Origin of the sequence: Desulfovibrio aminophilus DSM 12254, from assembly GCF_000422565.1 — a bacterium.
Lineage (GTDB): Bacteria > Desulfobacterota > Desulfovibrionia > Desulfovibrionales > Desulfovibrionaceae > Aminidesulfovibrio > Aminidesulfovibrio aminophilus.
On sequence record NZ_AUMA01000007.1, the window covers coordinates 110,007 to 165,677 of the forward strand.

The window sequence follows — 55,671 nt, forward strand, 5'->3', positions numbered from 1 at the left end:
ACCTTGGGCGAGAGGGTGCTGTCCAGGTATTGGCCCCCGGCGGCCACGCCCTCGATGGCCTGGAGGATGCGGTCGGCGCCGGACTCCTTGGCCACGTAACCGTCGGCTCCGGCCTGGAAGGCCGCCGCGATGAAGTCGATCTTGGAGTGCATGCTGACGATGACCATGCCGATTTCCGGCAGGAGCCGCCGCAGTTCCCGGGCCAGCTCGATGCCGCTGCCGTCGGGCAGGGAAATGTCCAACAGGGCCAGGTCCGGCTTGAGCTTCTTGGCCAGGCGCACGCCCTCCTGGAAGGTTCCGGCTTCGCCGGCGGTTTCGAAGCCCGCGTGGCGTCCCAGGAGGGCCTTCAGGCCGTCGCGGTAGAGCGGGTGGTCGTCAACGATCAGGATTCGTTTTTTGGCCGCCACGCGTCCTCCTCAGGCCGGGCACTTCCACCAGGATGCGCATGCCCGCGCCGGGCTTGGTGCGGAAGGTGATCTTCCCCCCCAGCAGCCGGGCGCGTTCGCGCATGCTCCACAGCCCCATGCGTTTCTCCCGGCCCGCCTTGGCCAGACATTTCTCCAGATCCGCGCCGCGTCCGTCGTCCTCGATGCGCAGGATGAGGTTCGGATAGGAGGCCAGCAGGCGGATGCGCACCGCGCTGGCTGCGGCGTGCTTGCGGGTGTTGGAGAGGGCCTCCTGGATGAGCCGGTAGACGTTGATCTGGGTGTCGAAGTCCATGCCCACGCCTTCCAGACCGTCGGCGAAGACGTCCACGGCGATGCCGTTGCGTTGGGAGAATTCCTCGCAGTGGCGCAGCACGGTGTCCACCAAACCCAGTTCCGTGAGTCCCGGCGGCAGCAGCCCGTAAGCCAGGTCGCGGATGGCGGCGATGGCCGCTCCCAGGCGTTCAGTCACCTCGGCGGCCTGGGGCGCGTTGTTTTCCGCCGGGGGTTGGGCGGTCCAGATGCGTTCCAAGCCGGTCTTCACCAGCGAAAGATCCTGGGCCAGGTGGTCGTGCAGCTCGCGGGCGATGCGCTGGCGTTCGTTCTCCTGGGCCTTGATCAGCTCGCGTGAGAGGGCGCGCATCTGCTCCTCCACGCGGCGGCGTTCGATGATCCGGCCGATCAGGTCGGCCACGGCGTCGATGAGGCGGCGTTCCTCCTGGAGGAACGGGCCCTCGCCGCAGTCCGGGCGCGGCTCCAGATAGCGGACTTCGACCTCTCCGGCCGTTTCGCCTTGAATCTGAATGGGGCTGGCCTGTCGTGCCCCGGATTGGCGATAGCCGGTGGTGGCGTATCGTTGCCCGTCGATGGTCACGGCCGCGCAGGCGATCTCCGGATACTGCCAGGAGACGCGCACCAGCTCGGCGGTTTCGCGCAGCAGGGCGTCCTGGGGCAGGCCGTTCTGCTGCGCCAGCCGGGTGATGCCGTAGAGGCAGTCCAGTTCCTTGACCCGCTCGAGCAGGGCCCATTCGATGCGCTGTCTGTCGGCGGACGGCGCGGGGTCCGGGCGGAGTTCGTCGGGATCGCGCGGCAGGTCTTCGCGGCTATCGGGCATGTTGCTCATGGACAGGTTCCTCGGCGGGGTTCCGGGCGAAATCTCATTTCGTCTAGCACAGCTCGGCCCGACCCGCCAGGGCCGCCCCGGGCATGAAAAAAGGCCCCGCCTTGCGGGGCGGGGCCTTTTCGTTGCGCTTCGATCAGCAGGAGAGGATCTTGCGGGCCGTCTCGTCCTGCACTTCGGTGATGAAGGGCACGCCCGTCTCCCGCGCGGTCTCGCGGTTGGCCGAGGCGATGTCCTCGCGGCGGATGTCGGAGACGGAGAACTTCCGCACTCCGGCCAGGAGCTGCTGGAGTCCGGCGCCGAGTTTGTCGGCCAGGGTCCAGGCGGCGATGGCGCCGTAGGGCACCTTTTTGATCTCCTTGGCGCCGATCTTTTTCTTCAGGCTGGAGTAGCCGGCGAAGATCTGCTCGGGGCTCTCGCCCAGATCCTTGATGTGCTTGGGCAGGGTTTCCCAGTTGCCATGCACCTTCTCTCTGCGCTCGGGATGCAGCGCACCCTCGATGTTCGAGCCCAGGAAGCCGGGGATCATCAGCGCCCGGCCCATGCACACGAACTTGACGAAGGGCGCGCCCAGGGCCAGGGCCTTGAAGATGTGGTCCTCGCGGGCCAGGCTTCCGGCGAAGGAGAGATCCACGACCTTCTTGCCGCGGGAGGCCAGGAGAGACGCGTATTCGTAGGCCTTGGAGTGGAGCAGGATGGACGGCACGCCCCAGGTCTCCATCATGTTCCAGGGGCTCATGCCGGTGCCGCCGCCGGAACCGTCGATGGTCAGCAGGTCGAGCCCGGCGTCGGAGGCGTAGCGGATGGCCATGGCCAGGGCCTCCATGCCGTAGGAGCCGGTCTTGAGGGAGATGCGTCCGAAGCCGAGCTTGCGCAGGTAGTCCACCGTGGACATGAAGTTTTCGCGCACGGCTTCGGCCGAGTCGAGGTCGGTGTAGCCCAGGCGGCTGTGGCGGGCGAATCCCTTGATGCCTCCGGCGGCGAAGGCGTCGCGCACCTCGGGCCGTTCGGGGTCGGGGTCCACGAGATAGCCGCGCTTCTTGAGGAACAGGGCGTAGTCCAGGTTGTTCACCTCGATCTCGCCGCCGATGTTCTTGGCTCCCTGGCCCCACTTCAGCTCGATGATCACCTTGTCGCCGAATTTGTCCACCACGTATTCGGCCACACCGTTGCGGGCGTCCTCCACGTTGAGCTGGACGATGATCGCGCCGTAGCCGTCATGGTAGCGCATGTAGGTCTCGATGCGGCGATCCAGTTCAGGGGACTGCTTGATCTTGCCCTTGGTCATCTTGGAGTCGCGGTCGATACCGGCAACGTTCTCGCCGACCACGATGGGAATGCCCACCAGGGCGCAGCCCACGGCGAAGGAATCCCAATACTTTGCGGCCACGAAGGTGGAGCCGAGAGCCCCGGTCATGAGCGGCAGGCGGGCCTTGGTCTTGATCTCGTTGCCGAAGGAGCTCTCCAGGTCCACGTTGGTGAACAGGCAATGGTCCGGATTGTTGGTGTGACCGTTGGTCAGGCCGCGTGCGCCGTAGTTGTAGCCCTGGATGCGCAGGGCGTTGTAGTTCACGCCCAGGTGGGTGGTGTTGGCGCTGCCGGCCGTGACCAAGCCGAAGTCGCGGGGGTAGAGCATCTGGCGGCCCCGCAGGCAGGAAGCCCAGGTCTCGCATCGGCCCGCGCAGTCGGCGCGGCAGAGGGTGCACAGCCCGGATTCAGCGGCGTTGCCGCGGTTCGTGGTGCCCAGAACGTCGTTGCTTTTGGTCCATTGCATGTGTTTCCCACTCCCTCGGTGGCTGAAAATGTCCCGTGATCGGGAAAAACCATCCAAAAAAAGGCCGCGAACTCAAGCGTCCGCGGCCATCATGTCCTTGATCGTCTTCAAGTCTTGGCGCAGGGCGCGCACCATGGCCTCCAGGGATCGCACCGACTCGCGGAGCTGGCGCAGTTCCGTATGCACGGACTCGTCGCGCCACCTGGCCTTCTTTTCCTCCAGAAACGTCCGTTGCGCGTATTCGGCGTCGGCAGGCATGCACTCCCCCTCGTGTTGGCGCGAACTCTCCCGCCCAGGCCCATCGGGCAGCCCGGCCGGACGGTTTCGTGTTCGTCGCGGATGGTGTCGGGTGATGCGCGCGTCCCGGCCGGGCTCCCGACCGGCGGAGGGACGGCAACGACATTGGCCTATTCCGGGAGTCGGCTCCTGTCGATAGGTGCCTTGCCTGTTTTTCTGGGGGAATAATGGGACATTTTTGGGTGGATTCCCCAAAAAATGGGTGGATCACCCATACTGGTGGAGAGAAGCCGGGGAAGGCCTGGAATCAATGGGCTTCGGCCCAGGTGCGCCCCGTTCCCAGGTCGACCTTGAGCGGCGCGTCCAACCTGGCCACGTTCTGCATGATCCGGCGCAAGCGCGTTCCGGCGGCCTCGATGTTCACGGCTGGAGCCTCCAGGACCAGTTCGTCGTGGATCTGGAGGATGAGGCGGGCGTTCAGGGCGCGCAGTTCCTGATCGGCGGCCACGGCCAGCATGGCCATCTTGATGATGTCCGCAGCGCTGCCCTGGATCACGGTGTTGATGGCTTGGCGGCGGGCCTGAGAGGCCAGTTGCTGGTTGCGCGAGCCCAGCTCGGGCAGCAGCCTGCGGCGGCCCGCCAGGGTGGTCACGAAGCCGTTGCGTCCGGCCTCCTCCACCAGATTCTCGTAGAAGTCGCGCAGGGTGGTCAGGCGGGCGAAGTAGCGCTCGATGAATTCCTTGGCCTGGTTCATGGAGATGGACAGTTCGCGGGCCAGCTTCTGGGGGCCCATGCCGTAGATCAGGCCGAAGTTGATGGTCTTGGCGTTGCGGCGCTCGTCCGGGGTCACCTGGGCGGGCTCCTTGTCGAAGAGGATGGCCGCCGTGCGGGCGTGGATGTCCTCGTCGCGGGCGAAGGCCTCGATCAGGTTGCGGTCCTTGGAGAAGTGCGCCAGCACGCGCAGCTCCACCTGGGAGTAGTCGGCCGAGGCCAGGAGGTTGCCCGTCCCGGCGGTGAAGCAGGCGCGCATGCGCTGGCCCTGGGGGCCGCGCACGGGGATGTTCTGGAGGTTCGGCCCGGAGCTGGAGAGCCGCCCGGTGGCCGTGGCCAGCTGGTTGAAATGGGTGTGGATGCGCCCGTCCTCCCCGGCCAGCCTGGGCAGGGGTTCCAGGTAGGTGGAGCGCAGCTTCTCCAGCATGCGGAACTCCAGGATGGCGTCCACGATGGGATGCTGCCCGGCGAGGCGCTCCAGCACGTCGTTGGAGGTGGACAGGGCCCCGCCCGGGGTCTTGCCCGCGGGCTTGAGCCCGAGTTTCTGGAAGAGCACCACCGCCGTCTGCGGCGAGGACCGCACGTTGAAGGATTCCCCGGCCAGCTCCAGGATGCGGGCGGTGAGCGCCTCGATCTGACCGCCCACCTCGTCCAGAAAGCCGGAGAAGGCCTTGCGGTCGATGGCGATGCCCGCGCGCTCCATGTCCACCAGCACGGGCACCAGGGGCAGCTCCAGGGTCCGCATGAGCCGGTCCAGCCCGGCCGCCTCCAGGCGTGGTGCCGTGTTGCGTCGGAAGGCCAGGGCCGCCAGCCCCTGGGACTCGGGGTGGATTTCCTCGGCCTGGACGTCCTGGTTCAGGGATTGGCGCAGGCGTTCCCAGGAATAGTTGCGGTCCTCGGGATTGAGCAGATAGGCCGCCAGGGAGCAGTCGAACCAAGCGGCCAGGGGAACGGCGCGCCAGGCGTCGTCGGCACGCAGCAGATCCTGGAGTCCGGGAACGGCCAGACTCCTGGCCCGGGACAGGATCGGGGCCAGCTCGGCGGCCGGGCCGGGGCAGAAGTATTCGTGACCGTCCAGCCCCAGGCGGAAGCCGCCTTCCACGGGCACGAGGCCCAGGTGTTTGCCGGTGCAGGAAGGCAGGGCCTTGGGCGCGCGCTCGGGCACGTCCAGGGGCGGCCCGGCGGGCTTGGGCGCGGGGGCGTCGAAGAGGGAAAACTGCTGCTGCCTCGGCTTTCCGGGCTTGGCCTGCTCCTCCGGCAAGGGTACCGCCGCCGGAGGGATGCCGTCGGTCCGGGGCAGGTCGCGGAGCATGCTGCGGAATTCGTATTCCCGCAGGAAGTCGGCGAAGGCGCCCAGGTCGGCCGGTTTCGGGGCCAGATCCTCCAGGCGCGTCCCGGGCAGGACGTCGGTCTTCATGCGGGTCAGTTCGCGGTAGAGGAAGAGGTCGTCCAGGCGCCCGTCGACCTTGGCGCGCAGCTTTTCCGGCAGCTCCGCCAGGTGGGCGCGCAGGGCTTCCAGGCTGGGAAAGTCGGCCAGGAGCTTGAGGGCCGTCTTGGGGCCCACGCCCGGCAGCCCGGGGATGTTGTCCGTGCTGTCGCCGGTGAGGGCCTGGAAGTCGGCCCATTGGCCCGGAGTCAGTCCGGTTTCGGCCAGCAGGTCGGCCCGGGTGGTGACCTTGTCCTGCTTGGACGCCGGATCCCAGAGAACCACGTTCTCGTCCAGGCACTGCTTGAGATCCTTGTCCGAGGCCACGATGACCACCGGCCGCCGGTCCTTGAAGGCGGCGGCCAAGCTGGCGATGCAGTCGTCGGCCTCCACGCCGTCGGACACGGCCGGGGTCAGCCCCATGAGCTCCACGGCCCGCAGCAGGGGCGCGATCTGTTTCGCCAGGGGCTCCGGCATCTTGGGCCGGTTGGCCTTGTAGGCCGGGAACAGCTCGTGGCGGAAGGTGGGTTTGGGACCGTCCAGGAAAAAACCGACATATTTCGGCTTCTCCTCGCGCAGCAGACGCAGGAGCACGCGCAGCACGCCGTAGAGGGCGTTGGTGGGGAAGCCGTCGGAACGCTTGAGGTCCGGGTTGGCGTGGTAGCTGCGGTGCAGGAAGGACGAGCCGTCGATGAGAAAGACGGGGTCCGTGTCCAGGCGCAGGCGTTCCTTGATCGACATGGGCTAGATGCGCTGCACGTTCTGGGTTTTGCCGCGGCTGAGCTTCTTGACGATGAAGCTCTCGGGATCCTTGCCGTCCAGGGCCGCCTGGTCGAATTCGGCCCGGGCCGCGCCCTTGTGGCCTCCGGCCGAGCCGATTTCGCCGAAGAGGGAGGCCGCCATCTTGCCCATGTCGCGGCGTACGCCGTCGCCCCGGAAGATGGCCACGATCTTGTCGTTGTACTCGCCGGAAACCGCGTTCCAGGACACGCCGTAGACCCGGGTGAAGAAGTCGGCCACGATGACCAGGATGTCCGGGTTCTCCACCTTGCCCATGTGGGCGTAGAGGCCTTGGCCGATGCGTCGGAGGTTGTAGAAGGCCCGGGAGAAGTAGCGCATCCAGTCCAGCAGGAAGTCGCTGCGGGCGATGCGGTTCAGGATGGCCGGGTCGGCGTGCTTGGTCAGGTATTTGAAGGCCGTGACGTCGGCGTCGATGAACGAGCGCTCGAACCCCGCTGAGTCGGCCTTGATGGCATAGAGCAGCGCCGTGGCCAGGAGCTTGGGCGGCCGGATGTGCAGGTTGTAGAGGTATTCCGTGAGCATGGTGGCCGTGGCCCCGTATTTCGGGCGGATGTCCACGAAGGGGGCGTTCACGGGCTTGTCTGGGAGAATGGGGTGGTGGTCGATGACGATGGAGAATTGGAACTGGTCGAAGGCCGGATTGTGGTGGGGCTGGGAGTCCACCATGGCGAACTTGTCGTACTGCGCCGCTAGGTTGGGAATGATCTTGCGCGTGGGGATGCGCAGGAAGCGGATCATGGAGAGGTTGTCCGGCCGCTTGATCTCGTTGATGTGGCCGATGCCCACGTCCAGGACACGCCGCTTGAAGATGTGCCGCAAGGCCAGCGCCGCACCCAGGGCGTCCGGGTCGGCGTTGATGACGATGAGCCAGCGCTGATCCTTGTTGAGCAGGGCCAGCATTTGGCTGATCTGTTCATCGAGCTGTCGGAAGAGGGCCATTTTCCGCCTTTTTCAGAGTCAGGGGCAGCCCGGCCACGGTGATGTGGACCGTGTCGGCCAGCGCCGCCACCTTCTGGTTCAGGCCGCCCAGCTCGCGCACGAAGGCTCTCGCCTCCGGGCTGGCGGGCAAGGGGCCGAGACCGATCTCGCAGGAGACCAGGATGAGATTCCCCCCGTGCCATCCGTCCAGGGCTTCGAGAAAGGCCGGAACCCGATCCAGGCCCTCCTCGCGGCAGGCGAACAGCCAGAAATCCAGGCTGTCCACCAGAACGGACGGATGTTCGCTTCTAGCCCGGATCATGCGCTCAGGCAAGTCCGTTCCGACCTCGATGACCGGGATCTCCGGGTCGCGGGACTCCCGGTGGGCCAGGATCTGCCGCCGGAAACCCAGGTCGCGGGCCCGTCCCGTGGCCAGCAGCAGGCCGGAACCGTTGATGTTCTTCATCAAGTCCAGGGCAAAGGCGGACTTGCCCGATTTGTTGCCGCCGAGAATCAGGGTGATCATTCCGTGCGCGACCAGAGCCCGACGCAGCGCGCCAGGAAATCCAGCGAATTCTGGAGTTTGGGTGCATCAAACAGCTCCAGGAGCAGGGTGCCTCCCGGAGCGAAACGGGCCAGCAGCCGCTGGAGCGTCTCCCGCCCAGCAGCGTCCAGGCGGGCCAGACTTTCGTGGCGGCCGCCCGGGCCGGGCGCGCAGAGATGCAGGAGTCGCGCCCGGGTCCAGAATCCCGGCAGATCCGGGATGGAGGCCTGACCATACGCCAGGAGGTGCCCGAGGTCCAGGCAGGCCGAGAAACCGGCCCCGGCAGCCTCTTCCCATACCTCGGAGAGGCAGCGCTCACGGGTGTTCTCCAGGAGCACGTCCCCGGGCGGAACCCCGGCGTCCGCGAAGGCCCGGGCCAGCCGCTCCAGAGAGACGCCCGGCGGGGGCGGATGCAGGACGTAGGCCCAGGGGGACAGCTCGGCGACCTTGTCCAGCAGCCCGGCGAGATCGGCCCAGACGGGCTCGAAGCCGCGCTCCCAGGCCAGGTCCAGGGGGAGGTGCACGTGGTAGGAGAGCTCCGGGAACTCTCCGGGCCGGGGCAGGTCGTCGGGGCCGTACTCCAGGCAGGCCCGGGTCTCGAAGAGGAGTAGGGCCACCTCGGGGAAAAACTTGCGCAGCCATGCGCAATTCTCGCGCGCCGTGCCCGGAATGACGAAGGAGGGCGCGGCCACGGTCCAGGGCGGGGAGGACAGGCCGCGGCGGGCGAAGGCCTCGGCCGTCGAACAAGCGACACCAAGGGCGGCAGGGTTTTCCGGGTCGCCCGGCGGGCTCCCGGAACGGCTGGAGCCGGTTCCTGTTTTCAGTTCAGGCATGACGGTTGCATTGTTCCGGGCGCCGGGGACATTCCGGCAAGGAGCGCGTCATGGACGCCATCAAAAGACATCTGCAACACCTGCTCAACCCCCTGCATCTCTTCTGCCGCCTGCGCCAGGCCGGGGTTTCCGGAGCCCTGGCCCTGCGTCTCTGCCGGGTCTACGAGATCGGCCTGTACAAGGTCTTTTTGGGCTAGTCGAACAGGGTCATCTGTTTTTCCTTCTTCACGGTGTGGGCCGCCATCTGGGAGCGGGTCATGCCCTCGGCGGGCAGCTCCCGCAGGAAGCGCGAGGGCGGCAGCCGCAAGGTCCGGCCGTAGAGTGTGCGCTGCGCCGCGTGGCTTAGATAGAGGCCGCGGCGGGCGCGGGTCAGGCCCACGTAGAGCAGGCGGCGCTCCTCGGCCGCGTCCGGCAGGTTCTCGGGCGCGGTGATCTTGCCGGTGAGCATGTCCGTTCCGGCGAAGGGCAGGATGCCGTCCTCCAGGGCGGGCAGGAACACGGCCTCGAATTCCAGCCCCTTGGCCGCGTGGATGCTCATGATCTGGACCTTCTCCGCCGAGCGCCGGACGTTCTCCAGTTCGCTCTGGAGGTGCACCCAGTTGATGAGCCCGCCCCAGCCGCCGCGCAGGGAGAACTCCTTGCGCAGTTCGCGGAAGGCTCGTGACTGCCAGAAGAACTGGTCGAAGGGCGGCGTCTCCTGGAGGAAGGTGGCCAGCCCGTCCGGGCCCAGGGTCAGGATGCGTTCCGGCAGATCCGGGCATTCGCCCTCGAAACCGCAGGCCATGCCCAGAGCCCGGCCCACGGAGCCGAGGATGGCGGCCACGCGCGGCTCGTTCCAGAAGGCCTCGGCCTCGGGCGCGGCGCAGGGCACGCCGAAGCGGTTCAGGGTGTTCTCCAAGGCCGGGATGAGCCCCCGGAAGCGCACCAGCACGGCGATGTCCCCCGGAGCCAGGCCGCCTTCGCCGCCGTCGGCCAGGCTGTGGCTGGTGGGCCCGAGCAGCCCCTTGATGCGTTCGGCCAGCCAAGCCGCCTCCCTTGGGGCGTCCGGGGCCTGGAAAAGATGGATGCGGCAAGGGGCGTCGCGTCGGGCCAGCAGTCGGGGCGTGTCCGGGAACAGGGGCCGGGCGCAGTCCAGCACGGCCTGGCCCGAGCGGTAGTTTTCGGTGAGCGTGATCTCCGTGATCCCGGGCCAGAGCGCCGCCAGTTCGGCCCGCACGTCGCCCACCGCGCCCCGGAAGCCGTAAATCGACTGGTTGGGATCGCCGATGGCGAAGAAGCCCTTGCCCTCGGCCCCGGCCAGAGCCGTGACCACGGCCAGTTGCAGGGGCGTGAGATCCTGGATCTCGTCCACCAGCACGTGGGAATATGGCGAGACGAAGCTCGCGGACTGGAACTGCTGGAGCTGGAATTCCAGGAGATCACCGTAGTCGGCCTGGTTCCAGGAATCCTTGCGCCGGGCGTAGCGGGCCCCGGCCTCGGCCAGGTCGGCGGGCAAGGGCTTGAGGCTTTCGCGGGCCAGACAGTAGCGGTCGAAGGCTTGCCCCCCCCGGCCCTCGGCCAGTTCCGGGTTGACCTCCAGGAAGATGCGCCGGGCCGTGGCGTCGTCCAGGACCACCGGGGCCTCGCCGTGGACGTGCTTCCAGTATTCGTAGCCGTGGGCGTGCAGGGTTCCGGCCTGGGGCAGGGGCGCGCCCTCCTCGCTCTCCAGGCCCAGGAGCCGGAGCAGGCGTTCCTTGAGTTCGCGGGCCGCCCGGCGGGTGAAGGTCAGGGCCAGGATGCGCCGGGGGTTCTCGCCCTCGTCCAGGAGCCGTTCCACGCGGCCCATGAGGGTCTGGGTCTTGCCCGTGCCGGGGCCGGCCAACACGAGCACCGGCCCGGGACCGGCGGCGATGGCCTGCTTCTGGGCATCGTTGAAGGACGCCTCCAGGGACGGCTCCGTGACCACGGGCGCGGGCGCGGGCTCGGGCAGGTCGCGGGCCTTGGCCTTGCGCGGCACGGTCTTCACCAGGCGGCCGCCGTGGCGGAACTCCCGGCGCTCGACATCGGTGAAGACGCGGATGACCCCATACTCGCCGTCATATCCCGGCGTGCGCAGAACCTTGCCCTCGCGCATGCGGGCCACGCCCTCGGCCAGGGTCGGGGAGTGGGTCTTGATATCCTCCACGTCGGCCTTGACGAGCACGTTCAGCTCCGAGCCGAAGTCGCGGATGAGCTTGAGGTAGAATTCGTTGACCTTCTTGGTGGCCGGCCCGGCGTCCAGGATTTCGCCGACGAGTTCCTTGAGCGGGATGAGCGAGGTGAAGCCCGGGGCGTTTTGGGGCTGCCGCGGGGCCTCGCGGTCGGCCAGTTCGCGCACCCGCGAGAGCACGCCGAGGGTCACGGGTTTGCCGCAGACCGGGCAGACGCCATGGCGTGAGCGGGTTTCCTCGGGCTCCATGACGACCTTGCAGTTGCGGTGGCCGTCCAGGTGGTACTTGCCCTCCTCGGGGAAGAACTCCACCGTGCCCAGGAATTTCTGGCCCAGGCCCTCGCCGCGCAGGGCCCGGTAGATGCCTTCGTAGGATATTTCTCCCCGGAAGATGTTGCACTCCCGGCCGAGCTTCTCGCCCGAGTGGGCGTCGGAGTTGGAGATGAGCCGGATGCGATCCAGGGCGCTCCACTGCCAGTTCATCTCCGGGTCCGAGGACAGGCCCGTCTCCATGGCGAAGATTTCGCCCGAGAGATCCTCGAAGCAGGCCTCGATGGAGTTGAAGCCGGACTTGGAGCCGAAGAGCGAGAACCAGGGCGTCCAGATGTGCGCGGGGACCACGAAGCCCAGGGGGTGGGTGGCGAGGACCATTTCCAGGAGGTTGCGGCTGTCCAGCCCCAGGATGGGGCGGCCGTCGCTCTTCAGGTTGCCCACCTGGCCGAGCTTCTCGTTGAAGGCCCGCACCGCGTCGAGGGAGGGCAGGAAGACCAGGTTGTGGACTTTGCGGACCTTTCCGGCCTTTTTGTAGATGGAGCTGATCTCGGCCTGGAACATGAAGCGGGTCTGCCCAGGCGGCAGGGCGTCCAGGCCCGGAACCAGGGCGTCCAGCCCAGCCGGATCCTTGAGGACCAGGAGGCCGCTGCCGTCCTCCTTGAGCGTCTCCTCGATCTCGGCCAGCCAGCCGGGGTGGGTGAAGTCCCCGGTGCCGAGCACGGTGAGCCCCTTGACCCGGCCCCAGGCGGCCAGGGAGCGGATGGACAACTCCTTGCTGGTGGCCCGCGAGAAGCGGGAGTGGATGTGGAGGTCGGCGGCGAATCGTTCCATGAGGGCCTCCCCGGGGCGGCTCGCGTCTTTGGGATGTGGCTTAGGTTCTAGACGCTCGAAGCCGTGTTGGCAAGGAGTGGGGAACCCGCGCCCGGCGGCCCCTCGACGATCTTCATGCGGATGGTCGCTATCGCTTGACCGGTTTTGTGGTTGCATATACAACTGCACCATGAACGCGAAAACATTCCGACTGGACGAGTCCCTGGGCTACCTGACCCACCGCGCGGCGAGGGCCCTGGCCAATGACCTGGGGCGGCGCTTCGCGGTGGCGGGCCTGGATCTGACTGCGGAACAGTGGCGGGTGATGACCCTGCTTTGGGACCGGGACGGTCGGACCCAGCAGGAGATTTCCGGCGGACTGTTGCAGGAGAAGACCGGGATCAGCCGTCTGGTGGACGGCCTGGAGGCCCGCAGTCTGGCGGTCCGCGCCCGCGACGAACGCGACAGCCGCAAACGCAGGGTCTACCTGACCATCGAGGGGAAGAAGCTCAGGCGCGGGTGCATCGCGGCCGCATCGGCGACCCTGGAGCAGGCCGTCGCGGGTGTGCCGGAAGAAAAGCTGGAGGCCTGCCTGGAGGTGCTGCGCCGCGTGGCCCGCAACCTGACCCCGGCCGAAGGCACACCGAAGGACTAGAACTCCAGCACGTTGACGTCCATGCGGACCTTGCCGCCGAGGGCGTCCAGGGGGTTGTCGCCGGTCTTTTCCGGCGGCACCCGCTCACCCGTGATGGGATTGGTCCGTTCCTCCGTGCCGAAGGAAAAATGGATCGGGGAGTCCTTTTCGTCCTTCTTTTTCGTGTCTTTCTTTTCGCGCAGGAACGGGTCGCTGGAATAGTGGAACTCGCTCAGGGGGTCCAGGCGGTATTCCTGTCTCTTGGGCACGTAGTCCGGTCCGAGGGTGCCGTTGCTGGTCAGTTCGCGCACGATCTCGTTCCCGGCCGCGATGTCCGTCGCAGTCCAGGCGAAGATGAGGGCTAGCCCCAGGAAAAGCGCTATCGTTCGTTTCATGATTCCGTCCCGGTCAACGCGGTCGTTTCCGAAGCGTCACGCCCGTGAAACAATCATTTAAATCGGAAATCCGCGCCTGGCAAGATTTCTTCTTGGTAACGAACTAGAATCGCTCTAGATATTTTTCGATCCGGGACATGCCTTCCTCGATGTTTTCCAACGAGTTGGCATAGGAGAAGCGCAGATAGCCCTCGGCCCCCTGGCCGAAATCGATGCCCGGGGCCACGCCCACGTGGGCCTTCTCCAGGATGTCGAAGGCCAGCTTGAGCGAGCTGCCGCCGAACCTGGCCGCCAGATGTCCGGCGTTGGCCAGGACGTAGAACGCTCCGGTGGGCTCGCTGCCGAGGCCGAAGCCCAGCCCCCGCAGCCGCCGCACGATGTGGCGGCGGCGCTCGTCGTAGATGCGTCTCATGCGCGCGACGTCCGGCCAGGCCTCGCGCAGCGCGGCCACGCCCGCCCATTGGGAGACCGAGGAGGCCGAGATGAAGAAGTTCTGGCAGAGCCGCTGGATGGGCCGCACGAAACGCTCCGGCGCTATGAGGTAGCCCAGCCGCCAGCCGGTCATGGCGAAGAGTTTGGAAAAGCCGTTGAGCACCACGGCCTCGTCCGTGAATTCCAGGATGCTCTGCTCCCGGCCTTCGTAGACCAGCCCGTGGTATATCTCATCCGAAACCACCACGGCCCCGGCGTCCCGGGCCATGTCCGCCACAGCCCGCATGCGTTCGCCGGAGAGCAGGGTGCCCGTGGGGTTGGCCGGGGAGTTGATGAGGATGGCTCGGGTCCGGTCGGTGAGCGCCTCGCGGACCTTTTCCGGCCGGTACTGGAAGGCGTCGTCCTCGAAGACCGGCACGCGCACGGTCTCGGCCTCCACGAAGCGGATGAAGTTCGGGTAGCAGGCGTAGCAGGGGTCCGAGACGACCACCTCGTCGCCGTGCTCCAGGAGCGCGGCGAAAGCCAGCAGCATGGCCGGAGAAGTGCCCTGGGTCACGATCACCCGATCCGGGTGGACCTCCGCGCCGTAGCGCTCGGCGTAGTGGGCGCAGACCGCCTCGCGCAGTTCCAGGAGCCCCAGGCTGTGGGTGTAGTGGGTCCGGCCGTCGCGGATGGCCTTGCAGGCCGCCTCCTTGACGCATTCCGGGGTGTCGAAGTCGGGTTCGCCGATCTCCAGGTGGATGACCGGGTGACCGCAACGTTCCAGACGCTGCGCGGCCTCCAGGATGTCCATGACCAGGAAGGGGGCGATGCAGTCGGTGCGTTGGGGTATCATTGCGCGCGTTGGTCCGGCCCGGGAGGGGGCGCCTCCCGGGCCGTGATGATGCTAGGCGATCTTCACCAGGGCCAGCTCGAAGGTCAGCTCCTTGCCGGCCAGGGGGTGGTTGCCGTCGAGGGTGACGGTCTTCTCGTCCAGCGCGGAGATGTGCACGTGGGGCGTGCTGCCGTCCTCCAGGCGGATGGAGAGCATCATGCCGATCTCCGGGGTGATGTTCGGCGGAATCTGCTCCCGGCCGACCTCGATGGTCAGTTCCTTGCGGTAGTCGCCGTAGGCCTGTTCCGGCGGGATGACCACGGTCTTCGTCTCGCCCACGGCCATGCCCGCGACGGCCGTGTCGAAGCCCTCGATGACCATGCCCGCGCCGACTTGGAATTCCAGGGGTTCGCGTTCGAGGGAGGAGTCGAACACCGAGCCGTCGGACAGCCGCCCGGTGTAGTGGACCTGAACGGTGTCGCCTTTTTTCGCCTGGGTCATGTGTCGCTCCTTGCCTATGGGTGTCAGTCGAACTGGAAGTTGAGCAGATTGCGTATCTCGCGCATGGACGCGGCGGCCTTTTCGCGGGCTCGGGCGTTGCCGTCCTCGAGCAGGGCGCGCAGGCGCTCGGGATCCTTCTCCAGGGCCGCGCGGCGCTCGTGGATCGGGGCCAGGAAGCGCTCCATGGATTCGAGCAGGACCTTCTTGCAGTCCACGCAGCCGAAGGCGGCCTTCACGCAGCCCTCGCGGATCTCGGCGCACTTCTCCGCCCCGGTCATGAGCTTGTGGTAGGGGAAGAGGTTGCAGACCTCGGGGTCGCCGGGGTCGCTTTTGCGCAGCCGGTTCTTGTCGGTGAACATGGTCTTCACCTTGGGGATGATCTCGCTCATGGGTTCGCCCAGCGAGATGCCGTTCCCGTAGCTCTTGCTCATCTTGCGACCGTCCAGGCCGGGGAGCTTGGCGTCCGGGGTGAGCAAGGCCTCGGGCTCGGGGAAGAAGTCGCCGTTGAGGTGGTTGAAGCGACGGGCGATCTCCCGGGTCAGCTCCATGTGCGGCAGCTGGTCCTGGCCGACCGGCACGGCGAATGGCCGGTACATGAGGATGTCCGAGGCCATGAGCACGGGATAGCCGAGGAAGCCGTAGGTGGCCAGATCCTTCTGGCCGGACAGTTCCTGGGACATCTCCTTGAAGGTCGGGTTGCGCTCCAGCCAGGACAGCGGGGTGAGCATGGAGAGGATGAGGTGCAGCTCGGCGTGCTCCTTGATCTGCGACTGCTGGAAGATGACGCACTTCTCCGGGTCCAGCCCGGCGGCGACCCAGTCCAGCACGAGGCCGGGCACGAAGCCCTTGATGCGCCGGGGATCGGCGTACTCGCTGGTCATGGCGTGCCAGTCGGCGACGAAGAAATAGCACTCGTACTGTTCCTGGAGCTTGATCCAGTTCACGAGCACGCCGAAGTAGTGGCCGAGATGGAGCGGTCCGGTGGGCCGCATGCCCGAGACGATGCGTTTGTTGGGTGTGGTCATGGCGATGTGGGGTTAGAAGGTCAGGGGCACCCGCAGGAGACGGGAGCCGGTCTCCACCACGGGCAGGAGAATCCGGCCCAGGAGGTTGATGTCCAGAAGGTCGCCCAGGAGGATCGCCGCCAGGATGACGAACACCCCGTAACGGCCGAAGGAGAGGTAGCGGTAGGCCAGGTGCCGGGGCAGAACTCCGGCCAGGATGTTGCTGCCGTCCAGGGGCGGCACGGGCAGCAGGTTGAAGGTTCCGAGCACGAGGTTCACGAAGACCCCGGCCTGGGAAATGAGCGTCAGCGGCACCAGGACCGTGCCCAGGGCTCCGGCCTGGTGCGCCACGGCCCAGGGCAGGAGCGCGTGGTAGAGCACGGCGAAGAGCACGGCCAGGAGGAAGTTGGCCCCCGGCCCGGCCAGGGCCACCAGGAGCATGCCCTTGAGCGGATTCTTGAAGAAACGCGGGTCCACGGGCACGGGCTTGGCCCAGCCGATGTTGGCGATGAAGAAGACCACCGTGCCCAGGGGGTCCAGGTGGCGCAGGGGATTGAGCGTCAGGCGTCCGGCCCGCCGGGCCGTGGGGTCGCCGAGGGCGTAGGCCGCCAGACCGTGGGCCAGTTCGTGGCAGACCAGGGCCAGGAGCAGGGGAACGGCGAGGATGCTGACGGTGACGATCTTGTCGGCGAGGAACTCAGGCATGGGCAAAGCGGCTAGCACGAAGCGTCGGGCTGGGCAAGGGGAAAGAGTCCGCCCGGGGCGGCTTGCCTGGCCCGCGCCTCGTCAGGCCCCGGCCTTGGCCAGGGCCAGCTTGACCTTGTTCTTCAGTTCCGTGAGGTCCACCGACTTGACCACGTAGAAGTCGGCCGCGATGGACTTCAGGTCGTGCTGGAAGCTGTCGTAGGCCGTGGACAGGATCACGGGCAGATCCTGATGCCTGCCCCGGATTTCCTGCAGAAGGTCCAGTCCGGAGCGGTTGACGCCGAGCTTGATGTCCAGGACCACGATGAGCGGCTTCTCCCGCTCCACCACGTCCAGGATGGGCTCCTCCCCGTCGGACACGGCCACGTCGTAGCCCTCCACCTGCAACTCTTCCTGGTAGAGCATCCGGATATGCTTTTCGTCGTCCACGACGAGAATCTTGGGCTTGTTCATGACGCACTCCTTGAGGGTGGGATGCACGCTAGTTTGAAGATACCCATTTTCGGTGCCGGGTCAACCCGGGAAATGCGGTGAAAACTGGGCGAAACCTTGGACACTTGAACAGCGCGGGCCGCCGGGCTATGCTCCCCCACCCGGGGCCACCGGGAAAAGAGGGCACCCATGATCACCGTGCGCCTGGAGCCGGGCGGCGAGGTGAAGACCTTCGACCGCCTGAACACCGTGCATCAGCTGCTGAACCGTCTGGGGCTGCGTTTCACCGAAGCCCTGGTCATCCGCGACGGCCGCCTCCTGACCCAGGACCTGAAGCTCAAGCAGGGCGACGCGATCACCGTGCGCGTGGTCACGTCCGCCGGCTGAGAACCCCAAGGAATCCCCATGAAATGCCGACGCTGCAAGGCCGAGGCCGAGGTGGCCCTGCCCAGCCACAACACGGCCTTCTGCCGCGACTGCTTCCTGCTCTACTTCAGCCGCCAGGTGGACCACGCCATCCGCCGCCACGCCATGTTCACCCGCGCCGACCGGGTGCTGGTGGCGCTCTCCGGCGGCAAGGACTCCCTCTCGCTCATGCTGGAACTGGCCAACCTGGGTTACTCGGCCACGGGCCTGCACGTGGACCTGGGCATCCCGGTGTCCTCGGAACGCGCCCGCAGGCGGGTGGAGGACTTCTGCGCCATGCACGGCCTGGACCTGAAGGTGGTGGAGCTGGCGGCCGAGGGCCTGGCCATCCCGGAGGTCAAGGAGGCCGTGTACCGGCCCGTGTGCTCCATCTGCGGCAAGATCAAGCGCCACTATTTCAACCGCATGGCCCTGGAGGGCGGCTACACGGCCCTGGCCACCGGCCACAACCTGGACGACGAGGTGGCCCGGCTGTTCGCCAACACCCTGCGCTGGGACGAGGCCTACCTCTCGGACCAGGGCCCCTGTCTGCCGGACGAGGGCGGCTTCGCGCGCAAGGTCAAGCCGCTCTACCGGCTCTCGGAGTTCGAGACGGCGGCCTACGCCTTTCTGCGTGGCATCGAGCACCACAAGGACGCCTGCCCCTACAGTCCGGGCGCCAGCTTCACGAGCCACAAGAAGCTCTGGGGCGAACTGGAGTGGAAGAGTCCGGGCAGCAAGGTCTCGTTCTACGAGGGATTCCTGGAGCGCGGGCGGCCCGCCTTCGCGGACCGGGACCGGGAGAAGGGCTTCGAGCTGCGGCCCTGCGCCTCCTGCGGCTCGCCCACGTCCCAGGAACTCTGCGGCGTCTGCCGGGTGCGCGCGGCCGTGGCGGAGCGGCGGGGCGGCTGAGGTGTCCGGCCCGAAGGTCTCCGTGGCCCTGCCGTGCTTCAACTGCGCGGCCACGCTCCCGGCGGCCCTGGACAGCCTCCTGGCCCAGACCCTGGGCGAAATCGAAATCCTGGCCGTGGACGACGGCTCCACGGACGACACGGCCGACGTGCTGCGGGACTATGCCCGCCGCGACGGCCGGGTGCGGCCGCTGACGCTGCCCCACGGCGGCATCGTGCCCGCGTTGAACGCCGCCCTGGCGGCGGCCCGGGCCCCCCTGGCGGCGCGCATGGACGCCGACGACCTCTGTATGCCCGAGCGTCTGGAGGTCCAGGCCCGGCTGCTGGACGAGCGGCCGGAGCTGGGGCTCGTGGGCTGCCGGGTGCGCTTCGGCGGGGACCGCGCGGCCCGGGGCGGCTACGCCCACTATGTGGACTGGATCAACGGCCTGACCGCGCCCGGCGACATCTACGTGAACCGCTTCGTGGAGTCGCCTTTCGCCCATCCCTCCATCGTCTTCCGCCGCGAATTGGCCGATCGTCTGGGCCCTTATCGCGCGGGCCCGTTCCCCGAGGACTACGAGCTGATCCTGCGCTTCCTGGAGGCCGGGGTGCGCATGGCCAAGGCCGAGGTCGAGCTGCTGGTCTGGAACGACCCGCCGGAGCGGCTTTCGCGCAACCACCCGAGCTACGCCGTGGACGCCTTCTACCGGCTCAAGACCGGCTTCCTGGCCCGCTGGCTGGCCCGCAACAACCCGCACCACCCGGACGTGCTCGTGCTCGGCGCGGGCCGCACCACCCGCAAGCGCGCGGACCTGCTCCTGGAGCACGGGGTGAACATCGTCGCCTACGCGGACATCGATCCGCGCAAGATCGGCCGGGCGGTCAACGGCAGGCCGGTGCTCCACCGCGACCAACTCCCGCCCGCCGGAGAATGCTTCTGCCTGTCCTACGTGGGCAGCAGGGGGGCAAGGGACGACATCGCGGCGTTCCTGAAAAGCCGGGGATGGGAAAAGGGCAGGGATTGTTTGATGGTTGGGTAGTGTGGATTGATGAATTTTGGGTGCCGAGTGGGCAGTTTTATGGCTACGGTAAAATTAAATCTGCCAAATCCATGCAGTGGTAGGGGGCGTGGATGTGTGCCCCCTTGCGCATGCACCTCAGGTTGAAATTCTTTATTGCTTCAATGATCGAGTTGTTATCAAGCAACAGCATCGCCTCATCTGTGTCGTATATATATACGGCGAACTGATCGAATCCGCCTGATTCGTAGTAGTGGTCGTCGAATTCGATGGTTTTATAGGTTTTGAATGTGGATTTAAAATTTTCTCCAAGATGTGAGGCAATTATCTTTTTTGATAAATGCCAGGAGAAAAGAGGCAATTTTTGTTCGAGCATTTGCCCAACGGTAAAAACCTCTTGCCAATACATATTTATTCTCGAATATATTTCGATTGTTGTTGTGCTTTCATGGGCAGGCAAGCAGGATGAGCCCCAAAATGAGATTTCCGTCAGATAAGGCTCAGGTATGCAAATGCTGACGTATTTTTTTAAAACTGGAAGTATCTGTTCAATGAAGAAAGAATTTCTTTTAAGATCACAGAAGCGAAGTGAATACTTTGATCGTAACGTTTTGTCAACGATGCGTTTTTTAAATATTACTGAAGGGATTTTTTCTTCCAGCCATTCTGATTGCCTGTCCGGATGAAGAAGCTCATCTAAATCTGCGTCCATTGCTGGAGCACTTGCGAGGCTTATATTTCTTAGTTGAAATTTTGATTCAAATTTTCTTATAGCTTCTGCCTCATAGGAGTTTAAATCATCATTTTTAACATTCTTAAATGAAATATGAGTAATGTCATTATGCTTTTTTCTGTGTTGTGTGTATCTTCTTGGGATGTCAATCGCCTGTCCTATGTAGTATGTGCCGTCTGAAAAATGAAGTAAGTAAATTCCACATCTGCTTCTATTATGAAAAAAATCAACAATCGATGGCCTATTGTAAATTTTTTTTGTTTCCAAAAAGTTTAGCTCAGATAGCATTGCTAATAAGTCCATAATAGTCTGTTATTCCTCTATTTTTTGTCGCGTTGAACAGTAAAATTAAATAGTAAAGCCTATTAAGCACATTTGATATGGTTTCCATTTTTAAAGAAAGTGAGTTGCCTTGTCTATTTTGTTTTTTTCGGTGGACTATCCCTTCCCATCTCCCGCCTTTCTATCCCGTCTCCTCCTCAATTCGCCAGCGCGTGCGCGCGTCGAGGGTGGCGGCGTCGGCGTCGTTTGGTCGTGTGGGAAGGCGGCCGCCGCGTTCTTGAACGAGCGGTCGGGGGGTGGAAGGGCCTGAGGCCTGAGGGGATGAGGCCGTGGACGCCGCGCGAAACGCCGTCCTTTCTGTTTCTCAGTTCTGGGCCGGGGTGCTCCGGTAGGTGGCCCGGTTGCGGCGCAGTTGGTACTTGGCCACGGCCGCGTTGTGTTCCTCCAGGCTTTTGCTGAAGAAGTGCGTGCCGTCGCCCTTGCCCACGAAGTAGAGGAAGCCGTGTTGTTCCGGGTCGGCCGCCGCCTGGAGCGAGATCAGGCCCGGCGAGCAGATGGGGCCCGGCGGCAGGCCGGAGATGCGGTAGGTGTTGTAGGGGTTGGCCCCGTCCTCCAGGTGCGCGCGGGTCAGGTCGCCGTCGTAGTCCTGGCCCAGGCCGTAGATCACCGTGGGGTCGGATTGCAGGCGCATCCCCAGGCGCAGGCGGTTCATGAAGACCCCGGCCACGCGGGCCCGTTCGCTCAGGTCGCCGGATTCCTTTTCCACCAGGGAGGCCAGGATCACCAGTCGCCGCAGTTCCTCCGGCGCGGGCAGGCCGTTCGGCCAGACCTTGCGGGCGTTCTTGCGGAACTCCTTGAACATGGCCTCGGCCAGCACGCGGCCGTTGTCGCCGGAGACCTTGGACACGAGGTAGGTCTCGGGGAAAAGGTAGCCCTCGGGCGAATCCGAGGGGATCTCGTTCCTCGCCAGCAGGCCGGGGTCGAAGGCCGCCTTGCGGAATTCCTCGCCCGCGGCCGCGCCGGAATCGTCCACGGCCCGGGCCGTCTCCCGCCAGGACAGGCCCTCGCGCACCTGCACGCGCAGGAGGATGCCCGGGGACTCGGTGAGTTCCTTGAGGATGCGTTCCGGGCTCCAGCCCGAGACGAGCAGGTATTCCCCGGCGCGGACGGACTGGGCCTTGTCCGCGTCGCGGGCCAGGGACTCGAAGCTCCGGGCGCTGCGCAACAGGCCCTGCTCCGCGAGGTCGCGGGACACGGCCCGCAGGGTGGAGCCGGGATTGACCCGGAAGACCACTTCCTGGCCGGAGGGAAGCAGCGGCGCGGCGGGTTCCATGAAGGAGCGCGCGAACCAGAGCGCCCAGGCCAGGATGAAGACCCCGGCCAGGGCCGTGCAGAGCGGGACGAGAACCCGGGGCGAGGTGGTCAGCTTGCCCGGTCCAGCCATGACCGCAGGATCTGGACCGCCGCCTGGCTGTCCAGGTGTTCTTTCCGTTTCCGGGCGCACAGGCCGGCCTCCTTCAGCTCCTCCTCGGCGGCCGCCGAGGTCAGGCGTTCGTCCTCGAAATGCACGGGGATGGTCAGGCGGCGACGCAGGCTTTCCGCGAAGTTGCGGGCCTGGCGCGTGGTCAGGGTTTCGGAACCGTCCAGGGCCAGGGGCAGGCCGACGACCACGGCCTGGACGCCCTGGGCCGCGATCACGGCCAACAGGTCGGCGAAGAATTGGTCGCGGCCGTCGCGATGGAGGGCGGGCAGCGGCGAGGCCAGGATGCCCTGGGGGTCGCACACCGCGAGGCCCACGCGCTTGAGCCCGAAGTCCACGGCCAGCACGCGCACGGCTACTCCACGATGAGGGTCTTGCCCCGGCGCTCCGCGCCGTCCAGCATCTTCTTGAGCGCGCGCCGCCACTTGGGCCCGCCCACGGCCTGGGCCACGTATTCCGTGGCGTGCAGCACCGGGTTGTGGCGCTTCATCTGAATGAGCGAGCGGCGGATGCCGATCTTGCACGAGGGGCAGCCCACCAGGATGGGGCGTTTCCTGTCCGCGCCCTCCAGATCCTTGTCCAACTGCTCCTTCTTGCGCGCGCGCAGCCGGTTGTAGATCTCCGGGCTGGTCAGCGCGCCCATGCCGGACTCGCCGCAGCAGCCGGGCGAGAGGGACACCCGGGTGCCGAGCATCCCGGCCAGGGCCTGGCGGTAGGATTCGGCGGCCTTGACCTTGGACACGCCGGTCCACTCCGCGTGGCAGGCGGCGTGGTAGAGCAGTTCCTCGCCCGCCGGGAAGGGGCCGGGCAGCCGTTCCAGGAGATACTGCATGGCGTCCAGGTGGCGCGGCGGGGCGGCCAGTTCGCGGGCGAACTCGTAGGTTTCCAGGGACTCGCGGCAGGTGCCGCAGGCCGTGATCAGGGTCGTGGCCATGAGGCCCGCCTTGCCGGTGGCCACGAGCACGTCCAGAAGCTCGGTGAGGGTCCGGTGGCGGTTGGCCTGGTAGGCCTCCTGGCAGCCCGCCGCCAGCAGAGGGTAGCCGCAGCAGAGGTGCCGGGGCGGCAGGACCACGTTGGCCCCGGAGCGCAGGAGCAGGAAGAGGGTGGCCAGGCCGATGGAGTGCGAGAAGAGCCCCGCGCCGCAGCCGGGGAAGTAGAGCACCGTGTCCTCGGGCGCGGCGTTCGGCCGCTTGAGGATGAAGCCCTGGTCGAGCTTGAGTTCGTCCGCGAGGCTCGTGAAGTCCACGTGCGGCCCCTGGCTCTGGAACAGCGGGCTCTTCATGCCGCGCAGCATGGCCCCGGGCACGAGACCCAGAACCCGGTTGGCCGCCGTCTGGCCCAGGGAGAGGGCCTTGGCGACCTTGGGCAGGCGGCCGGAGGGGTCGCGGGCCAGCATGGTCAGCACCTTGGTCTTGATCGGGTGGCCGCCCTGGCCCTTGTATTCCAGGAAGGAGCGGATCTGAAGCGCGGCCCCGGCGGAATCGATCTTGATCGGGCAGACGGCCGTGCATTTGCCGCAGGCCGTGCAGTGCTCCATGATCCGGCGCAGTTCGGCCAGCAGGCCCGGATCGGGTTCGCCGCGCTGGATCTGGGAGTAGTAGATGGCCTCCATCAGCGCGCCCAGGCTGATGTTCTTGTTCCGGGGGTGGAAGAGCAGGCCGCGCTGGGGCTGGAACATGGGGCAGACCTGCTTGCACTTGCCGCAACGGGTGCAGGTCTGGATGTTGCGCAAGAGCGCGATGAGCTGCTCCTTGTCCTTGAGCGCGGTCTTGTCCAGATCCTGGATGAGGCGGTTGAAGGAGAAGGTGTAGGGCTCGCCCGGCAGCTTGCGTTCGGTGAGCTTGGCCGGGTTGAGCACGTTCCGGGGGTCCACCTTGGCCTTGTAGGCGCGCAGGGCCTTGATCTTCTCTTCGGAAAGATAGGCGATCTTGGTGATGCCGATGCCGTGTTCGCCGGAGACCTCGCCGTTGAGTTCCAGAACCTTCTCGAACACGTCCCTGGCGGCCTCATGGGCCTGGGCCAGCATCTCGGCGTCGTTGGAGTTCACCGGAATGTTCACGTGGCAGTTGCCGTCGCCCGCGTGCATGTGGCTGGCGATGGCGATGCGCCGGGCCTTGATCTCCTCGTAGAGGGCCTCGATCTCGCGGTCGAGCTTGGGGTGCTCGTCGCGCAGTTCCTGGAAGAAGTAGCGGATCTCGGCCTGGAACTCCTCCTCGGAGATGTCCGCCGTGGTGGTCTTCTTCTTGAGGATGGACAGGGCCCGTTCCAGGGCGGCGTCCACGGCCGGGTCGTCGAAGGCCATGCCGGGCAGCTCGCGCACCTGGAGCAGGGCCTTGCGGTAGCGCTTGGCCAGGTAGATGAGATTCAGGTTCTCCAGGAAGTCCGAGAACTGGGGGATGACCCCCAGGGGGATGACGACGTCCTCGTTGATCTTGAACCCTGAGGTCCGTTTGGCGATGGCCGAGAGCTTGTGGCGGTCCTCCCAGAAGTGCTCGGCCTCCTTCTCGTCGCGGGCGGCGAAGATGTCCACGCCCTCGTACGGTTGGGCAATGGCCAGCAAGGCCCGCACGGCCTGCTCCAGGGCGTCCTCGTCGTCCGAGTCGAGCTGGACCAGGAGCACGGAGATGGGATCGCCCTCCAACTCGGTGGATTTCTTCTTGTACTCGATGGCCTGGACGTACTTGGGGCCCCATTCCTCCAGAGCCGAAATCTTCACCAGGTCGCCCTGTTCGCGGATGGTGTCCCGCAGGCCCACGATATCCTTGATCACGAACATGGCGTTGCGCATGGAGCGGCCGTAGAACTCGAGGCAGAGCACGCGGGAATGGGCGGGCTTGGGATGGAGCACGAAGCAGCAATCCACGATGACGCCGTCCACGCCTTCCTTCTGCACCCCGGGCAGGCCGCCGAGGAACTTGTTGGAGACGTCCTTGCCCAGACCCTTGCCGCGGATGTCCGCGCCGTTCAGCGCGATGGTTTCGAGCAGCGCGCCTTTATCATCGAAGACCTCGAAGGTCGCGGTCTCGTTCTCGAAGATTTTGTGGCGCGGATGGTCCTTGCGGCGGATCTCCACCAGGTCGCCCGTGGGCAGGACCATGCGGTAGGAGAGGATGTTGTCGATGGTCGTGCCGTACTCGAAGGCGAACGGCCCGCCGGAGTTCTCGGAAATGTTCCCGCCCAGGCTGGAGGCGGCCTTGGAGGCCGGGTCCACGGTGAAGAGCAGGTTCTGCTCGGCGGCGGCCTTGATGGCGTCCAGGGTGATCACGCCGGCCTGGGCGCAGAGCACCATGGTGTCCGGGTCGATGTCGGTGATCCGCTTGAAGCGGGCCAGGGAGAGGACCACGGCCCGGATGTGCATGGGGATGGCCCCGCCGGTGAGGCCCGTGCCGCCGCCCCGGGGGATGATGGCGAAACCCATTTCGTTGGCCAGGCGCACCACGGCCTGGATCTGTTCCGGGGTCTCGGGGAAGAGCACGAACTGGGGCAGCTCCAGGCGCAGGTCCGTGGCGTCCGTGGCGCATTCCACCAGGGTGTTCGGTGCGGCGCCGATGCATTCGGCGGGCAGCAGGGCCTTGAGCCGCTCGTGCAGGGTCTTCTTGAAGGCCGCGTCGGCGTCGAACTGTTCCCAGAAATGGCGCACGGCGATGTTCAGGATGGTCGGGTACTCGCCGGAGAGGGTCGGTCGGGCGATGTTCAGGCGGCGCTTGACGCTCTCGCGCACCAGATCGGGGTCCACGAAAGGGTTGTAGCGCACCAGGAAGAGTTCGGCGGCAAGACCGGCGGCCAAGTCGCGCACGTCGGCGGGCCACTGGGCGTATCCTTCCAGATCGACAAGGCCGAAGACGCGGCTTACGAGCTGTTCGTCGGAAACGGAAATATGGGGTCCTAATTGAGGCATGTCCTGTCCTGACGGCGAAAGATTCACCGGGTTGGTCGTTGGAAGGAGGAGAATATAGGGACCGCCGCGCGGCTTGGCAAGTGCGCGCTCCGGGGGGCCGAGGGACCGGCTCCGTGGTTGTATTCCATGGACTGTTGCGCGCATGTGGGCGCACCTCTGTTGCAATGTCCGGCAAAACCTTTCCTTGCGGATGCATTTGGTGGATGCCCTTGGGAAACGCTTGTGGCGGGACATTTTCACCGGCATACGTAAAAGCGATCATTGTTCTTGTTGACAACTCAAGCCGGCCGCATGTCTAATCCGACCCCGACGCGAAACACCAAGTATCGGAGGATGATATGCGGCTTACGGTATCGGGGAAGCTCACCCTCGGATTCGGTTCCATTCTCGCGCTGCTGTGCGTGAGCACGTTCGTCCTGTCCCAGAACATCCAGAAAGTCCGCGACGTGGCGGGCACCATCCACAGCGAAAGCCTGCCCTTCGCCCGGGGAGCCGCCGAGATGCGGCTGGCCACGGCCTACGTGCAGCAGGCGTTCACCAACGTCTCGGCCACCCATTCCTCCAAGGCCTACGCAGAGGCCGAGGCCCAGGCCAAGATCTTCCGGGACAACCTGGCCAAGTTCAAGGGAGCCTTCGAGCGCGACCAGGACAAGGCCCGCCTGGAAGACCTCGACCTCATGAGCAAATCTTTCGAAACCATGTATATCATGGGCCGCCGCATGGCCGACGCCTACGTCAACCTGGGAGTGGAGGCGGGCAACTCCATGATGGAGGACTTCGAAGCCCGGGTCAGCAAGCTCATCGAACGGCTGAAGCCCTTGGGCGAGTCGCGCTTCCAGGATGTAGACGGCCAGGTGGGCCGGGTGGCCGACGACCTGGAGCGTTCGCTGTACGTCCAACTGATCCTGCTGGGGGTGTCCCTGGTCCTGGCCCTGGGCGTCGCCCTGCTCATCGCCCGTTCCCTGAAGCGCCAGCTCGGCGCGGAGCCGGACGACGTGGCGGTCCTGGCCGGGCGCATCGCCTCCGGAGACCTGGAGGTGGGGGGCTCCCGCTCGGGCGCGGCCACGGGCGTACATGCGGCCATTCTGGACATGGCCGCCAAGCTGAAGGCCACGTTCGCCGAGGTTCAGGCCCGGCAGGCCGAGGCCGAGGAGAAGACGCGGCAGGCCGAGCAGGCCCGGAGCGAGGCCGAGCGCGCCCGCGAGGAAGCCCTCTCGGCCAAGTCCGATGGCCTGCGCGAGGCCGCCGGTCGCCTGGAGGACATCGTGGACAGCCTGTCTCAGGCCAGCGAACACCTCTCCACGCGCGTGACCCAGGTTTCGCGGGGAGCGGAGGTGCAGCGGGAACGCAGCGCCGAGACGGCCACGGCCATGGAGGAGATGAGCGCCACGGTCCTCGAGGTCGCGGGCAACGCCTCCAAGGTCGCGGAGGAGGCCGACGGCGCGCGGGTTCAGGCCCAGGCCGGGGCAGCCACCGTGGAACGGGTCAAGGAGTCCATCGCCGAGGTCCAGAATCGCTCGGAGACCATGAAGCAGGGCCTGGCCGAACTGGGTGCCCACGCCGAGGGCATCGGCCGGATCATGACGACCATCACCGACATCGCGGACCAGACCAACCTGCTGGCGCTCAACGCGGCCATCGAGGCGGCCCGGGCGGGTGACGCCGGCCGCGGTTTCGCCGTGGTGGCCGACGAGGTGCGCAAGTTGGCCGAGAAGACCATGACCGCCACCAAGGAGGTCGGCGAGGCCGTGGAACGCATCCAGACCGCCACCCGACGCAATATCAGCGACATGGACGGGGCCATGGACGCCGTGACCCGGAGCACGTCCCTGGCCGGGGAGGCCGGAGCGGCCCTGGGCCTGATCGTGGGCAAGGTCGAGCTGACCACGGACATGGTGCGCTCCATCGCGGCGGCCAGCGAGGAGCAGTCGGCCGCGGGCGAGGAGATCAACCGGGCGGTGGAGGAGGTCAGCCGCATTTCGGCGGAGACCGCCGAGGGCATGGGCGAATCGTCCCGGGCCGTGGGCGAGTTGGCCGATCTGGCTTCGCGCCTGCGGGGACTCATCGGGCAGCTGCGCCAGGGATAGCCCGCCGGGTTCTGGACAGCCGGGCCGCGCCGGGAGTATGAAGTTGGGCCGGGCCGACCGGCCCCTACTTTTTTCAGGAGGTTTCACGTTCATGCCGCACGAGGATTTCGCCGACCTGACCCTGTTCATCACCGGCCCCACCTGGCTGCGGCCCGAGGTGCGCCGGGCCGGGATGTTGCCGGAATTCGGCCACCGCGACAGCGAGGGCAACAAGCGTTTCGTCCCCATCTTCGAGCACCTGCGGACCCTCGCCCGGGTGGGCGAGGGCTGGGACGTGATGCTCTTCAACGGCTCGGGTTCCACGGCCTTGGAGGCTGCGATCCGGTCCCTGGTGGCCGACGGCGAGACCGTGCTGAACGTCTCGGTGGGAGCCTTCGGGGATCTGTTCCACAAGATGGCCGTGCTCAACGGCAAGAAGGCCGTGCAGCTCAAGTTCGAGCCGGGTCGGGCCATCGACCTGGAGCGCATGGAGCAGGCCCTCGTGGAGCACCGTCCGGCCGTGGTCACCCTGACCCAGAACGAAACCTCCACCGGCGTGTGCAACGACGTGGAGACGGCCTGCGCCCTGGCCCGCAAGCACGGAGCCTTGCCCGTGGTGGATGGGGTGAGCCTGTTCGGCGGGGCCGACGCGCGCATCCCGGAATCCAACCCGGCCATGTACGTGACCTCGCCCCAGAAGGCCCTGGGCCTGCACGCCGGATTCGGCATCGCCTTCGTCTCGGCCGAGGCCCTGGACAAGGCCGCGCGGGTCCGGAACCGGGGCCATTCCTCGGACATCCTCAACCAGCTGAACACGGCCCGCAAAAGCCAGACGCTGACCACGCCCAACTGCGGCCTGGCGAACCAGATGGCCGTGCAGCTGGACTACATCGTGAACGTCGAGGGCGTGGAAAACCGCTACCGGCGGCACGCGGTCATGCGCGACATGGTCCAGGCCTGGGCCGCCCGCCAGTCCGGCTTCGAACTCTTCGCCCAGGAGGGTTTCCGCTCGCCGACCCTGACGACCCTGCGGCCGCCCCAGGGCATGAGCGTCGCGGACTTGAAGAAGATCAAGGAAGCCGTGCGCGCCCGGGGCTACCTCTTCGACCCCGGTTACGGCAAGCTGAACGCCGACCTGGAGGCCAAGGGGCTGCGGCCCGTGTTCCGCATCGGCCACATGGGCGACATCACCCCGGAGATGCTGACCGGATACCTGGCCGCCCTGGGCGAAATTCTGGCCGCCCGCTGATTCCGTCCGACGGACACACGAAAGCCCTCGGCGCATCCGCTCCGGGGGCTTTTTTCATGCGCGCCGCGCTCAGTCGCGCAGCACCTGGACCAGGAAGCCCTTCAGGTAGTCGGTTTCGGGCATGGCCGGATGCACCGGATGGTCCATGTCCTGGTGGCCCTGGCGGATGATCCGCACCCGCACCCGGGCCTCCTGGGCCGCGCGCTGGAGCACCCGGCGCAGATCGTCGCGGGAGAGGTGCTGGGAGCAAGAGCAGGTCAGGAGCAATCCGCCGTGCTCCACCAGGCCCAGAGCCAGGCGGTTGGCCTTACGGTAGGCCGCCGTGCCGGTCTCCACGTCCTTGCGGCGCTGGATGAAGGCGGGGGGGTCCAGGCTGACGAGATCGAAGCGCCGCCCCTGGTCCAGCATTTCCGACAGGGCCTCGAAGGCATCGGCCTTCACGCATTCCACCCGCTCGGCCACGTCGTTGAGCGCGGCGTTGCGGGCCACGGCCTCCAGGGCCGGTCCCGAGGCGTCCAGGCAGGTCACGGCCTCGGCTCCGGCCCGGGCCGCGGCGACACCCAGGGCTCCGGCGTAGCAGAAGGCGTCTAGAACCCGTTTCCCGGCCGCGAAGGGGAGCAGAGAGGCCCGGTTGGCGCGCATGTCGTAGTACCAGCCGGTCTTCTGCCCCGAGGCCGGGGACACGGCGAAACGAGTGCCGTTTTCCTCGATTCCCAGGGTTTCCGGCACGTCGCCCCAGGCCGTGACCACCTCCTTGGGCAGGCCCTCCAGCTCCCGGGAGCGCGAGTCGTTCTTGAGCAGGATGCCCGAGGGCCGGACCACGTCGCGCAGGGCTTCCAGAACGGCCTCGCGGACGCGTTCCATGCCCGCCGTGAGAAACTGGACCGAGAGCAGGCCGCCGAAGCGGTCCACGATGAGCCCTGGCAGGAAGTCGGACTCGCTGAACACGAGCCGGTAGAAGGGCTTGTCGAAGCAGCGCTCACGCAGCTCCAGGGCGGTCCGCACGCGTTCCCGGAAGAAATCCGGGTCCAGGCGGTCGCGGGCCTCCCGGCTGACGAGACGCCCGCAGATGAGGGCCCCGGGGTTGATCGTGGCCAGTCCAAGGGGGCGGCCCCCGGCGGCTTCCACCCGGGCGCACTCGCCCGGCTCGAAGGCCTTCAGCGGCGTCTTGGTCGTGTCCACCTCGTTGCTGAATATCCAGCAGTGGCCCTCGCGAACCCGGCGGTCCTCATTCTTTTTCAGCAGAAGCGTTTTCATGTTTTCTTTTTCCTCGCGTTCCATGCCCGGATACGGGCATGGAACGCCGATGCGGGGTCCGGGGGGGCCGCGGGCCCCCGGGCGGGGTGCGGGGCGGCGGCCCCGCTATATTTTCCCCAGTTGCAGCAGACGGCGGCCGTACACGGCCTGGCCCAGGGAAATGCAGGCGTCGTTGGGCGGAACCTGGGTGTGGACCAGGGGCTCCAGGCCGCGCTCCCAGAGGGCCCGGGGCAGTTCCACGGCCAGGGTCAGGTTCTGCATGACCCCGCCGGAGAGGCCCACGAAGGGTACGCCGAGAACCCCGGCGAACCCGGCGGCCAAGTCGGCCAACCCCTGCGCGAGGCCCAGGTGGAAACGCCGGGCGATGCTCGGGACCGGCACGCCCGCGCGGAGGTCGTCCAGGACGTGGCGGAAGAGGGTCAGGGTGTCCAGCACGGCCGGGTCGTCGTCGGCCAGCATGGGGCAGGGGTAGGCCTCGGTCTCGGAGAGGTCCTGGATCTTCTCCAGGAGGATGGCGGCCTGGCCCTCGTAGCTGATGGCCGGGCAGAGGCCGAGCATGGCCGAGACGCCATCGAAGAGGCGGCCGCAGCTGGTGGTGATCGGGCAGTTCACCCCGCGTTCCAGGAGCTGGGGCAGGAAATCGCTGGCCGGGCCGAAGGCCGCGCGCCAGGGCCACCAGGGTTCGGGCTCGCGCAGGCCCAGTTCCCAGAGCAGGGCCTGGGCGATGCGCCAGGGCTCGCGCACGGCGGCCTCGCCGCCGGGCAGGCGGAAGGTCGAGAAGTGGGCCAGGCGCTGGTGCTCCAGCTCCGAGGGGTCCACGTAGAGGCATTCCCCGCCCCAGATGGTCCGGTCCTCACCGTAGCCCGTGCCGTCCAGAGCCAGACCCAGGGCGGCCTCCTCGTGGCGGTTCTCGGCCAGCACGGCGTGGATGTGGGCGTAGTGGTGCTGGAGGGCGGCCAGGGGCAGCCCGCGCTCGGCCGCGATTTCGGCAGCCAGGGTGGTGGTCATGTAGTCCGGGTGCGGGTCGTGGACCACGATTTCCGGGGTGACGCGCAACACGTCCTCCAGGTGGGCCAGAACCTCGCGGTGGAATCCCAGGGTCTCCAGGTTTTCCATGTCTCCGATGTGCTGGCTGACGAAGGCCGCCGCGCCCTTGGTCAGGGTCAGGGTGGCCTTGAGTTCCGGGCCGACTCCCAGGGCCGTGGGGCCGTCCTGGGCCAGGAACACCGGCGAGGGCGTGAAGCCGCGCGCCCGGCGCATGAAGAGCGGCTTGGCCGTGTCCGGGTGCAGGCGCATGACCGAGTCGTCGGTGCGCACGAGGATGTCCCGGTCGTGCAGGAGGAAGACGTCGGCAATGTCTCCAAGACGGCGCAACGCCTCGCGGTTGCCCAGGCAGATGGGCGCGGAGGAGAGGTTGCCGGAGGTCATGACCAGGGCCGGGACGCGGCCGGGGCCGATGGCCTCGGCATAGTGGCGCAGCAGGACGTGGTGCAGAGGCGTGTAGGGCAGCATGAGGCCCACGAAATCCGTGTCCGGCGCGATGTCCGGGGAGAGCGGCGCGCCTTCGGCGCGGGGCAGGAGCAGGATGGGCCGCTGGATGCCGGTGAGCCAGGGTTCTTCTTCCGGCGAGATGCGCACCAGGCGGCGGGCTGTGTCCAGGTCCGGGACCATGATCGCCAGTGGCTTGGCCGGGCGGTGCTTGCGGCGGCGCAGTTCGGCGGTGGAGGCCGCGTCGCAGGCGTCGCAGGAGAGGTGGAAGCCGCCCAGGCCCTTGATGGCCGCGATGCGCCCGGCCGCCAATTCGCGGGCCAGGATGGTCAGGGCTTCGGGGCCCTCGGCCAGCAAGCCGCCCGCGCGGTCGGTGAGCCGGACCTTGGGGCCGCAGACCGGGCAGGCGTTGGGCTGGGCATGGAAGCGGCGGTCGGCCGGGTCGTGGTACTCGCGTCCGCACTCCGGGCACATGGGAAAGCAGGCCATGGAGGTGAAGGGTCGGTCATAGGGAATGGAGCGGGTGATGGTCCAGCGCGGGCCGCAGTTGGTGCAGTTGGTGAAGGGGTAAAGGTAGCGGCGGTCGGCCGGGTCGAACATTTCGCGCAGGCAATCCGGGCAGGTGGCGGTGTCCGGGCTGATGAGCACGTTGTGGCCCTCGCCCGGCGCGCTTTCGGCGATGATGAAGGCCGTCTCGTCGGCCAGAGCCTCCATGTCCTCGCTGGAGAGAGAGACGATGCGCGCCAGCGGCGGCAGCTTCCCGCGCAGATCCAGGGCGAAGGACTCCACGGCCTCGAGGCGGCCCTGGATTTCCACGACCACGCCCTCGGGCGTGTTGCGGGTCAGGCCGGTGAGCCCGTGTTCGGCGGCCAGGCGGAAGACGAAGGGCCGGAAGCCCACGCCCTGGACTTGGCCGCTGACGGTGAGTTTTCTGCGTACGACGCCGTTCATGTATCCCTTGCAAATAGCCTTCGGGCGGCGTCGAGGCAAGGAGGAATCAGCGCCCGAGGAGGCTCTTCAGGCGACCCCGGATGAGCCGCAGGGGCTTGAACTCGATGGGCTCCAGGGGATCGGGCAGGAGAAAGCCGGAGGCGTCGAAGGCGTCCGGTTGCTCCAGGGGGAAGACGATGTGCGCCGGGTCCGCGCCGGGCAGCCCCCGGCGGCGGCATTCGGCCCAGAGCGGCACGCGTTCGGGGGAGAGGCCCAGGAGTCCGTAGACGGCGGTGTCCAGGGCCACGGGATCGGCCGAGGCGGCCAGCAGGCCCAGGGGGAAGGGGTCGCCCTTGATCGGGCCGGTGCGGTGCATGGGCACCACGGCGTCCAGGATCGTGGCCACCGGCGGCAGGGCGAGCATGACCTCGGCGATGAGCCGGGCGAAGAGGTCGCCGGTGTCGCCGATGCGGGCGTGGGCCAGGGCCTTGCGACAGCCGGTCACGCAGCCGAAGAGGTTCTTCACCGAGGCCGTGACCCGCATCTGGGCGTGGGCCTTGAGCCGGGGCAGATTGAGGATGGCGTCCTGTTCCAGGGCGTCGCGGGACAGGCCGATGCTCCCGCCGAAGGACAGGCGCAGGGGTGCGGGGCGGCGCAGGGAGCGCACCTTCAGGCCCAGGGACCGAACGGCTTCATCCAGCCCGGCGGCGCGGGCGACCTGGGCGGCGGAGCCGAAGGCCGGGGAGTCGGCCAGGGTGATTGTGAGCCCCAGGTCGAGGAGCGCGGCGCACACGGCCCGGACCACGGCCGGGCTCGTGCAGGAGAGGCGGGCGTTGCGCGGGGCCACGAGATTCGGCTTGAGCAGGACGCGGGAGCCCGGCGCGGGCCGAAAACTGAGGGCCTCCAGCAGGCGGCGCGCGGTTTCGTCTGGCGACCCGGGGGGCAGGGGCGCGCGCAGGAGAAAGACGGATTCGGGCATCTCAGGAACCGGGTTTCTTGGCGGGACGCGCGACCGTTGCCTCGGTGGGTGGCGCGGGTTTCGTGGCGGGTTTCTTGGACGCCTTGGTGGCGGTCGCGGTTTCGGGCCGCTTCGGTTCGGCCTTGGTCTGGGCGACGGGCTTGGCCTTGGGCGCGGCCGCTTGTTCGGCGGCGGCTTGGGCCGCAACGGATTTGGCCTGCTTCGGAGGAACAGCCTCGGCCGCGGGCGGGGCGGCCGCCTTGGTGGAGGGCTGAACCTCGGGCGCGGCGGGTTTCATCGGGGCTTCAGCCTTCGGCTTGGGAGTCGGCGCTTCAGCCTGGGGCACGGATTGGGCTTCCGTCTCGAGTGTTGGCGCTGGTGTCTTTGGAGCCTCGCTCTTGGCCGGAGGGTGGGGCTTGGGCGTGGGCTGTCCGCCGGGTTCTTCGGCTGGAGGCGGGACCGGAACCACCGGATCGCGCAGGAAGGCCACGCCCAGGCCGGTGAGCAGGAGGTTGCCCCCGGCGCGCCAGAGCAGGCCCAGGGCCGCCAGGGCGCAGAATCCGGCCGGGAACAGGGTCCAACCCAGCGGGCCGGTCTGGGGCCGCACATGCTCCAGATTGTAGGCCGGTTCCAGGACCTCGGCCAGGAGCCGCCGATAGAGGACGGCCGATTCGTCCATGCGGTTGCGGGCCAGTTCCGCCTCCAGGGTCCGGCAGAGCCGCCAGAGTTCATGCAGGGCCGGCCGTTCCGGCAGTCCGAGCCCCGTGAGCACGGCCTGTCCCTCGCGGCGATAGATGGCCTCGGCGTCCGCCAGGGCCTGGAGGGCGAAGTACTTGGTGTCCAGGTAGGGCACCTGGACACGGTTGCGGGACGGGGCCACGTTGAATCCGTATCCGGCGATGATCGCGGCGACGGCCGCTGCCTGGCGCTGGTTCGTGAAGGCCAGGTCCAGGCGCAGAGCCTGGCCGTCCAGGGCCTTGAGTCGACCCTCCAGATCACCGGTGTGGGGGCCTTGGGCCTTGAGCCGGGAGAGGAGTCGCCCGTCCACGGCGTCCATGAGTGCATCGCCGTCGTTCGCCGGGGCCAGGGTCATGCCGGAGAGCAGAACCAGGGCCAGAGCAGTGAACAGCGCCGACAGGAGCAGGGGCCTGGCCCGGGGGCCGGTGATCCCCGCGCCGCGCCGCAGGGCCCCGAGGTTGCTGAAGAGGGTGATCAGGACCCAGAGGGTGAAGGCCAGCGGCACCATGAAGACGAGGAATCCGGCGGCGGCCTGGAGCGGGCCGTCCAACCCGGCGGGCAAGGCCACGAGGCCCGCGCGGCGCAGGATCGCGGGCAGGGTCAGCAGCCGGTTGCAGAGCACGGCCAGAACCACGGCCAGGATGAAGCCCTTGAGATTGCCCGCGTCGATGAAGCGGATCACCGGTTTGGACAGCCGCAGCCCGGAGAGCAGCCCCAGAAGCAGACCGGAGGCAGCGGTGTAGATCAGCAGGCCGCCGGAGGCGTAAAAGGCCGTGGCGACCCCGGCGGACAGGCCGGTCTGGAGCATCTCCGCTCCCACTGCCGGGGCCGGGGCGAAGCCTAGGATGTCCAGCAGCACGGGCAGGCCCGGTGCCCCGCCGCAGGATCCTGCGGCGGCCAGGAGAAAGCCGGAGAAGATACCCAGACCCAGGGGAATGAGGGCCGAGACCGCGCCCTGGGAGGGATCGGCCGGCTTCCGAAGCAGGGCCAGGAAGCCCGTCGGTCCGGCTGATGGTTCCGCCTCCAGGGGCTTCTCCGCCGCCTTGCCGCGTTCGTCCCCGATGTCCTTGGATCCGCGCCGCCGGGGCTGGTCCTCGTCCTGTGGCGGGGCCTTCTTCACCGCGCCGCCGCGCAGGTGGCGCAACAGGTCGCTAACGGCCAGCGCGGCCAGAACTCCCAGGGTGAGAACCTGCGCCAGGGCCATGAACAGGTCGCTTCGGTCGGGATCGTCCAGGTAGAGCCGAACCGTGAGAAAGGCCCCGCCCGCCGCGCCCAGGATCGATCCCAGGCTCAGGAACAGTGCCAGGCGGCCGTGGAGCTTGCCGGATCGCAGGTGGTCCAGGCCTCCGAGCAGGCCGAAGAGGCTGAGGGCCAGCAGTTCGCTGCCCGCGGCAAGGACGCCGCGCAGGCCCAGGCCCATGAGCGCGGGCACGGCCAGGAAGCCCCCGCAGGCGCCTGAGGCGGCGGACACCGCGCCGCCGAAAAAGCCCAGGAGCAGGGTCAGGATGAAGAGGCCGGGGATTTCCGGCTGCGGAACGAAAGGGGAATTCGCCCCGCCGAGAACCCGGGGCAGCTCCGGCGCGGCGGCCAGAACCACGGCGGGCAGGCAGACGCAGAGAGCGGTCGCCGTCCGCCAGCCGACATGCCCCGGCTTTCCGCCGGTGATTCGTGCCGGTCCTCGTGGTTCGGCCATTTCCCGCCTCCCCGAAGTTGGTGATGGAAGAAATTGTAGCAGAGCCGGGATGTTCCCGCAATGATTGCGGCGCGGGACCGATGGAACTATACCGCTGGGCATGCGCACCGCCATCCAATCCCGGCGTCTCCTGGTTCGTCTGAACGGCGCGGGGGTGACCCGCGAGGGCCGCGTCCTGCTCCATGACGTGCATTGGCGGCCCGCCCCGGGCCAGCACTGGGCCGTGCTCGGCGCCAACGGCGCGGGCAAGACCACGTTCCTGCGCCTCGTGCGCGGCGAGCTGGCTCCCGACGATCCGGGCTCCCGAACCTACATCCTGGGCGGCGAGAAACAGGATACGCCCATCGGGCTGCGTCAGCGGGTGGGGATCGTCTCCGCCGCGTTGCAGGATTTCTACGCCGTGGACGAGTCCGGGATCACGGCCCTGGACACAGTGCTCACGGGTTTCTTCGACACCCCGCTGCTCTACGAGGAACCTACCCCGGCCATGCGCGCCGCCGCCCTGGAGGCCCTGGCCCTCATGGGGGCCGAGCATCTGGCCCCCCGGCTCTTGCGGGGGCTGTCCCAGGGGCAGGCCCGGCGGGTGCTCCTGGCCAGGGCCCTGGCCCCGGCCCCGGATATTCTCATCCTGGACGAGTTTCTGGACGGCCTGGACCGCCGCGCGCGGAATCGGGCGTTGGAGTTCGTCGAGCGGGCCGCCGGGCGGGCCATGTTGCTCTGCGCCGCGCACCGGGCCGAGGATCTGCCGGGCGGCCTGACTCACGCCCTGATCCTGGACCACGGCGAGGTTCTGGCGTCGGGATCGGCCCCGGAGGTTCTGCCGCTGTATGGCGCGGACGCGGCCCCGGCGGACCCGGGCCGCTGGCGGTTCACGTCGTCCAGGCCACGGGAGAAGGTTCTGCTGCGTATGTGTGACGTCGAGGTCCGGCTCGACGGCGCGCCGGTGCTCTCGGACATCTCCTGGGAGGTGCGCGGGGGCGAGAACTGGGCCGTGCTGGGGCCCAACGGCGCGGGCAAGTCCACGCTTCTGCGCCTGGTGCTGGCCCTGGAGAGTCCCGCGGCGGTGAACGGCCCGCCGGGCACGGTGGAGCGCTTCGGCCTGGGGGAGGAGGAGGGCGTGCTGGCGGCCCGGGCGCGCATGGCCCTGGTCTCCCCGGCGCTCCAAGCCACCTACGCTTACGACCTCACGGCCGAGGAAGTGGTCTGGTCCGGGTTCCGGGGCAGCATAGGGCTCTGGGAGGAGCCGGACGAGGACGAGCGGGCGCGGGCCTCGGAGGCCATGGAATGTCTGGGGCTCACGGCCCTGGCCGGGCGGCGGCTGCGGAGCCTGTCCTACGGTCAGCAGCGCAAGGTTTTTCTGGCCCGGGCCCTGGTTGCCGCGCCGGACCTGCTTCTTCTGGACGAGCCCTTTTCCGGCCTGGACGCGGCCTCCCGCGCCGAGGCCCGCTCCCTGCTGGAACGTCTGGCCGAGGCCGGGCAGCGCTTTCTGCTCGTGACCCACGGCCCGGCGGACATGCCCCGGGCCGTGACCCACGTGCTCGTGCTGGAGGAGGGGCGGATCGTCTTCAGCGGGACGCGGGCGGAGTACGACGCCCGAGCACGAGAAACCCTGGATTGAGCAGGGATTCCTTGTTGTAGAAGAAGCGGCGGCCGTCATGGAGGGTCATGGTCCCGCCCGCACCCTCGACCACGGCCTGCCCGGCGGCCGTGTCCCACTCCATGGTCGGCCCGAAGCGGGCGTAGATGTCGGCCGAGCCCTCGGCCACCAGACAGAACTTGATGGCCGACCCGGCATTGATGCGCTCGCGCACAGGCAGCGTCTCCAGGTAGGCGTCCAGGTCGGGCGTGTTGTGCGAGCGGCTGGCCACGGCCACCAGTCCAGACGGATCGGGTTCGCGTACGGTCACGGCCTCGGCCGGGCCGTCGCCGTCGCGGCGGAAGGCCCCCAGGCCAGCGCCGCCGCACCAGGTCCGGTCCCGCACCGGGGCGTGAACCACGCCCAATTCCGGGTAACCGTCGCGCATGAGCGCCACGCAGACGCAGAATTCCCCCAACTCCTTGACGAATTCCTTGGTTCCGTCCAGCGGGTCCACGAGCAGGAACCGGCTCCAGACGCGGCGTTCGGCGTAGGAAATGTCCCGGCCCTCCTCGGAGAGCACCGGCACCTCCGGCAGCAGGGCCGCCAGACCCTCGGCCAGCACGGCCTGGGATGCCTTGTCGGCTTCGGTGAGCGGCGAGTGGTCGGCCTTGTACTCCACGTGGAAACCTCGGGCGCGGACCTCCATGATGGCCTTTCCCGCCCGGCGGGCCAGCGCGCACAACGGATCGAACAGGGAATTCATGCGGTCTCCTCCACGGTCAGTCGAATGTCGTGTTCCGGTCCGGCGGACAGGGCATAGGCCAGGGCCGCCCGTGACACGGGCAGGCCGTCGGCCCGGATTCCCAGGAGTCCGTCCCGGAAGTCCGGCCCGCGTTCGGCCAGGAAGCGTTCCAGGCGTTCGGCCCGGAGCCTCACGCCCCGGCGCAGGACTTCCGGCCCGGCCTCATCGGCCACCATGTTGAAGAGTTTTACCAGGATCGCGGCGTCGCCGCTGCTCTTCCCGCCACAGTCCGGCCGGGCGGCGATGGCTTCGCGGAAGGCCTTCACCGGGCTGCCTCGGCGCATCGCGATGCCCGCCAGCCCGGGCATGGCCGCGCCCAGGGCCAGCTCCGCCCCGGGATGCACGGTCACGGCCTCGATGTCGTCCACGGGCGATCCATCCAGAAAGACCGTGAGCACCCGTTCGGTGACATAGTCCGGGGCCATGCCCAGGACGTTTTCCATGACCGAACGCAGGCTCGCGCCTGAAACCGCGTTCACGCCCACGCCCTCGCGCAGCAGGGGCGCGAAGTCGGCGGATAATCCGGGGCGGACCTGGAGGAAGATGTGCGGGATCGGAACCTGAAACATGGTTTTTCCTCTTATGTCAGCATTGACATAACTATCAAATATTCTTGACTTTTTGCGCTCCGAACCTATGTTTTCGTAAAGCCGGTACGTCACCCGGCGCTGGAAGGCAACCCCCCAACCAAGGAGCAGCATAATGTTGAAGATACTGCGCATCAACACCCGGACGCGGGAATACCGCTTCGAGGATCTGGGCGACTATGCCGGACTCGGCGGCCGCGCCCTGACCTCGCGCATGGTGGGTCGGGAGGTTCCGGCCGACTGTCACCCCCTGTCCGCGGCCAACAAGCTGGTCATGGCGGGGGGAATCCTGGCCTGCACGAACGCGGCCAACTCCGGCCGCACCTCGGTGGGGGCCAAGTCGCCGCTCACCGGCGGCATCAAGGAGTCCAACGTGGGCGGCCAGTTCGCCCACAAGCTTCCCAAGCTGGGCCTGCTGGCCGTGGTCTTCGAGGACAAGCCCGCGGCCGATGCCCCCTTCGTCACCGTGCTGGTGAAGAAGGACTCGGTGGAGTTCCTGGACGCCGCCGACATCGTGGGCAAGTGCAATTACGCGGCCCACGACGTGCTCAAGGCCCGCTTCGGCGAGAAGGTCGTCACGGCTCTCGTCGGCCCGGCCGGTGAGCAGTGTCTCATGGCCTCCAACATCCAGTTCTCCGACCCCGACGGCCGTCCCAGCCGTTCGGCGGGTCGCGGCGGCCTGGGCGCGGTCATGGGCTCCAAGAAGATCAAGGCCGTGATCCTCGACCCCGAGGCCAAGGACGCCGTGGAAATGGCCGATCCCGAGAAGTTCAAGGTCGCCCGCAAGCGTTGGACCGACATCCTCATGGGCCACCCGGTCACGAGCCAGGGGCTGCCCACCTACGGCACGGCCATCCTGGTGAACATCATCAACGAGGCCGGGGCCCTGCCGACCAAGAACTTCCGCACCGGCCGCTTCGACGGCGCGCAGAAGATCAGCGGCGAAACCATGACCGAAACCATCAAGGCCCGCAAGGGAGCCTACAAGCACGGCTGCCACACGGGCTGCGTGATCCAGTGCTCGCAGATATACAACGACAAGAACGGCGAGTATCTGACCACCGGCTTCGAGTATGAAACCATCTGGGGCTTCGGGGCCAACCTCCTGATCGACGACCTGGATGACATCGCCACCATGGACCGCACTTGCGACGAGATCGGCCTGGACACCATCGAGATGGCCAACACCATGGCCATGGCCATGGAAGCCGGATTGGTTCCCTGGGGCGACAGCAAGGGCGCGATCAACCTGCTCAGGAAGGTCGGCACCAACGATCCCCTGGGCCGCATTCTGGGCAACGGCACGGTCTTCACGGCCCAGGCCTTCGGCGTGGACCGCGTACCCGTGGTCAAGAACCAAGCCCTGCCCGCCTACGACCCGCGCGCGGTCAAGGGCGTGGGCGTGACTTACGCCACCACCACCATGGGAGCGGATCACACCGCTGGATACGCGGTGTGCCAGAACATCCTCAAGGTGGGCGGCGACGTGGACACCCTGGGCAAGGCGGGCCAAGTGGAGATATCCAAGAACCTCCAGGTGGCCACCGCCGCCGTGGATTCCTTGGGCCTGTGCCTGTTCGTGGCCTTCGCCGTCCTGGATACCCCGGACGCCCTCCAGGTGATCGCGGACATGGTTTCCGGGCTCATCGGCAAGCCCTACTCCGTGGACGACATCGTGGGCCTGGGTGTGAACTGCCTGAAGGACGAGCTGGCCTTCAACAAGGGCGCGGGGTTCACCAAGGAGCATGACCAGCTGCCGGCCTTCTTCCGCAACGAGCCGCTGCCCCCGCACAACACGGTGTGGGATTTCAGCACCGACGAGATGCAGGCCGCCAAGGTCGGCTGAGCGTTTTCCCGCGACGACAGAACAGGGGGCCCGGGGCGGATGCTTCGGGCCCCCTTTGCGTCTCCGTCGGCTTTTGACCAACGCCGCCGGAAAAGATAGGAGTGCCCCATGCACATCAGCGTGAGATGCTTCGCCCAGCTGGTCACGAATCAGCCCGAGAACCCCGAGCACTTTCCCGTGGCCGACGGGGAAACCGTGGGCCGGGTCATGGAGCGCCTCGGCCTGCCCGAGACCGAGGTCAAGCTCATCTTCGTCAACGGCGTCAAGGCTGGGACCGGAACCGTGCTCAGGGACGGGGACCGCCTCGGACTGTTCCCGGCAGTGGGCGGGGGCTGAGGTGGACCTCGCCGGCGGAGTGGCGGCCGCCGCCGTCACGCGTGATCTGCCCGGAGGCCCCGTGCCGGTGCTTTCCCTGGAGGCCGGACGGGAGATCGCCCGGCTCTGTGGCGTCGCGGCACGGGACGTGGACGAATGCGCCCTGCGGCAAGGAGTCTGGCCCGAGCGTCATCTGCGCAACCACGCGGCTTGCACCGTCGTGGAGCAGCTCCGGCTCCTGACGGCGTGCGCGGCCGTGGTCGGCTTGGGCGGTCTGGGCGGGCATGTGCTGGAGCTTCTCGCGCGGGCCGGGGTGGGCCATATCCGGGCCTGCGACGGCGACCGCTTCGAGGCCACCAATCTGAACCGTCAGCTCCTGTCCACGGAAGACGGCCTGGGCGGCTCCAAGGCCGAGGCCGCGCGGAACCGCCTGGCGCGGATCAATTCTTCCGTGGAGGCGGACGTGCGCGACGTTTTTCTGGACGAGGCGGGTATGCGGGAATTGCTTCACGGCGCGGATCTGGCCGTGGACTGCCTGGGCGGTTTGGCCCAGCGCAAGGCTCTGCAGGACGCGGCCCGGGATGTGGGCATCCCCCTGGTCACCGCGGCCATGGCCGGGCTGACCGCCTTCGTGGCCACGGTGTTGCCCGGAGCAGCGGGACCGGCTGATTTTCTGGGCGGAGCCGGGCAGCCTTCCGGCGAGGACATTCTCGGCACTCCGCCGGAGAGCGTGGCCGTGGCCGCGGCGTTCCAGGGCGCCGAATGCCTGCGCCTGCTGCGCGGACGGACTTCGGCTCTGGACGGCCGGATGCTGGTCGTCGACCTGCGCTCCATGGCTTTCGAAACCCTGTCCCTGGGTTGAGGCGGAACCCGACATGTCGGTTCTGGCCCTGGGGCGTCAGCTACGGCCGTTCGGCGGACATCAGGCCTCGCGGGTCTGCATCATCTGCGGTCTGCTCTTCGAGCCCCGCTACGCCGAGGGCTGCGCCGAGTTGGAGGAGGACGCCTGGGTTTGTTCGCGCGCCTGCCGGGACGTGGCCTTCTATGACTACCGCGACGAGTGCGCTGACCTCGACGGTCTGCGGGCGCGGATTTTGGGCTGAGGCGGGGAACATGAATCCCATCATCCAGATCGCCGGGGTCAGGGATCTGGCCGAGGCCCGGATGCTTGCCCGTGCCGGGGCGACCCATGTGGGCATCCCCCTGCGCCTGGACGTGCATGCCCCGGACGTGAGCGAGGCCGAGGCCGCCGCCATCGTGCGCGGCCTGGGGAACGAGGCGGCGGTGGTCTGCATCACCTACGCCGTGGAGCCCCGCGAATTGGCCGAGCTGGCGGACTTTCTGGTGGTGGCGGGCATGCAGCTGCATGGGCCGGTGAGTCCCGGGCAGGCGGCCGAGCTGCGCCGCCTGCGGCCCGGGCTGTTTCTGATCAAGAGTCTGGTGGTGGCTCCCGGCCGGAGGGAGGCGCTCCACCGGGATGTGGAAGCCTTCGCACCATACGTGGACGCCTTCCTCACCGACACCTTCGACCCGGCCAGCGGCGCCAGCGGCGCCACGGGCAAGACCCATGACTGGTCCGTGAGCCGGGAGCTTGTGCTGTCCTCGCCCCGGCCCGTGATCCTGGCCGGAGGCCTGACGCCGGAGAACGTGGCCCGCGCGGTGCTTGAGGTGCGCCCGGCCGGGGTGGACGCACACACCGGGCTGGAGGACGCGTCGGGGCGCAAGGTCGAAACCCTGGCGCGCCGCTTCGCGGAGCAGGCCCGCGCGGCTTGGGCCGTGATGCGGTCGGAAGGCCCGGTTTCAGGGGGTGTTGCCTCTTTTCGGGGAACAGGGTAGGGATATTCCGGTTTTTCGGCCGTCTCGGGCGGATCGTCCGCCATTCCGGCCAGTTCAGGAGGGTGCATGTCCAAAGAAGAAGCCATTGAAGTGGAAGGCGTCATTCAGGAAGCCTTGCCCAACGCCATGTTTCGTGTGGAGCTGCAGAACGGTCACTCCATTCTCGGCCATATTTCCGGCAAGATGCGCAAACACTACATCCGCATCCTGCCCGGAGACAAGGTCAAGGTGGAACTTTCCCCCTACGATTTGACCCGGGGCCGGATCACCTTCCGCATGCGCTAGGCGGGCCGCCTCCGGCGGCCCGTGCGACGCCGTCCGTCCTTGCGGTCGGCGTTGTACCCCTTTTCCCCCAGCCACATTCTTGCCTGTCCGCCCTCCGGCGGGTATTCTGCTTCGTGTCCGCGCCTTCGGCGCGGCGGGAGGCGCGATGCGGCAAAACGGCGTGGTCAGCTGGTTCGACGAGCGCAAGGGCTTCGGCTTCATCACCGACTCGGAAGGCCGGGATGTCTTCGTGCATTACAGCGAGATCGTGCGTGAGGGCTTCCAGACGTTGGAAGAGGGGGAGCGGGTGAGCTTCGAACTGGCCTCGGGAGGTGAAGCCCGCAAGGCCCAGAACGTGGTTCCTCTCCGGCAGTCGTCCATGCTCTGATTGTTTTGTGTCGGCTTCATCGGCATGAAATAAAAGGATATTGATTCTTAGACACCCGCGGTATCGCGGGTCCGCTCCACGGCTTGGTCGCCGCTGACCGTGCGCGCGGTCCAGGCGTTGCCGCGCACCGTATAGCGGGTCAGCCGCCACTCGATCTGGTCGATGCAGTCCAGCTTGCCCCAGCCTTCGGGCGGCATGAGCCGAACCACTTCGTCCAGGAACGGCTCCACGTCGATGTAGCAGCCTTCGTAATCCACGGAGAGCACACCGTCCCGGAACACGATCTTGGTGAAGGGCGAGCCGGGGCGCAGGCGTTCCGCGTCCTCTCCGCTCAACCCGTGAAAGTCGCCATAGGCGCGCACGGCCTCCAGTGCGGCTCCCATCCGAAACTCCTAGAGGGTCTTGAGGTCGTCGAGAATGATTCCGGCCGCGCGATCCGCCGCTCCGGGCTCGCCGACCATGTCGCGCAGGCGGGCCAACTCCTCGCGGATCACCGCCAGGCTCGTGCCGTTGGAGAGCCACATGCGGCCGATGGAGGCCATGACCGGGGCCCGGGCCTCCTCCTGGATGAGTTCTGGAAAGATCTTCTTGTCCAGGATGAGGTTGGGCAGGCCGATGAACTTCACGTTGATGAGCCGCCGGGCCAGGAAATAGGACAGTCCCGACAGCTTGTAGGCGATGATGGTGGGCGTGCCGATGAGCGCCGACTCCAGACTCACCGTGCCCGAGGCGGCCAGGAGGAACTGGCTGCGGCGCATGGCCTGGTAGCGCTCCGCGGGCTCCACGATGTCCACTTCTAGATCCTCGGGCCAGAAACGCAGGAGCATGTCGCGGTCCACTCCCGGGGCCCGGACCAGGGAGAAGGACAACCCCGGCCGGTCGGCGGCCAGCAGGCGCGCGGCTTCGGCGAACTCCGGCAGGAGTCCCTCGATTTCCTTGCGTCGCGAGCCCGGCAGGACGCCCACCCGGCCCGGTTCGGGCTCCAGGCGGTCCAGCTCGGCCAGGGGAATCTGGTCCAGCAGGGGATGGCCCACGTAGTCCGCGTCCATGCCCCGCCGGTGGTAGAAGTCCTTCTCGAAGGGCAGGATGCAGAGTACGCGGCGCACGTTCTTGCGCAGGAATTCCACCCGGCCCGAGCGCCAGGCCCAGACCTGGGGGCTGACGAAGTAGTAGACCGGGATGCCCAGGGCGCGAGCGCGGCGCACCACGTGGAAGTGGAAATCCGGGCAGTCGATGACCACCACGGCGCTGGGCCGGACGGTCTCGAAGGCCCGGCGCGTGTCGCGCAGGAGCTTGAGGATGCGCGGCAGGCCGGTGATGATTTCGGTGCCCCCCACCAGGGATATCTGGCGCATGGAGAAGCGCAGGTCCACTCCGGCGTCGCGCATGGCCGAGCCGCCCATTCCAGCCAGGGACAACTCCGGCCGCCGGGCCAGCAGGGCCCGGGCCAGCAGCGCACCGTGCAGGTCGCCGGAAGCTTCCCCGGCGCTGATCCAGATGGTTGTTTTTTCGCCCATCCGGCGAATCTAGCCGCAACGGTTCCCGGCCGCAAGAGTGACCGTCGTTCCGGCCAGGTTGCCATTCCGGCCGCGAGCGGTTAGGTACCGGAATCCCCCGGGTTGGTCCCGGAAAACGCCAAGAGGGACGGTGCGAATATGAAGGTCGGCGTCATTGGTCTCGGCTGGATGGGCCGGGTGCATCTGCGCAATTATAGTGAAATGCCCGGTGTGGAAGTCGCCGGAGTGGTGGACACGAACCGGGAAGTCCTGGATGAGGTCGCCAAGCAGTTCGACGTGCCGGTGCATACGGAGATTCAGGCTCTTCTGGACAAGGATCTGGACGCGGTGAGCGTCTGCGTGCCCACCTTCCTGCATCACGAGGTGGGTCTGGCCGTGCTCGGCCGGGGCATCCCGGCTCTCATCGAGAAGCCCTTGGCGGCCACCGAGGCCGAGGGCACGGAACTGGTGGCTCTGGCCCGGCAAAAGAACCTGCCGCTCATGGTCGGCCATGTGGAGCGCTTCAACCCGGCCGTGCAGCGGGTCAAGCAACTGGTGGGCGACGACGTCATCTCCATCCAGATCGAGCGCGTGGGCCCATATCCGCCGCGCATCCAGGACGTGGGCGTGATCAAGGATCTGGGCTCCCACGACATCGACCTCATCCGCTTCATCACCGGCTCGGAGTACGAGCAGGTCTACGCCGTGACCTCCAAGACTTTGGGCAAGCACGAGGACTCGGCGCTCATCACGGCCCGGATGACCAACGGCGTCCTGGCCTCCATCAACACGAACTGGGTCACGCCCTACAAGTCGCGCAAGATCCACGTGGCCTGCAAGAGCAAGTACATCGAGGCCAATCTCGTGACCCAGGAAGTGAAGGAGTACAGCCAGTTCTCCACCTACGACAAGAGCTACAGCGTACGCGAGTGGCCGCTGATCTACCGCGAACCGGTCAAGGAGGAACTGAACCAGTTCCTGCGCGCCGTGCGCGAGGGAACCCCCGTGCCCATCAGCGGTGATGACGGATTGGTGGTGCTCAAGACCATTGAGAAGGTTTTGGCTTGCGCCTGCTGAACGCGTCGCCGACGAGAATGAAGGACGCCGCCCCGGGATGCCGGGGCGGCGTTTTTTTTCGGGATCAGCGCGCGGCCAGACGGGCGCGGTCGACGGAGAGGGGCGTCAGATACGCGGTCACGCCCGGGCCGGGCAGTCCGGCCAGCGCGTTCTGGAGTCGCCGTTGTTCGGCTTCGTCGGCCACGTAAGCCAGAACCACCACATGCCGCCCCACGACCTCCACGCGCAGACGCTGGGGCCGGACGCCGCCCAGAGCGGCTAGGCGGGCCTTGACCGTGTCGGCCAGGGCGGCCTGACGGGCGGGCGGCAGCGTCTCCTCCGGCGACACGAGGCAGCGCGTCACGGACTTGACGCCCGGCATGCTGGAGGCAGCCAGGGTGACCAGCCTGCGTTCCTCTTCCGAGCGAACGGAGCCCAGGAGGTAGATCTCTCCACCGTAGCACAGGGGCTTCACCTGGGCGTAGTGGGTGCGGGGATCTTCGTGCAGGCGGCTGCGCACGGCGTCCTCCAGGCGCATGTCCGCGCCAGGATCGCCGTCCACCCTGGATCTGGGGAAATACTCGTCGGTCAGCCTGTAGCCGGAATAGGCCGTGTTGGCGTACTGGGCCACGGTCAGGCCCTCGCTGATGGGCAATGCCGCGCACCCCTGCATGACGGTGGCGCCCGTCAGGAGGAGCAGGAGTATGAGGAGCGGTTGCCGCATGGCCTTTTCCTTGTCCGGGCATGGCCCGGGCTGGGGTTCAGCGTCGCGGAAACCCTTTTGCAAAAAACGGTCCTGTCCTCATCACATATGCATTTCACGTCGGAATCAACGCGGAGCCGTGGCCGCCAGGACATAAACCTGACCCGCGATGTTCTGCTCGTCGAAGGCCACCAGCCGGCCGGGCCGGTTCTCCCAGGCGTCCCAGTGCTTCTTGCGGATGACCAGGACGCATTTCGGCGTTTCTTCCACCTCGGCGGCGATTTTCGCCAGGTCGCTGGTCTCCAGAAGGTTCGTCCCGGCGTAGTAGGTGAAGATGCCGCTGTAGATGTCGTAGGCCAGGGGCTTGTAGCCCTCTGCCACATAGGCCCGGATGAGCGAGCCCTGGCGCTTGGGGCTCATGTAGTCGTCCAACGACGGCAGGGTGATGCGGTTGAGCGGCAGGCTCCAGACGAGCAGCGCCAGGGTCAGGAAGAGCAGCGGGGCCCGGGCCCCGTCGCGGCGCAGAAGGAAGAGCCCGATGGCCGTTGCGGCCAGGAGCACGGTGCAGAGGGCCACGCCCCGGGGCGCCACCGGCAGGGGCAGCAGGGCCTCGGCCACGGGCAGGGCCAGGGCCAGGAGGAGCAGGAAGCCGGAGGCCAGAACCCAGAACAGCCTGGCCCGGGGCCAGTCCAGATCCTCTAGGGCGTCGGCCGTGAGCAGGGCCAGGGGCGCGAAGAGCGGCAGGATGTAGACGAAGACCTTGCCCGAGAGGCAGCTCAGGAAGATGAACGCGGGCAGAATCATGCACCAGAGCCAGGCCCGGGAACCGGCCTGGCGTCGGCCGTTCCAGGCTGTCTTCCAGAACTTCGGCGTGAAGGCCCGCCAGAAGGGCAGGACCAGGGGCAGGAGGATCCAGGGCAGCCAGGCCGGGGGCAGGGCCAGGAAGTAATACCAGAACGGTTCCTTGTGATGGAAGGTGTTGGTTGCCCGGGCCACGATCTGCTTACCCAGGATGTCCTGGATGAAGCCTGTGCCCTTCACCGCCAGGGCCGCCAGGAGCCAGGCCAGGAGCAGGGCGAGCATGAGCCCCAGGCCCTTGAGCGCGGTCCGGCCGGCCATGCGGCGCAGTTCTCCGCGCCAGGCCAGGTAGCAGAAGGCCGTGAGCAGGGGGAAGAGGAAACCCAGCGGCCCCTTGGTCAAGGTGGCCAGCCCGGCCAGGAGGAACCCGGCCAGGACCGGTCCCTGCCCGCCTCGGCCGCCCGGGCCCCAGGCCTTGTAGAAGAACGCCTGACTGCCCAGGATCATGGCCGCGAAGAGCAGGTCCATGCGCGAGTAGTGCAGCAGGCCGATGAAGACGAAGTTGGTCAGCAGGATGAGCCCGGCGGTGAGCCCTGCGTCCTTGGGTCGTTCCAGGCTCCTGGTCAGGCCCAGGGTGGCGAAGAGGTAGGCCAGCCCCGAGAGGGCCGCACCCAGAAAGAAGACCGCGGGCATGCGAGAGATGGTGTGCAGCAGGGCCAGGAACCAGAAGTAGAGCGGCGGCTTGTCCGGGTAGGGCTGCCCGTTGAGCGAAAGCACGAGCCATTTTCCGGCCCGGACCACGTTCTCGAAGGCATTGGCGTAGCGCACCTCGTCGGAAAACCAGAGCGCGCGGCAGTCCATGGTCCAGGCCGTGTGCGCGGCCAGCAGCAGGCCCAGGGTCCACCAGGGGTGGCGGGCCAGGATTCCGTAAGTCCGGTCAAGAAAGTCCCGCATGTTCGTCCTTCGTCGCCAGGAGGTGAATGGCCAGCCCGGCCACGGAGCCCAGGAGCCAGCCGAAGAAGACGTCGCTGGGGTGGTGCCAGCCCAGATAGACGCGGCTGAACCCGGTCAGGGCCGTGAGCAGGGCCAGGGCCGGAGGAATAAGCCGTCCGGCGGAGCGCAGAGCCAGGGGCAGCGTGGCTCCGGTGATTTCGGTCGTGTGCCCCGAGGGCAGGGAGTGGTGTCCCGGATCCGTGGTCATGGGCTCGAAGAACGGGCCCGCGTCGGGGCGGGGTCTGCCGATGAGCATCTTCAGCCCGCGCACGGCCAGCAGGGACACGACCAACTGGACCGCGACATAGGCCAGGGCCAAGCGGGTGAGGTCCGGCCGTTTCTCGCGCCAGCCGCGCCAGAGCAGCCAGGCATAGACGGCGTAGAACGGCGGGTTGGACCAGTCGGTGATGCCGCGCATCACCGCGGCCAAGCCGGAGTTGGCTTCCCGGTGAGCACGGAAGAACGCCTCCACGGCGGCCTCGTCGCCTCCGAACGCGAGCCAGAGGACGAGCAACACGAGCAGCAGCGGCCAGGAGAAGCGCAGCCAGCCGAGAAGAATACGCGACCAGGACATGCCGCCTTATAGGCGCTCCCGTCCGGGGGCGCAAGGCGAACCGGCCGGACTCAGGCCGCGCGGCTCCCGGCCGGCAGGAGGCAGCGGTCCACCTCGCGGACCTTGCGCAGCACGTCCTTCTCGATCCTGCGGAACTCGGCCAGATCCTTGGGCTCGTAGGAGTGGCGCGCCTTGGCCAGACCGGAGAGGTTGATGATTTCGTTGAACAGGTACGGCACGTAGAGCGGATCCTGCTTGATGAACAGCAGGGCCTGCTCGAAGAGCCCGTGGATCTCCTTCTGGTTGCCGCCCAGGTTGCGGAAGAGCTTGGTCAGCTGTTTTTCCGCGTGGCGCAGGGAGCTGGACCAGCGGGGGCTGCGGGGCTCGAAATCGAAGGAACGCCGCCGTTCGCGGCTGGCCAGGAGCTTGCCGCGGAAGCTCTCCACGCTGCCCGGGGCCGAGGTCAGGAGGCCCCGGGCACGGACCTGGGCCATGTCGAGCATCTCCACGCCTTCGATGGGCGCGCCGCCGCCGTAGAGGCCGAAGACCGGCAGGTCCGTCTTGCGCAGGTCCATTTCCAGTTCACGTTTGGCGGCCATGTACTGGGGCGAGGTGATGATCTCCTCGCCGTGCAGGTTCTTGATCCGAAGATGGGCGCGCGGATTGAAGACGACCTTGCGGCCGGCGGCGTGGTGGCCGTCGGCGTGGGTCTGCTCGCCGCTCCAGGCGAAGTCCTGGCCCGCCAGCAGCAGGCGCGAGACGCCGCACCAGTGCAGGAAGCGCGTCAGGGTCAGGCTGACGTTGCCGCCCGCGTCCAGGACCAGTTCCCGGTCCTTCATGGCGAAGGTGGCCACGCCGCCGATGGTCCACAGCGGGATGGTCGGGCCGGGATAGCGGCGCACCAGCTCGGGCTGGACCTTGGTGGAATAGATCAGGGGCACCGTCGCGGCGCGCTCCAGGTCCAGCCGGTCGAAGATCTTGAGCATGCCCGGATCGTAGTCGATCGCCAGGCAGAAATGCGGGGTCACGCCCTGGGCCTGGAGCGTGGGCATGGTCTGCAACGCCGTGGCGTAGAGGGCGTAGCCCGGGTCGCGGACGAACTCGGGGGCGAAGCGGAGCAGGGACGGTCCCGCGCCCAGGATCACGGCCGTGACCCCGCGCGCGCTCCCCTCCAACCCGGCGAGGCTGCCGTCGGAAAGGGCCCGGTGGAAGTTCTTCAGCTCGTTGCCGACCATCACGTCCTGGCGGCTGCGCAGGGTGTTCATCTCCACGCAGAAGTTCTCCACGCGGCCCTTGATGCGCGCCAGCAGCGAGGCGTACTCCGGGCCCATCTGCTGGCTCGGCAGGTCGGCGCGCAGGTTGATCACGCCGTAGATGTACTGGAGGTCCAGGTTCTTGATGACCTCGCCCAGGTAGTCGTCCTCGGGCAGGGCGAAGTGGAGCTTCTTGTGCTCCAGGAAGGGCCGGAAGTCGGTCTGGCCCAGGCAGGCCAGGAGCAGTTCCGGGTTCGGTTCGACCACGACGATCTTGTGACTGTCCGGGGTGTTCGTGAGCAGGCGGTTGAGGCCGTAGCCCACGTTGCAGCCCACGAGAATGGTGGCGCTGGTGTCCGGCTTGGAGCCGCCGTTCCAGTCGGAGTAGAAGGCCTGCGGCGGAACCTGTTCGAACATGCCCAGGCCCGAGGGGAGCCTCCAGTCGATGAGCCCGTGGCGGTTGACGAACAGGCCATCCTTGATGCGTTGCTCATCGGGCTTCTTGGCGGCCAGCCAGGCCACGATCATCTGGCCCTGTTGGTCCAGGGTCTCCATGTTCTCGCGCAGGAACGGAAACATCTTCATCGGCGACTCCCTCGGAGGTTGGCGTTCGCCCGGGGTTTGCAAGTTTTCTGCCAACTTGCGGCCGTTCCGTTTTTGTCCTAAACCCGGTCGGACGGAGGCTTTTGCGCCGCCTGAACATATTCGAGGGAAGCCATGGTCCACGAGAACGTCCTGCAGATGATCGGCCAGACTCCGCTGGTGGAGATCCGCCGACTCAATCCCCATTCCAACGTCAAAATCCTGGCGAAGATCGAGTGCCGGAATCCCGGCGGCTCCATCAAGGACCGCGTGGCGCTGGCCATGATCGAGGCCGCCGAGGCCTCCGGGGAGCTGACCCCGGACAAGACCATCATCGAGGCCACCAGCGGCAACACGGGCATCGGCCTGGCCATGGTGGCGGCGGTCAAGGGCTATCGGATCAAGCTGCTCATGAGCGAGGCCGCCTCCGAGGAACGCAAGATGATCCTGCGGGCCTTCGGCGCGGAGATCGAGCAGACCCCGGCGCGTCTGGCCACGGACGGGGCCATCGAACTGGCCTACCGCATGGCCCGGGAGGAGCCGGACAAATACGTGCTCATGGACCAGTACAACAACCCGGCCAGCATCGCGGCCCATTACCGGGGCACGGCCCGGGAGATATGGGACCAGACCGGCGGGAGCGTGACCCACGTGGTCGCCTGTCTCGGCACCACCGGCACGGCCATGGGCCTGGTCAAAGGGCTCAAGGAACTCAGCGGGGGCGCGGTGCGCGTGGTGGCCGTGGAGCCCTTCGCCGGACACAAGATCCAGGGCCTGAAGAACATGCACGAGTCCTACCCTCCGGGCATCTATGACAAGAAGGCCCTGGACGCGGTGCTCAACGTGGAGGACGAGGAGGCCTTCGGCCTCTGCCGCCGCCTGGCGCGCGAGGAGGGCATCCTGGCGGGCATGAGCTCGGGCGCGGCCCTGGCCGGAGCCCTCAAGGTCGCGGCCGGTCTGTCCGAGGGCGTGGTCGTGGTCATCTTCCCGGACAGCGGCGAACGTTACCTGTCCACGTCCCTGTACGCGCCCCGCTCCGAGCGCGGGGTCAAGCTGGTGAGCGCGGCCACGGGGCGGCCCGTGACCCTGGCCTCGGCCTCGGGCCTGTACACCCTGGGTCCGAGCCTGGACGAACCCGGCGACCTGAGCGCCTGGCGTCGCGCCGTGCTTCTGGACGTCCTGGCTCGGCACCTGGAGGCCGAGGGCGGCAAGCCGCTGGTGGCCGTGGGCCTGGCCGACATGGACGACCGCACCCTTTCCGCCGCCCGGGCCGAGGGCAAGCGTCGGGCGGACTTCGCCCGCGAGGCGACCGCGCGTGTGCGCGACCTGGGCCGGGCCCTGGGCCTCCGCGAGGCCACGCTCTTCCCCCAGGCGTCCTCGGCGGTCGAGCGCGCCGTGGCCCTCTGCCGTAAGCTCCTGGCCAAGGGGCTGGCCTACGAGAAGCTCCGCTCGGTGTATTTCGACGTGCTGCGCGACAAGCGCTACGGCTGCATGGCCTGCATGGACGCGGACAAGGTCTCGGTGGGCAAGACCGTGGACCTGGAGGCCTACGTCAAGGAGAACCCGCGCGACTTCACCCTGCTCAAGCGGGCCAGTCTCATGGACCTGAAGCAGGGCGAGGTGTTGGAGACCGAGTGGGGCAACGTGCGGCCGTCCTGGTTCCTGCAACTGGCGGCCGCCGCCCTGGAGTCGCTGCCCCGGCTGGACGTGGTCCTGGCCGGAGAGGCGCACCAGTTCCCGCACCTGGAGAATCTGCGCGCCCTCTGGACCGCCGAGGGCCGTGAGCCCCAGGCCTGGCTGGTGGACAAGCGCGTGGCCCCGACCGAGGGCGAACCGGCCGACCTTTCCGCCGCCCTGGACGAGTGCGGCAATCCGCGCGTGCTGCGCATGTGGCTGCTCTCCGGCTCCTACCGCAAATCCCTGCCCCTGACCCGTCAGAGCTTGTCCATGTGGGGCAAGAACTGGCGCAAGGTCCAGGACTGCGCCGCGTCCCTGACGCTCCAGGCCGGAAGCCCGGGCGAGGACGTGCCGGACCGCGCGCGGCAGGCCGTATTCGATCTCAAGGCCGCCTTCTCCGCCGCCCTGGAGGACGATCTCTCCCTGCACCAGTTCTGGCCCGCGCTGTTCGGCTTCGTGAAGACGGTCAACGGCTTGGCCGCCAAGGACCGCCTCGGCGGAGCCGGGGCCGCCGCCTGCCTCAAGGCCCTGCGCGGCGTGGACCGGGTGCTGGGCATCCTGGACCCGGTGCAGCTGCCGGTGCCCCAGGCCGAACTGCCCGAGGCCGTGCACAAGCTCCTGGCCGAGCGTGAGGCCGCCCGCGAACGCAAGGACTTCGCGGCCTCCGACGCCTTGCGCGACCGGATCGCGGAGGCGGGCTACCGGCTGGAGGACACGGCCGCCGGACCGAGGGTCTTCAAGGAATGAAAAAAAGGGAGCGCGAGGCTCCCTTTCCGTTTCCTTGAAATGCGGCGGCGGTCAGGCCGTCGTGTCGGCCGGCCCCTGGGTCTTCTTGCGCCTGGGTTTGATGTTGGCGAAGCGTTTCACGTCCAGGCCGTACTTCTTCACCTTGTAGTTCACGATCCGGTAGGACACGCGCAGGTCGCGGGCGGTCTGGAGCATGTTGCCGCGCGTCTTCTTGAGCGAGTCCACCAGCAGTTCGGTCTCGAACTTGGCCACGGCCTCGCCGAAGGACAGGTTCGTGCCCGTTGCCGAGCTGTCGGCGGTCTGGAGCGTGGGCGGCAGGTGGTAGGTGCGGATGACCTCCTCCTCGCAGACGAGCACCGCGCGCTCCAGGCAGTTGCGCAGCTCGCGCACGTTGCCGGGCCAGTGGTAGAGGGTCAGCAGCTCGATGGCCGGGGTGGAGATGCGCTTGATGTTCTTGCCGTACTCGCCGGAGAAATCGGCCAGGAAGAATTCCGCCAGGGGCAGGATGTCCTCGCGGCGTTCGCGCAGGGGCGGGATGAACACCGGGAAGACGTTGATGCGGTAGTAAAGGTCCTCGCGGAACTTGCCCTGGGTCAGGAGCTGCTCCAGGGGCTGGTGCGTGGCGCAGATGAGGCGCACGTCGACCATGATCGTCTGCTCCCCGCCCACGCGCTGGATCTCCTTCTCCTGGATGGCGCGCAGGACCTTGGCCTGGGCGTCCAGGGAGAGTTCGCCGATCTCGTCCAGGAAGAGCGTGCCTCCGTTGGCCACCTCGAACAGGCCTCGCTTGGTCTGGAAGGCTCCGGTGAAGGCCCCCTTCTGGTGGCCGAAGAGTTCGGATTCCACCAGCTCCGAGGGCAGGGCCGCGCAGTTCAGCTTGACCAGGGGCTTGTCCTTGCGCGGGCTGGAGGCGTGGATTTCCTCGGCCAGCAGCTCCTTGCCCGTGCCGGACTCGCCGCGCAGGAGCACCGTGGCCCGGCTGGGGGCCACCTGGCGGGCCTGCCGGAGGACCATGCGCATGCTTTTGCTGGCGGCCACGAGGTTCTGCGGCGGCGGGGAATCCGGGCCGCCGGTCAGGCCCTGGGCCAGGAGGTGCTTCTGGAGCGCCATCTCCTCCTGCAACTGGGCCACATGGTTGGCGATCATGGCCCCGACCACCTCCAGGAGGCGGCGGTGGCTCTCCAGAACCTCGGCCGGGCGCACGGGCAGGTCCACGCTGAGCGTGCCCAGGGTCTCGCGCTCGTCCCGGGAGTGGTGCACGATGGGGATGCAGATGAAGGCCAGGCTTTTCAGCTCGGCGTCGGTGCGGCCGAAGGCCTTGTTCAGGAACTCGCGGTGCTCGGAGAGCCGGGGCACCACGATGGACTTGCCGCTCTCGAAGACCTGGCCGATGACGCCCCGGCCCGGCGTGTAGGTGGCCTGGGCGGTCTTGGCCGGGCTGTAGGACAGGGAGAGGCGGAGGTCTTCGGTCTCGGGGTCTTCGATGGCCAGAAAGGCGCGGACGTAGCCCATGTCCTTGGCCAGGACGCGCAGGAGGGCGTTGAGGCTCTCCTCCAGCGGGGCCTGGGGGGTGATCTCGTCCAGCAGGCGCTTGAGCGTGACCAGCGGGGCGTTGTCCGGGCTTTCCGATCCGTTCATCATGACCCTTACGCCGAGGCGGCCGCCGCGCCCAGATCCAGGGCCCTGAGGTTGATCTCGGCCACCTTGGGCTTCATCCCGGCGCGCACGGCCGCGCGCACGTCGTCCAGGCCCAGGGGCAGGGCGTTTTGGGCGCAGAGCGCGCCGAGCAGGGCGATGTTTCCGGCCTGCACGGCCCCGGCCTCGATGCCCAGACTCTGGCAGGGCAGCCACCAGGAGCGCGGGGTGCAGGCGTCGACCATTTCGCGGATGGCCGCCAGACTCGGGCTCTGCTGCCTGCCCGTGGCCACGGCCAGGGGCGGCAGGGACTCGGTGGAGGAGAAGACGAGCCCGCCGGGTTTCAGATAGGGCAGGGCGCGCAGCGTTTCCAGGGGTTCGAAGCCCATGAGGACGTCGGCCTCGCCGGCGCCGATCTTGGGGCTCCTGCAGCCG

General features: G+C 67.5%; 50 protein-coding genes (2 of these 50 running past the window's edge). 17 read left to right on the forward strand and 33 right to left on the reverse strand.

Annotated features, from left to right (window positions below):
• The 8 genes from H587_RS0104130 to cbiR all read right to left on the reverse strand — a co-directional run.
• Positions 1–407, reverse strand: partial view of a response regulator transcription factor gene (locus H587_RS0104130; protein ID WP_027175191.1) — the 5' portion only. Its footprint begins 271 nt before the window's first position; the window shows 407 of its 678 coding nt (coding positions 1–407); the start codon lies at positions 405–407; its stop codon lies beyond the left edge, outside the window.
• Positions 376–1,548 carry a sensor histidine kinase gene (locus H587_RS17200; protein ID WP_034608539.1) on the reverse strand — a complete coding sequence of 391 codons (1,173 nt, stop codon included), beginning with the start codon at positions 1,546–1,548 and terminating at the stop codon, positions 376–378. The genes H587_RS0104130 and H587_RS17200 overlap by 32 nt, the downstream gene beginning before the upstream one ends.
• 133 nt (positions 1,549–1,681) lie before the next feature.
• Positions 1,682–3,319, reverse strand: a complete 1,638-nt coding sequence (locus H587_RS0104140) for a glutamate synthase-related protein (RefSeq protein ID WP_027175192.1) — start codon at positions 3,317–3,319, stop codon at positions 1,682–1,684.
• A 72-nt stretch (positions 3,320–3,391) separates the two neighbouring features.
• Positions 3,392–3,577 (reverse strand): hypothetical protein, encoded by a 186-nt coding sequence (locus H587_RS0104145; RefSeq protein WP_027175193.1) that lies wholly within the window; start codon positions 3,575–3,577, stop codon positions 3,392–3,394.
• Between the two features lie 286 nt (positions 3,578–3,863).
• Positions 3,864–6,494: a DNA polymerase I gene (locus H587_RS0104150; RefSeq protein WP_027175194.1), complete on the reverse strand. Its 2,631-nt coding sequence runs from the start codon at positions 6,492–6,494 to the stop codon at positions 3,864–3,866.
• Positions 6,495–6,497: 3 nt separating this feature from the next.
• Positions 6,498–7,493 carry a DHH family phosphoesterase gene (locus H587_RS0104155; protein ID WP_027175195.1) on the reverse strand — a complete coding sequence of 332 codons (996 nt, stop codon included), beginning with the start codon at positions 7,491–7,493 and terminating at the stop codon, positions 6,498–6,500.
• Positions 7,468–7,998, reverse strand: coding sequence for a bifunctional adenosylcobinamide kinase/adenosylcobinamide-phosphate guanylyltransferase (locus tag H587_RS0104160; RefSeq protein ID WP_027175196.1), 531 nt, complete (start codon positions 7,996–7,998; stop codon positions 7,468–7,470). Before H587_RS0104160 ends, H587_RS0104155 begins: the two co-directional genes overlap by 26 nt.
• Positions 7,995–8,849, reverse strand: a complete 855-nt coding sequence (gene cbiR / locus H587_RS17205) for a cobamide remodeling phosphodiesterase CbiR (RefSeq protein ID WP_051202432.1) — start codon at positions 8,847–8,849, stop codon at positions 7,995–7,997. Before cbiR ends, H587_RS0104160 begins: the two co-directional genes overlap by 4 nt.
• Before the next feature lie 50 nt (positions 8,850–8,899).
• On the opposite strand from cbiR, the gene H587_RS20785 reads away from it, so the two are divergent.
• Positions 8,900–9,046, forward strand: a complete 147-nt coding sequence (locus tag H587_RS20785; protein WP_169432746.1) for a hypothetical protein — start codon at positions 8,900–8,902, stop codon at positions 9,044–9,046.
• Here the strand turns inward: H587_RS20785 and H587_RS0104175 are convergent.
• The gene (locus tag H587_RS0104175; protein WP_027175197.1) at positions 9,043–12,141 is read right to left on the reverse strand and encodes a UvrD-helicase domain-containing protein; all 3,099 of its coding nucleotides are present in this window, start codon (positions 12,139–12,141) and stop codon (positions 9,043–9,045) included. The genes H587_RS20785 and H587_RS0104175 overlap by 4 nt on opposite strands.
• A gap of 169 nt (positions 12,142–12,310) precedes the next feature.
• Between H587_RS0104175 and H587_RS0104180 the strand changes: the two genes are divergently transcribed.
• Positions 12,311–12,775: a MarR family winged helix-turn-helix transcriptional regulator gene (locus H587_RS0104180; RefSeq protein ID WP_027175198.1), complete on the forward strand. Its 465-nt coding sequence runs from the start codon at positions 12,311–12,313 to the stop codon at positions 12,773–12,775.
• On the opposite strand, the gene H587_RS0104185 is transcribed toward H587_RS0104180, so the two are convergent.
• The 6 genes from H587_RS0104185 to H587_RS0104210 all read right to left on the reverse strand — a co-directional run bounded on the left by H587_RS0104185 (position 12,772) and on the right by H587_RS0104210 (position 17,058).
• Positions 12,772–13,149 (reverse strand): hypothetical protein, encoded by a 378-nt coding sequence (locus H587_RS0104185; RefSeq protein ID WP_027175199.1) that lies wholly within the window; start codon positions 13,147–13,149, stop codon positions 12,772–12,774. The two genes, H587_RS0104180 and H587_RS0104185, sit on opposite strands and share 4 nt — an antisense overlap.
• 103 nt (positions 13,150–13,252) lie before the next feature.
• Complete coding sequence (locus H587_RS0104190) at positions 13,253–14,416, reverse strand: pyridoxal phosphate-dependent aminotransferase (protein WP_027175200.1); 1,164 nt, start codon at positions 14,414–14,416, stop codon at positions 13,253–13,255.
• 51 nt (positions 14,417–14,467) lie between these two features.
• Entirely contained in the window at positions 14,468–14,896 is a 429-nt protein-coding gene (locus H587_RS0104195) for an FKBP-type peptidyl-prolyl cis-trans isomerase (RefSeq protein WP_027175201.1), read from the reverse strand.
• 23 nt (positions 14,897–14,919) lie between these two features.
• The gene (trpS, locus tag H587_RS0104200) at positions 14,920–15,921 is read right to left on the reverse strand and encodes a tryptophan--tRNA ligase (RefSeq protein WP_027175202.1); all 1,002 of its coding nucleotides are present in this window, start codon (positions 15,919–15,921) and stop codon (positions 14,920–14,922) included.
• Between the two features lie 12 nt (positions 15,922–15,933).
• Positions 15,934–16,605 (reverse strand): site-2 protease family protein, encoded by a 672-nt coding sequence (locus H587_RS0104205; RefSeq protein ID WP_027175203.1) that lies wholly within the window; start codon positions 16,603–16,605, stop codon positions 15,934–15,936.
• An 81-nt stretch (positions 16,606–16,686) separates the two neighbouring features.
• Positions 16,687–17,058, reverse strand: coding sequence for a response regulator (locus tag H587_RS0104210; protein ID WP_027175204.1), 372 nt, complete (start codon positions 17,056–17,058; stop codon positions 16,687–16,689).
• Between the two features lie 168 nt (positions 17,059–17,226).
• Between H587_RS0104210 and H587_RS0104215 the strand changes: the two genes are divergently transcribed.
• From H587_RS0104215 to H587_RS0104225, 3 genes are read left to right on the forward strand one after another with little or no spacing between them, the layout of a single operon-like run.
• Positions 17,227–17,424, forward strand: a complete 198-nt coding sequence (locus H587_RS0104215) for a ubiquitin family protein (RefSeq protein WP_027175205.1) — start codon at positions 17,227–17,229, stop codon at positions 17,422–17,424.
• An 18-nt stretch (positions 17,425–17,442) separates the two neighbouring features.
• Positions 17,443–18,354: a PP-loop family protein gene (locus tag H587_RS0104220; protein WP_027175206.1), complete on the forward strand. Its 912-nt coding sequence runs from the start codon at positions 17,443–17,445 to the stop codon at positions 18,352–18,354.
• Between the two features lies 1 nt (position 18,355).
• Complete coding sequence (locus tag H587_RS0104225; protein ID WP_027175207.1) at positions 18,356–19,375, forward strand: glycosyltransferase family 2 protein; 1,020 nt, start codon at positions 18,356–18,358, stop codon at positions 19,373–19,375.
• Between the two features lie 43 nt (positions 19,376–19,418).
• Here the strand turns inward: H587_RS0104225 and H587_RS20495 are convergent, their stop codons facing one another.
• The 4 genes from H587_RS20495 to H587_RS0104245 form a co-directional block, all read right to left on the reverse strand.
• A complete protein-coding gene (locus H587_RS20495) occupies positions 19,419–20,390 on the reverse strand; it encodes a GIY-YIG nuclease family protein (RefSeq protein ID WP_156904445.1) in 972 nt (323 codons plus the stop codon).
• 343 nt (positions 20,391–20,733) lie between these two features.
• The gene (gene mltG / locus H587_RS17210; RefSeq protein WP_034608540.1) at positions 20,734–21,813 is read right to left on the reverse strand and encodes an endolytic transglycosylase MltG; all 1,080 of its coding nucleotides are present in this window, start codon (positions 21,811–21,813) and stop codon (positions 20,734–20,736) included.
• Positions 21,792–22,202, reverse strand: a complete 411-nt coding sequence (gene ruvX, locus H587_RS0104240; RefSeq protein ID WP_027175209.1) for a Holliday junction resolvase RuvX — start codon at positions 22,200–22,202, stop codon at positions 21,792–21,794. The genes mltG and ruvX overlap by 22 nt, the downstream gene beginning before the upstream one ends.
• Positions 22,203–22,204: 2 nt before the next feature.
• Entirely contained in the window at positions 22,205–25,747 is a 3,543-nt protein-coding gene (locus H587_RS0104245) for an FAD-binding and (Fe-S)-binding domain-containing protein (protein ID WP_027175210.1), read from the reverse strand.
• A gap of 338 nt (positions 25,748–26,085) precedes the next feature.
• Between H587_RS0104245 and H587_RS0104250 the strand changes: the two genes are divergently transcribed.
• Positions 26,086–27,834 (forward strand): methyl-accepting chemotaxis protein, encoded by a 1,749-nt coding sequence (locus tag H587_RS0104250; RefSeq protein WP_027175211.1) that lies wholly within the window; start codon positions 26,086–26,088, stop codon positions 27,832–27,834.
• Between the two features lie 91 nt (positions 27,835–27,925).
• Positions 27,926–29,062, forward strand: coding sequence for a pyridoxal-phosphate-dependent aminotransferase family protein (locus H587_RS0104255; protein ID WP_027175212.1), 1,137 nt, complete (start codon positions 27,926–27,928; stop codon positions 29,060–29,062).
• Between the two features lie 69 nt (positions 29,063–29,131).
• Here H587_RS0104255 and H587_RS0104260 read toward each other — a convergent pair whose 3' ends face one another.
• The 4 genes from H587_RS0104260 to H587_RS0104275 form a co-directional block, all read right to left on the reverse strand.
• Complete coding sequence (locus tag H587_RS0104260) at positions 29,132–30,319, reverse strand: class I SAM-dependent rRNA methyltransferase (RefSeq protein ID WP_027175213.1); 1,188 nt, start codon at positions 30,317–30,319, stop codon at positions 29,132–29,134.
• 105 nt (positions 30,320–30,424) lie between these two features.
• A complete protein-coding gene (gene hypF / locus H587_RS0104265; protein WP_027175214.1) occupies positions 30,425–32,758 on the reverse strand; it encodes a carbamoyltransferase HypF in 2,334 nt (777 codons plus the stop codon).
• 46 nt (positions 32,759–32,804) lie between these two features.
• A complete protein-coding gene (locus tag H587_RS0104270; protein ID WP_027175215.1) occupies positions 32,805–33,716 on the reverse strand; it encodes a DUF362 domain-containing protein in 912 nt (303 codons plus the stop codon).
• Position 33,717: 1 nt separating this feature from the next.
• Entirely contained in the window at positions 33,718–36,126 is a 2,409-nt protein-coding gene (locus H587_RS0104275) for a sulfite exporter TauE/SafE family protein (RefSeq protein WP_027175216.1), read from the reverse strand.
• A gap of 100 nt (positions 36,127–36,226) precedes the next feature.
• Here H587_RS0104275 and H587_RS17215 point away from each other — a divergent pair, with 100 nt between their 5' ends.
• On the forward strand, positions 36,227–37,744 hold the full coding sequence (locus H587_RS17215) for an ABC transporter ATP-binding protein (protein WP_034608542.1): 1,518 nt from the start codon (positions 36,227–36,229) through the stop codon (positions 37,742–37,744).
• Here the strand turns inward: H587_RS17215 and cysQ are convergent.
• Both cysQ and H587_RS17220 read right to left on the reverse strand, forming a co-directional pair.
• The gene (cysQ, locus tag H587_RS0104285; protein ID WP_027175217.1) at positions 37,692–38,468 is read right to left on the reverse strand and encodes a 3'(2'),5'-bisphosphate nucleotidase CysQ; all 777 of its coding nucleotides are present in this window, start codon (positions 38,466–38,468) and stop codon (positions 37,692–37,694) included. The genes H587_RS17215 and cysQ overlap by 53 nt on opposite strands.
• Positions 38,465–39,076: a hypothetical protein gene (locus tag H587_RS17220; RefSeq protein WP_051202433.1), complete on the reverse strand. Its 612-nt coding sequence runs from the start codon at positions 39,074–39,076 to the stop codon at positions 38,465–38,467. The genes cysQ and H587_RS17220 overlap by 4 nt, the downstream gene beginning before the upstream one ends.
• Positions 39,077–39,209: 133 nt before the next feature.
• On the opposite strand from H587_RS17220, the gene H587_RS0104295 reads away from it, so the two are divergent.
• The 7 genes from H587_RS0104295 (at position 39,210) to H587_RS0104325 (ending at position 43,743) form a co-directional block, all read left to right on the forward strand.
• A complete protein-coding gene (locus tag H587_RS0104295; RefSeq protein WP_027175218.1) occupies positions 39,210–40,940 on the forward strand; it encodes an aldehyde ferredoxin oxidoreductase family protein in 1,731 nt (576 codons plus the stop codon).
• A 108-nt stretch (positions 40,941–41,048) separates the two neighbouring features.
• On the forward strand, positions 41,049–41,276 hold the full coding sequence (locus H587_RS0104300; protein ID WP_027175219.1) for a MoaD/ThiS family protein: 228 nt from the start codon (positions 41,049–41,051) through the stop codon (positions 41,274–41,276).
• Between the two features lies 1 nt (position 41,277).
• Positions 41,278–42,117 carry a ThiF family adenylyltransferase gene (locus tag H587_RS0104305; protein ID WP_034608543.1) on the forward strand — a complete coding sequence of 280 codons (840 nt, stop codon included), beginning with the start codon at positions 41,278–41,280 and terminating at the stop codon, positions 42,115–42,117.
• Positions 42,118–42,130: 13 nt separating this feature from the next.
• Positions 42,131–42,358: a hypothetical protein gene (locus H587_RS0104310; RefSeq protein WP_027175221.1), complete on the forward strand. Its 228-nt coding sequence runs from the start codon at positions 42,131–42,133 to the stop codon at positions 42,356–42,358.
• Between the two features lie 10 nt (positions 42,359–42,368).
• A complete protein-coding gene (locus tag H587_RS17225; RefSeq protein WP_051202434.1) occupies positions 42,369–43,091 on the forward strand; it encodes a phosphoribosylanthranilate isomerase in 723 nt (240 codons plus the stop codon).
• A gap of 66 nt (positions 43,092–43,157) precedes the next feature.
• Entirely contained in the window at positions 43,158–43,376 is a 219-nt protein-coding gene (gene infA, locus H587_RS0104320) for a translation initiation factor IF-1 (RefSeq protein ID WP_027175222.1), read from the forward strand.
• A gap of 145 nt (positions 43,377–43,521) precedes the next feature.
• Positions 43,522–43,743, forward strand: a complete 222-nt coding sequence (locus H587_RS0104325; RefSeq protein WP_027175223.1) for a cold shock domain-containing protein — start codon at positions 43,522–43,524, stop codon at positions 43,741–43,743.
• 47 nt (positions 43,744–43,790) lie between these two features.
• Here H587_RS0104325 and H587_RS17230 read toward each other — a convergent pair whose 3' ends face one another.
• Positions 43,791–44,126: a hypothetical protein gene (locus tag H587_RS17230; protein WP_245560820.1), complete on the reverse strand. Its 336-nt coding sequence runs from the start codon at positions 44,124–44,126 to the stop codon at positions 43,791–43,793.
• 9 nt (positions 44,127–44,135) lie between these two features.
• Positions 44,136–45,260 (reverse strand): lipid-A-disaccharide synthase, encoded by a 1,125-nt coding sequence (gene lpxB / locus H587_RS0104335; protein ID WP_027175225.1) that lies wholly within the window; start codon positions 45,258–45,260, stop codon positions 44,136–44,138.
• 138 nt (positions 45,261–45,398) lie between these two features.
• Here lpxB and H587_RS0104340 point away from each other — a divergent pair, with 138 nt between their 5' ends.
• A complete protein-coding gene (locus H587_RS0104340; protein ID WP_027175226.1) occupies positions 45,399–46,316 on the forward strand; it encodes a Gfo/Idh/MocA family protein in 918 nt (305 codons plus the stop codon).
• A gap of 64 nt (positions 46,317–46,380) precedes the next feature.
• On the opposite strand, the gene H587_RS0104345 is transcribed toward H587_RS0104340, so the two are convergent.
• From H587_RS0104345 to H587_RS0104360, 4 genes are all read right to left on the reverse strand, one after another.
• Complete coding sequence (locus H587_RS0104345) at positions 46,381–47,019, reverse strand: BON domain-containing protein (RefSeq protein ID WP_027175227.1); 639 nt, start codon at positions 47,017–47,019, stop codon at positions 46,381–46,383.
• 105 nt (positions 47,020–47,124) lie between these two features.
• Positions 47,125–48,750 carry an ArnT family glycosyltransferase gene (locus tag H587_RS0104350; protein WP_027175228.1) on the reverse strand — a complete coding sequence of 542 codons (1,626 nt, stop codon included), beginning with the start codon at positions 48,748–48,750 and terminating at the stop codon, positions 47,125–47,127.
• Positions 48,734–49,363, reverse strand: a complete 630-nt coding sequence (locus tag H587_RS0104355) for a phosphatase PAP2 family protein (protein ID WP_027175229.1) — start codon at positions 49,361–49,363, stop codon at positions 48,734–48,736. The genes H587_RS0104350 and H587_RS0104355 overlap by 17 nt, the downstream gene beginning before the upstream one ends.
• Before the next feature lie 50 nt (positions 49,364–49,413).
• A complete protein-coding gene (locus H587_RS0104360) occupies positions 49,414–51,180 on the reverse strand; it encodes a motility associated factor glycosyltransferase family protein (RefSeq protein ID WP_027175230.1) in 1,767 nt (588 codons plus the stop codon).
• Positions 51,181–51,312: 132 nt separating this feature from the next.
• Between H587_RS0104360 and H587_RS0104365 the strand changes: the two genes are divergently transcribed.
• The gene (locus H587_RS0104365) at positions 51,313–53,601 is read left to right on the forward strand and encodes a cysteine synthase (RefSeq protein ID WP_027175231.1); all 2,289 of its coding nucleotides are present in this window, start codon (positions 51,313–51,315) and stop codon (positions 53,599–53,601) included.
• A 51-nt stretch (positions 53,602–53,652) separates the two neighbouring features.
• On the opposite strand, the gene H587_RS0104370 is transcribed toward H587_RS0104365, so the two are convergent.
• Both H587_RS0104370 and H587_RS0104375 read right to left on the reverse strand, forming a co-directional pair.
• Positions 53,653–55,239 carry a sigma-54-dependent Fis family transcriptional regulator gene (locus tag H587_RS0104370; protein ID WP_027175232.1) on the reverse strand — a complete coding sequence of 529 codons (1,587 nt, stop codon included), beginning with the start codon at positions 55,237–55,239 and terminating at the stop codon, positions 53,653–53,655.
• An 8-nt stretch (positions 55,240–55,247) separates the two neighbouring features.
• Positions 55,248–55,671 carry the 3' portion of an indolepyruvate oxidoreductase subunit beta gene (locus tag H587_RS0104375; RefSeq protein ID WP_027175233.1) on the reverse strand. It continues 173 nt past the right edge of the window, so only the last 424 of its 597 coding nucleotides appear in the window; its start codon lies beyond the right edge, outside the window; the stop codon is at positions 55,248–55,250.

Bases quoted from the DNA above. Each gene is read 5' to 3' on its own strand.
- H587_RS0104215 (WP_027175205.1), top strand. From the start codon at position 17,227: ATGATCACCGTGCGCCTGGAGCCGGGCGGCGAGGTGAAGACCTTCGAC.
- H587_RS0104205 (WP_027175203.1), bottom strand. From the start codon at position 16,605: ATGCCTGAGTTCCTCGCCGACAAGATCGTCACCGTCAGCATCCTCGCC.
- H587_RS0104195 (WP_027175201.1), bottom strand. From the start codon at position 14,896: ATGACCCAGGCGAAAAAAGGCGACACCGTTCAGGTCCACTACACCGGG.
- H587_RS0104355 (WP_027175229.1), bottom strand. From the start codon at position 49,363: ATGTCCTGGTCGCGTATTCTTCTCGGCTGGCTGCGCTTCTCCTGGCCG.
- H587_RS17200 (WP_034608539.1), bottom strand. From the start codon at position 1,548: ATGAGCAACATGCCCGATAGCCGCGAAGACCTGCCGCGCGATCCCGAC.
- H587_RS17225 (WP_051202434.1), top strand. From the start codon at position 42,369: ATGAATCCCATCATCCAGATCGCCGGGGTCAGGGATCTGGCCGAGGCC.
- H587_RS0104160 (WP_027175196.1), bottom strand. From the start codon at position 7,998: ATGATCACCCTGATTCTCGGCGGCAACAAATCGGGCAAGTCCGCCTTT.
- H587_RS17220 (WP_051202433.1), bottom strand. From the start codon at position 39,076: ATGTTTCAGGTTCCGATCCCGCACATCTTCCTCCAGGTCCGCCCCGGA.
- lpxB (WP_027175225.1), bottom strand. From the start codon at position 45,260: ATGGGCGAAAAAACAACCATCTGGATCAGCGCCGGGGAAGCTTCCGGC.
- H587_RS0104295 (WP_027175218.1), top strand. From the start codon at position 39,210: ATGTTGAAGATACTGCGCATCAACACCCGGACGCGGGAATACCGCTTC.
- H587_RS0104145 (WP_027175193.1), bottom strand. From the start codon at position 3,577: ATGCCTGCCGACGCCGAATACGCGCAACGGACGTTTCTGGAGGAAAAG.
- H587_RS0104365 (WP_027175231.1), top strand. From the start codon at position 51,313: ATGGTCCACGAGAACGTCCTGCAGATGATCGGCCAGACTCCGCTGGTG.
- H587_RS0104300 (WP_027175219.1), top strand. From the start codon at position 41,049: ATGCACATCAGCGTGAGATGCTTCGCCCAGCTGGTCACGAATCAGCCC.
- H587_RS0104250 (WP_027175211.1), top strand. From the start codon at position 26,086: ATGCGGCTTACGGTATCGGGGAAGCTCACCCTCGGATTCGGTTCCATT.
- hypF (WP_027175214.1), bottom strand. From the start codon at position 32,758: ATGAACGGCGTCGTACGCAGAAAACTCACCGTCAGCGGCCAAGTCCAG.
- H587_RS0104150 (WP_027175194.1), bottom strand. From the start codon at position 6,494: ATGTCGATCAAGGAACGCCTGCGCCTGGACACGGACCCCGTCTTTCTC.
- H587_RS17215 (WP_034608542.1), top strand. From the start codon at position 36,227: ATGCGCACCGCCATCCAATCCCGGCGTCTCCTGGTTCGTCTGAACGGC.
- H587_RS0104175 (WP_027175197.1), bottom strand. From the start codon at position 12,141: ATGGAACGATTCGCCGCCGACCTCCACATCCACTCCCGCTTCTCGCGG.
- H587_RS0104180 (WP_027175198.1), top strand. From the start codon at position 12,311: ATGAACGCGAAAACATTCCGACTGGACGAGTCCCTGGGCTACCTGACC.
- H587_RS0104325 (WP_027175223.1), top strand. From the start codon at position 43,522: ATGCGGCAAAACGGCGTGGTCAGCTGGTTCGACGAGCGCAAGGGCTTC.
- H587_RS0104260 (WP_027175213.1), bottom strand. From the start codon at position 30,319: ATGAAAACGCTTCTGCTGAAAAAGAATGAGGACCGCCGGGTTCGCGAG.
- H587_RS0104190 (WP_027175200.1), bottom strand. From the start codon at position 14,416: ATGATACCCCAACGCACCGACTGCATCGCCCCCTTCCTGGTCATGGAC.
- H587_RS0104270 (WP_027175215.1), bottom strand. From the start codon at position 33,716: ATGCCCGAATCCGTCTTTCTCCTGCGCGCGCCCCTGCCCCCCGGGTCG.
- H587_RS0104370 (WP_027175232.1), bottom strand. From the start codon at position 55,239: ATGAACGGATCGGAAAGCCCGGACAACGCCCCGCTGGTCACGCTCAAG.
- H587_RS20495 (WP_156904445.1), bottom strand. From the start codon at position 20,390: ATGGACTTATTAGCAATGCTATCTGAGCTAAACTTTTTGGAAACAAAA.
- H587_RS0104220 (WP_027175206.1), top strand. From the start codon at position 17,443: ATGAAATGCCGACGCTGCAAGGCCGAGGCCGAGGTGGCCCTGCCCAGC.
- H587_RS0104345 (WP_027175227.1), bottom strand. From the start codon at position 47,019: ATGCGGCAACCGCTCCTCATACTCCTGCTCCTCCTGACGGGCGCCACC.
- H587_RS17230 (WP_245560820.1), bottom strand. From the start codon at position 44,126: ATGGGAGCCGCACTGGAGGCCGTGCGCGCCTATGGCGACTTTCACGGG.
- H587_RS0104255 (WP_027175212.1), top strand. From the start codon at position 27,926: ATGCCGCACGAGGATTTCGCCGACCTGACCCTGTTCATCACCGGCCCC.
- H587_RS0104245 (WP_027175210.1), bottom strand. From the start codon at position 25,747: ATGCCTCAATTAGGACCCCATATTTCCGTTTCCGACGAACAGCTCGTA.
- H587_RS20785 (WP_169432746.1), top strand. From the start codon at position 8,900: ATGGACGCCATCAAAAGACATCTGCAACACCTGCTCAACCCCCTGCAT.
- H587_RS0104310 (WP_027175221.1), top strand. From the start codon at position 42,131: ATGTCGGTTCTGGCCCTGGGGCGTCAGCTACGGCCGTTCGGCGGACAT.
- H587_RS0104210 (WP_027175204.1), bottom strand. From the start codon at position 17,058: ATGAACAAGCCCAAGATTCTCGTCGTGGACGACGAAAAGCATATCCGG.
- H587_RS0104140 (WP_027175192.1), bottom strand. From the start codon at position 3,319: ATGCAATGGACCAAAAGCAACGACGTTCTGGGCACCACGAACCGCGGC.
- H587_RS0104360 (WP_027175230.1), bottom strand. From the start codon at position 51,180: ATGAAGATGTTTCCGTTCCTGCGCGAGAACATGGAGACCCTGGACCAA.
- mltG (WP_034608540.1), bottom strand. From the start codon at position 21,813: ATGGCTGGACCGGGCAAGCTGACCACCTCGCCCCGGGTTCTCGTCCCG.
- H587_RS0104185 (WP_027175199.1), bottom strand. From the start codon at position 13,149: ATGAAACGAACGATAGCGCTTTTCCTGGGGCTAGCCCTCATCTTCGCC.
- cbiR (WP_051202432.1), bottom strand. From the start codon at position 8,849: ATGCCTGAACTGAAAACAGGAACCGGCTCCAGCCGTTCCGGGAGCCCG.
- H587_RS0104350 (WP_027175228.1), bottom strand. From the start codon at position 48,750: ATGCGGGACTTTCTTGACCGGACTTACGGAATCCTGGCCCGCCACCCC.
- H587_RS0104275 (WP_027175216.1), bottom strand. From the start codon at position 36,126: ATGGCCGAACCACGAGGACCGGCACGAATCACCGGCGGAAAGCCGGGG.
- H587_RS0104340 (WP_027175226.1), top strand. From the start codon at position 45,399: ATGAAGGTCGGCGTCATTGGTCTCGGCTGGATGGGCCGGGTGCATCTG.
- trpS (WP_027175202.1), bottom strand. From the start codon at position 15,921: ATGACCACACCCAACAAACGCATCGTCTCGGGCATGCGGCCCACCGGA.
- cysQ (WP_027175217.1), bottom strand. From the start codon at position 38,468: ATGAATTCCCTGTTCGATCCGTTGTGCGCGCTGGCCCGCCGGGCGGGA.
- H587_RS0104155 (WP_027175195.1), bottom strand. From the start codon at position 7,493: ATGGCCCTCTTCCGACAGCTCGATGAACAGATCAGCCAAATGCTGGCC.
- infA (WP_027175222.1), top strand. From the start codon at position 43,158: ATGTCCAAAGAAGAAGCCATTGAAGTGGAAGGCGTCATTCAGGAAGCC.